This window comes from Agrobacterium bohemicum (genome assembly GCF_001562555.1).
Classification (GTDB): domain Bacteria; phylum Pseudomonadota; class Alphaproteobacteria; order Rhizobiales; family Rhizobiaceae; genus Agrobacterium; species Agrobacterium bohemicum.
The window spans coordinates 506,077-562,449 of the sequence record NZ_KQ961023.1 but is presented as its reverse complement, the minus strand read 5'-3'; the positions used below and the strand labels follow the sequence as shown (position 1 = coordinate 562,449).

Sequence of the window (56,373 nt, the reverse complement as noted above, 5' to 3'; positions counted from 1 at the left end):
ATAAAATCGCCGGGTCATTCGCTGGAAAACACGTAGTCTCTTCTGAAGACCCCGCGATAAGCGACTCTTTCCGCTCAGTTTCTCTGGATATCAACATTTTCTAAAACGGAAGGCTGGTGATGATAAGCGGGCTCGCAAAATGGGCAACGAAAACATGATTTGAAGTCTGCGCCGATTGTCGGCCTAGGTCTTGCTAATGTAGTGCGTTAACAAACATGCTGTATGCAACACTCAACGAACGGAGCGTTGCGCGACAGCCGAGGAGAATGAAATGGGTCAATCCGCCCCGTGGCCGGTCAACGAAACAGAGCGTCTAGTTGCTGTCCGGTCCATCCTGTCTCTGGGATCTGGCCCGACACCGGAACTGGCTTCGCTTTCCGAGCTGGCAAAAGGCGTGTTCGATATGGCGCGCGCCGCCATCCATATCGTCGATGAAGACTGGTTGCGGATTGCGCATCAGGCGGGCATTCAGGTCAGCGAATGCTCTCGCGATATCTCAATCTGCACCCGCGTGGTGCTTTCCAATGATGTTCTTGTCGTGCCGAATTTGAGTGCGCATCCGGAATTACGCGGCTTTCCCTATGTCGAAGGCGGGCCGAAATTCCGGTTTTACGCCGGTGCGCCCATCGAGTTGGAGCCGGGGCTGACGGTCGGGGCATTTTGCATTCTGGATACGTCTCCGCGTGAGTTGAAGCCGACCGAAGTGGAAAGCCTCAAGCGTTTTGCGGTTCTGGCAGGGGCGCTGTTGCGACTGCAAAAAGCCAACTTCACCATGAGCCTTGCCGAGCGTGCCTTGCGCGATGCTGCCATGACCGACCCGCTGACGGGTTTCTATAACCGCAAGGCGCTGAGTGGCCTGGTGGATTCGCAGATGTATGCGGCCTTGCAGTCCAATGAGACCTTCGGTGCGCTTTATCTGGATATGGACGGTTTCAAGACGATCAACGATACGCTGGGCCACGGCGTTGGCGACCGTGTTCTGCACGAGGCTGCCTGCCGCATTCGCGATGTCATCCGCGCCGAAGACATTGCCGTGCGCATGGGTGGAGACGAATTTGCGGTGTTCATTCCGCGACCAGCCGGTTCTGACGTCATTTCAAAGCTGGCAGAGCGGCTGCTGGAAGCTTTCCGTCAGCCTTTCAACATCGATGGTCGCCTCATCAGCGCGCCGCTCAGCATCGGCGGCGCGATTGCACCGCAGTCAGGGCAGGATTGCCTGTCGCTGCTGCAGAGTGTGGATGAAGCGCTGTATCAGGCCAAGAAGGATGGGCGCGACCGTTTCGTCAGCCGCGCCATCTGACCGATCAATCGAAGAACGAATCCACGAACTTATGGCGACCGAGCAGGAATGCGTCGGCCACATGCGTGAGCGGTGCAAGGTCGACGTCGGAGGTTCTGGCCTTGATGATCTCTGCGAAGCGTTCGTAGAGGGCAGGGTATTCGCGCTCCGGTTCGGACAGTTTCTGCTCGCCAGCGATGGAGAGCTTCGCGCCGCCTTCTGACAGAACCATCTGACCAGCTTCGGTTTCAGCCACGATATCCCAGCTCTGCTTGCCCGTCTGGCGCCAGTCGAATTCGGCATGCACAGGCATCTGCGTCACATCGGAGAACTGGATGTCGGCTGCAATCGGTGCATCGCGGTTCTCAGGGAATTCCAGCGTGGCCTTGGTCACGAACAGTGCGCGCGGCAGGATGTGGGTGATGATCGACAGCGCGTTGATGCCGGGATCAAACACGCCGAGACCACCTGCCTGCCAGATCCATTCCTGGTTCGGGTGCCAGTGGCGCACGTCTTCTTTCCAGATGACGTGAACGCTGTTGATCCTGGTGGAGGCGAGGAAGCTTTTTGCAGCTTCGACAGCAGGCGCGTAACGAGAATGCCAGCTAGCAAACAGCGAAAGTTCCTTGGAATCGGCCAGACGAACCAGATCCTGCACTTCAGATAGCGTCGCACCGGGTGGCTTTTCCAGGAAGACGTGCTTGCCCGCATTCAGCGCGGCGTATGCTGCGGTGTAGCGGTATTGCGGCGGCATGCAGAGCGACACGGCCTGCACGTCCGGAACGGCTTCAAGCAGCGCTTCGATGGTGCCGTAGGATGGCACGCCATCAACGGTACCATGGCGGCTGGCGGTGGCAATCAGATCGAAATCCGGATTGGCGGCGATGGCTGGAAGGTGCTGGTCGCGAACGATTTTGCCGACGCCGACAATGGCGAGCTTGGTAGCTGACATGAAAGAAAACCCGTCTGAATGTTTCACTCGAATAATAGTACTTTATCGAGTTCTATCAGAAACATCGGCATCGGCAAGGCCGGGGCAGCCGCCTTTGCGTTTTCCTTTTCATCAGTCCAGCGAGGCGACGAGCAATGGTTTGTGCGCCGGTTTTTTGTAGATGAGATGGACGACCTTATAGCCTTCCGCTCGCAACTGCGTCAGCAAGGCGGGCAGCATGGCGGCGGTGCGCCTGTGGATATCGTGCATCAGGATGATGCCGCTGCCGCGATGGCGAAGAGCGGCAACGGTGCGCGAGGCGACGACGGCTGGGGAATCCTTGAAATAGTCTTTCGAATCGATCTGCACATCCATGATGACCATGCCACGATCCGAAATCATGTTGCGCAAGCGGCCGGTGTCGGCGAGGTAGGGAAAGCGGAAGAAAGAGGCATCGGTGTCTGTCGCCTTGGCAACGGCTTTTGATCCCTTGGATACCTCTGCTAGCGCGCGATCAAACGACATGGCTCTGAGATTAGGGTGGCTGAAGGTGTGGCTGCCGACGCTGTGACCGTCAGCAACGACTTTTCTGGCGATTTCGGGATGCGCCTGCGCCATCTGCCCGACCATCAGGAACGTGGCCTTGACGCCGAATTCATCCAGCGTCGCCAGAATGCTTTCCGTCCTGCCAGGAACCGGGCCGTCATCGAAGCTGAGCACGACTTCCTTGTTGGCGAGCGCGATGTCCTTCAGGGATGATACCATGATATCGCGACCGGCAAGTCCCCTGGGGTTGCGCGGATGCATCCATGCCGTTGGCGAAAGCGCAACGGCATCGCCGCTGACCGATGGCGCAGTAGGCATGGTCGCAGCAAATGCGGTTTTCAGGGAGCCTTCAGGCTGTGGTTTTCCGGCGCAACCGGTGAGGCATGCCGCAACGAGTGAAGCGGCAGAAAGGTGGCGGAAAACCATGGTGATTCTCGGAAAATGCAGGAATGAAACTGCCGAGAATTTCTACGATTATGGTTAATGGCTGGTTACTGTGGCGTTACGAAAACTAGGCTTCGATAGCGAGGCGGAAGGACTAACCCGCCATCGCCTCTTCATATTCGCTGGAAAGTGTCAGCCAGTGCTCTTCCGCGTCGGCCAGCTTGGCAGCGGCCTCACCACGTTCCTTCACCTTCAGCGCCGCCTTGGCGGGCGCTTTTTCGTAAAGGGTGGGATCGCCGAGTTCCTTGTCCAGTGCCTGAATCAATTTCTCAAGCTTTGCCGTCAAGGATTCGACTTCGTTGATCTTTTTGCGAAGCGGAGCCAGCGAGGCGCGCTTTTCGGCATTCGCCTTGCGCTGGTCCGCTTTTGAAGCGCCATCTATGACGACTTCAATTTTTTCGTCTTTTTTTTTACCCGAGGAGACAATGAGGTCGCGGTACTCATCCATATCGCCTTCGAATGTCGTCACAGTGCCGTTGTTGACGAGCCAGAGGCGGTCGACGGTTGCTTCGATCAGGTGGCGATCATGCGAGATGAGGATGACGGCGCCGTTATAGTCGTTCAATGCTTCGATCAAGGCGCGACGGCTATCGATGTCCAGATGGTTGGTCGGTTCGTCGAGGATCAGCAGGTTCGGCGCGTGGAATGCAGCCAGACCCATTAGCAGGCGTGCCTTCTCACCACCGGACAAGTCCTTGGCAGGCGTCGCCATCTTTTCCGTCGCCAGACCCATCTGCGCCACGCGAGCGCGGACCTTGGCTTCCGGTGCCTGCGGCATCAGCTTGCGCACATGCTCGACCGGATTGTCTTCCGGCACGAGGTCATCAAGCTGGTGCTGGGCGAAGAAGCCAATTTTCAACGATGGTGCCAGCCGCAGATCGCCGCTTTCAGGCGCAAGACGGCCCGAGATGAATTTGGCGAAGGTGGACTTACCGTTACCGTTGGAGCCCAGCAGCGCAATGCGGTCATCATTGTCGATGCGCAGATTGAGACCCTTGAGGATCGGATTGCCCGGCTCGTAGCCGACAGCGCCGCCATTGATGGCGACGATAGGCGAGGCAGGCTGCTTTTCCGGTTCCGGGAAGGTGATCGGCTGGACGTGATCCTCGATGACCGACGAAACAGTCCCCATGCGCTCCAGTGCCTTCACGCGGCTTTGCGCCTGCTTGGCCTTGGAAGCCTTGGCCTTGAAGCGGTCGATGAAGCTTTGCAGATGCTTGCGGGCCGCGTCGTTCTTGACCTTGGCCTTGGTCTGCAACTCGTCGGCTTCGGCCTTCTGGCGCTCGAACTGGTCGTAGCCGCCGCGATAGAAGGTCAGCTTCTTCTGGTCAAGATGCACGATGGCGTTGACGGCGTTGTTCAGCAGATCGCGGTCATGGCTGATGATGATGACGGTGTAGGGATAGCGGCGGATGTAGTCTTCCAGCCACAAGGTGCCTTCAAGGTCGAGATAGTTGGTTGGTTCGTCCAGCAGCAAAAGGTCCGGTTCTGCGAACAGAACGGACGCCAGCGCCACGCGCATGCGCCAGCCGCCCGAGAAGGACGAGGCAGGGCGAAGCTGGGCGTCCTGATCGAAGCCGAGACCGGCCAGAATGCTGGACGCGCGTGCTTCGGCGGAATGCGCGTCGATATCGACCAGACGCATCTGAATATCGGCAATGCGGCCCGGATCGGTTGCCGTCTCGGATTCGAGCATCAGCGCGGCACGTTCCTTGTCGGCAGCCAACACGATGTCGATCAGGCTTTCCTCCGTGGCCGGTGCTTCCTGCGCCACCTGTCCCATGCGGGCATTCTTGGGAATGAAGACCTCGCCGGTCTCCGCGCCAAGGTCGCCGGTGATGATGCGGAAAAGGGTGGATTTGCCTGCGCCGTTGCGGCCAACAAGGCCGGCCTTCGTGCCCGCGGGAAGCGAGACACTGGCGTGATCAAGGAGCAAGCGCCCGGCAATACGGGCGGAAACGTCTGAAATGGTAATCATGGCGCCGTTTTGGCCGAACTCATGTCTGAACGCAAGAGCGCGAAAGCCACAGCTTCAACGGTTTATGCGCCGATCTGCATCAGGTAGCTGTCGCGGGAACGTTGCGCCACTTCCCGACCATAGGGAATGACGCAATTGCGCGCGCCGCCGCGGGCTGCAAGAAGCGCAAGCTCGGCATGGCCGTAAAACTCCGCAGCACTCACTGTGCCTTCGGACGCAGCGACGCCCATTGAAACAGTCAGATGTTCGCCATCGCCTTCCTTGGTGGCGAACCGCAAATTCTCAACGGTGTGGCGCAACCGCTCTGCGATGCTCTGTGCCGTGTTTTGAGATACGTTGGAAAACAGGAAAGCGAAGTCGTTGCCGCCGATACGTGCCGCAAAGTCATCCTTCTTGATCGACGTGCGGAAAAGGGCTGCCAGGCGCCGCAACGCCTTGTTGCCAGCCGCAGAGCCGTATTTCTCGTTGATATCTCTGAAACGGTCGACATTCACCAGCACGAGGCAGACGGAGGCGTCGGTTTCATTCTGGAAAACCTCGGTCAGCTTTGCCAGAAACGCGGCGCGGTTGGGCAATGCAGTGAGGGCGTCTTTCAGAGATGCTGTCTGAAGCCTGCGGGCACTGTTTTCCTGCTCGCGGATTTTTTCCAGGCCCTGGCGCACGAAATTGTGGAGGCTTGCCTGCTCGTGATGAATATCCGCAAGCAGTTCTGCAAGATATTCCTCGGTCGTGTCTGATGCGGGACGCTCGGAGATAGAGGCAAGCAGCGCATCGGACCGTTCGAGGGAAGCGGAAAGCCGTGTCGATATCTGGTCGATCGTGTTTGTCGCTTCTGTCGCCGCATGGGCCGCGGCCATGCGTGAAAAGCTCGGCAGGTTATGCTTCTGGCCGATCATATCGATGTCATGCTGTTGTGGCGAATTGCCGAGCTCCAGAATATCGCGTCCCATGGCGGTATTGTGTCCGGCAAGAACTTCGAAGAAGAGTTCATAATTGCGCGGCAGCGGCGCAAGGTTCATCTTGGTGATGAACTGCGTAACCTTGGTGACGATGATGCCGCTTTTGTTATTGACGGGTAGTGTCATGTCCCACATCTCCACACACATGACCTGCCGTTGTCCGACGGCACCATAAGCTCATCGACATCTATTGTGCACGACACTTTAAAATACCATAAATATGTTGCACCAATTGCTGGTGGTGCAGCCATGTGAAGGAGTGATGCCTCTCATCACTTTTCATCATTTGATTGTGGTGTGGTTCGCTGGTTTTATGGTGCTGCACATTCACTTATTGGAAGGATCGGCCATGACATCGAGAACCCTCTATTCGCTGTGCGGTAGTGACGACGCGCGTCCCTTTTCTCCCCATTGCTGGAAAACCGTTTTGTCACTGGCGCATAAGGGGTTGGAGTTCGAAGAACGTCCGCTGGCCTTCACGGCCATTCCAGGTGTGGAAAACGGGTTCTCCAAAACTGTGCCGGTTCTTCGCGATGGTGATCAACTGATAAAAGACAGCTTCGAAATCGCACTCTATCTGGATGAGGCCTACCCGGACGCGCCGACCCTTTTCAACGGGGAGGGTGGTAAAGCTCTCTCCCGCTTTGTTGAAAACTGGTCGCAGACGCAGCTGCACCCGGCCATCGTCAAAATTGCGGTGCTCGATATCCACGACATGCTGGATGAAACGGACCGGGCGTATTTCCGTGAAAGCCGCACGAAGGCGCTTGGGCGAACGCTGGAAGAGGTGATTGCCCATCGCGATGCGGAAATTGGCGCCTTTCCAGCGAAGCTGGAGCCGATCCGCCGCATGTTGAACATCCAGCCGTTTATCGGTGGGGACAGCCCTTTGTTCGCCGATTATATCGTGTTTGGTGCCTTGCAATGGGCGCGCATTACCGCTGGCGTCGATCTATTTGGCCAGAAAGACCCTGTTCGTGGCTGGTTTGACCGCTGCCTCGACCTGCATGGCGCACGGGGGCGCAGTGTGACAGCGGCATGAAATGTGCCGCCCCTGTGGGCAAATCCGGGCATCCCCCTTGTTTTCAGGCCTACGGGCGGTTAAACACCGCCCACTTTCTTTCAAGGACAAGGATACGGACACATGGCGATTGAACGCACATTTTCGATGATCAAGCCGGACGCAACCAAGCGTAATCTGACTGGCGCCATCACCAAGGTATTTGAAGACAACGGCCTGCGCGTCATCGCGTCCAAGCGCGTCTGGATGAGCAAGCGCGAAGCCGAAGGCTTCTACGCCGTTCACAAGGAACGTCCTTTCTTCGGCGAACTGGTTGAAGGCATGACATCCGGCCCGACCATCGTTCAGGTTCTGGAAGGCGAAAACGCAATCCTGAAAAACCGCGAAATCATGGGCGCAACAAACCCGGCCAACGCCGACGAAGGCACGATCCGCAAGCAGTTCGCTCTTTCGATTGGTGACAACTCGGTTCACGGTTCTGACGCCCCTGAAACCGCAGCTCAGGAAATCGCCTACTGGTTCGCAGAAACCGAAATCGTCGGCTGATTCAATCTGGCAGGAAGCGGAATCGCCATCTCAGGCATACGCTTCAACTGATTGAGATCATTCAAAAAAGCCCGCAGATACGACCTCTTTATTGAGGTAACGATCTGCGGGCTTTTGCTTTTTGGTGGGCTTTTGTGAAGAGATTAACCGTCGGTGCCGCGCTGCTGGGTGATTGTCATGGCGAAGACACCGTTGCCGACGCTCCAGTCCGAATAGTCGTTTTCGTGCATGAAAATGAAGACATCTTTCGGAGATACGGATGCGTTTGCTTCCAGATTTCTAGTGATAGCCGCATACAGCGCACGCTTCATGGCATCGCTTCGTCCTCTACGCAGGGTGATCTCAACGACGATCACGTTCTCGGAACGCGCAATGCCATTGAAGCTGCGGTCGAAGAAAAACTCGCCATCGCGGTACTCGCTGACCAGATTGAACAACTCATCCTGGGGCATGCCGATACCTTCGACCAGCGCGTCATGAATGCTTCTGACGATATCCCGCTTACGTGATGGCTCGATTCCTGTTGGTACCGCTGTTCTGACAAATGGCATGTTCGTTTCCCTTATGAGTGATGCGAGGAAATATCACATAGGAGAACAACGCTATATTGACGTTATAGCCGATTCAATGTGAGTTAAACTCACATGAAAAATCGCAAGAACTTACCTGTGGCAGCGCTGCGTGCCTTTGAAGCTGCTGCACGTCACGGGCGGTTGACTGCCGCGGCTGAGGAACTGTCTGTCACGCACGGAGCGATCAGCCGACATGTCAGCCAGCTGGAAATGCTCATCGGTACGGAGCTTTTCGAGGGGCCAAGAAACCGACCGAAGCTGACCGCCGAAGGTCGAGTGTTCGGCTTTGCGCTGACGGCGGCGTTCGATCAGATGGAGGATGCGCTGCGTATCGTCGGGCGCGGCGATGACAGTATTCTAGATGTTGCCTGCCTCAGCACATTTGCCATGCGCTGGCTCATTCCGCGCCTTCACGATTTCACAGCGAAATATCCTCGCTATGATGTTCGTCTGGCAACCGACGATCGCCTGCCGCGAACCCAGATTGACGTTCAGATCTTGGTTTTAGCACCGAATATTGCGCTGCCGGAAAACTGCTCGCCTCTGTTTCAGGAGCAGCTCGGGCTCATTATCGCCCCGAAATTGCGAATGATAGGGCAAGCGGCGTCCATCCCGACGGTGCAATGCTGCCTCGATTGGAGACGAGAACGCGCCCGCATGTATGGAAAGAGTGGGCTCGGCTGACCGGCGAAGAAGAGCATGGCACTGTCGCAAGAACGAGAATTTTCGATCACTATCACCTGACCATTGAGGCGGTCCTCAACGGTTTGGGTGCGGCGATCGTGCCATGGCATCTGGTCACCGGAGACATTGAATGTGGTCGCCTGGTCGCGCCTTATGGCTTCTTGCAGAGCGAATATCGATATGTCGTGAAGGTTGAGCGCCCTGGACGGCGCAAGGCGGAGCACTTTATCGGATGGCTAAGAGACGCAATTGCTGAGTTTCCCGCGCCGCCTTAAAGCCACTTGTCCTTTGCCGTATCGTCAGCATCCTTGGCGGCAATCCAGTCACCCGCCGTGCCGTCCTTGGCATGTTCTTTTTTCCAGAACGGAGCGGCGGTCTTGAGGTAGTCCATGACGAAATTTGCCCCATCGAAAGCGGCCTGGCGATGGCGGGAGGCGGCGATGACGAGGACGATGTTTTCGCCGGTGTCTATGCGGCCATGCCGGTGGATTGCGGTGAGGCCGAGAAGCTGGAAGCGCTCGATGGCGAGTTTGGCGATGCGTAGCATTTCCGCTTCCGCCATGCCGGGATAATGCTCCAGTTCCAGTGCCGAAAGCGCGCCGCCATCATCACGGCAAAGGCCGGTGAAGGTTACGACTGCGCCGATGTTCTTGTCTGTCTGTGTGAGCAACCGTGCTTCTGCCGCCGCATCGAAATCCTCGACCTGGACGCGGATGGTAGGCTCGACAGTCACCGGTCAACCACCCGTCATGGGCGGGAAAATGCCGATTTCACGCGCGCCGACGATGCTCTCATCATGGTCGATGTGTTCCTGATTGACTGCAACGCGGATTACATCGGGAAATTCAAACGCTGCCTCGTACTCTTCGCCAAGCGTAGTGAGATAGGTGATCAATTCACGCGCCGTGGTGACCTCTGCTGGCAGATCGATATCGTCCTCGGATTTTCCGATCCGCTCACGCACCCATGCGAAGTAGACGATGTGAACCATCAATCGGCATCCACGATGTGCTTGAGGCCAGCCTTGAAATAATCGTAACCGGTGTAGATCGTCAGCGCTGCTGCAAGCCAGAGCAGGCCAATGCCAATTTCAGTCGTGTAGGGCAGAACCTGATCTCCCGCAGGACCCGCCAGCAGAAAGGCGATGGCGACCATCTGGATGGTGGTTTTCCACTTGGCGATCTGTGTGACCGGGACGGAAACCTTCAGCGCCGCCAGATATTCCCGCAGACCGGACACCAGAATTTCACGGCAAAGAATGGTAATCGCCGCCCAGAGAGACCAGCCTGCGATAGTGCCGTCTGCCGCCAGGAGCAACAGAATCGATGCGATCAGCAGTTTGTCTGCGATAGGGTCCAGCATACGTCCGATATTCGACGTCTGGTTCCAGATGCGTGCGAGATAGCCATCGAGAAAATCGGTAAGCGACGCAATGACGAACAGCCATAGAGCCGTCCAGCGCGCAAAATCCGAACTTTCCAGCTTTCCTTCGATGAAGAAACACAAAACGATGACCGGGACCGCCAGAATGCGGCCATAGGTCAGGAGATTGGGGATGTTGTACGCGCGCGAAGCCATGGGGAACCTGTCAGTCTGTATAGAACGTTGATGCAGCCCTGAGAGGCAAGCGTCAACACCCTATTATGTTTTTTTGCGGGTGTTGCCCGAAAGCGCGGGCATCAGTCTTTGCTGCTCTCGTGGAAGTGATTGTAAACCATTCGCGCCACCGTCTCGGAAATGCCGCCAACGGCCATGAGGTCACTCAATGCCGCACGAGATACTGCTTTCGCCGTTCCAAAATGTTGCAGCAGCGCCCGTTTGCGACCGGGGCCGATGCCGGCGATTTCATCCAGCGGGTTTTTGATCATTTCCTTCTTGCGGCGGGCGCGGTGGGAGCCGATGGCGAAACGGTGCGCTTCATCGCGCATGCGCTGGAGGAAATAGAGAACAGGGTCGCGGGGCGGCAGCGAAAAATCGCTGCGGGTATCGGTAAAGAAGCGTTCGCGACCGGCATCTCGGTCCACGCCTTTCGCCACGCCGATGGCCGTGACGCAGTCACGAATATCGAGCTCGTCCAGGATTTTGCGCACCGCCGACATCTGGCCTTGGCCACCATCGATGAGGATGACGTCCGGCCAGGCAGGGAAGGGCATGTCGGCTGCATCTTCCGGCGAAACGCTCTTGTTGCGATCCGGTTTTCCTTCTTCTTTCAACAGCCGTGAAAAGCGTCGCGTCATCACTTCGCGCATCATGCCGAAGTCGTCGCCGGGCGTGATGTCGGTCGATTTGATGTTGAACTTGCGATAGTGCGCTTTGGTAAAGCCATCCGGCCCCGCCACGACCATGCCGCCTACGGCGTTCGTACCCATGATGTGGGAGTTGTCGTAAATCTCGATGCGGCGCGGCACATAGGGCAGGGCGAAGGTCTCGGCAAAACCTTTCAGCAGTCGGGCCTGTGAAGAGGTTTCAGCCAGCTTGCGGCCATGCGCCTCGCGGGCATTGGCCAGAACATGGTCGGCTACGTCCTTCTTCTCTCCACGCTGTGGCACGGAGATGGTGACCTTGTGGTTCGCCTTTTCGCTCAAGGCTGCCGCCAGCAATTCCTGCTCATCAACCGTTTCTGACAGCAGGATTTGTTTCGGCACCGGCTTGTCATCGTAAAACTGGGCCAGGAAGGCGTTGAGAATTTCAGAGCCGGGTAGGGAGGGATCTGCCTTTGGGAAATAGGCGCGATTGCCCCAGTTCTGGCCGGTGCGGAAAAAGAACACCTGAATGCAGGACACGCCGCCCTCATGGTGGATAGCGAAAACATCCGCCTCCTCGATGCCAGAGGGATTGATGCCCTGATGGCTTTGCACATGCGAAAGCGCAGCCAGGCGGTCGCGGTAGATGGCTGCGCGTTCGAAATCGAGGTCTTCGGACGCTTCATTCATCTGGGACGCGATTGTGGCCTTCACGCTCTGGCTTTTGCCGGAAAGGAAGTCCTTCGCCTCTTTTACCAGCTCGGCATAGCCCTCATCACTGACCTCATGGGTGCAGGGTGCGGAACAGCGCTTGATCTGGTGAAGAAGACAGGGGCGAGTGCGGCTTTCGAACACGCTGTCGGTACAGGTGCGGATGAGGAAGGCGCGTTGTAGCGAATTGATCGTCCTGCCAACGGCACCGGCAGATGCGAACGGGCCGAAATAATCGCCCTTGCGCGCCCGCGCGCCGCGATGCTTGAAAATGGCAGGAGCGCGGTTATCAGCAGTGATCAGAATGTAGGGGAAGGATTTATCGTCGCGCAGCAGAACATTGTAGCGTGGGCGCAGACGCTTGATGAGGTTTGCTTCCAGCAGCAAAGCTTCGGTTTCCGTGCGGGTCGTCACGAATTCCATATGGGTCGTCAGCCGCACCATCTGGCCGATGCGGTTGGAATGGAAACGTCCTTGCGCATAATTGCCGACGCGCTTCTTCAAGGAGCGCGCCTTGCCGACATACATCACGTCGCCGGCCTCATTGAACATGCGGTAGACGCCGGGGCTGTTGGGCAGGTGTTTGACGAACTCGCCGATGAGATCCATGCCCTTCAGGCCGGATTCGTTTTTCCAGCCCGCATTCCAGTCCATGGCAGCAGCCGAATATTCCCCTGCTGCCTCGCCGGTGGAGGGGGCTACATCGTCTTCATCATCGTCGTTGTCATCGAAGAGAACACCGCCATCGGGCAGCTTCTTTCCGTTCATTCAGGTATCTCCGCCACATCCGGGGTTTCCCAGCCAAGGTGCTGGCCACCGTCGAGTGTGATCATCTGGCCGGTCATCGACGGCGTGTCATATAAAAAGCGAATGGTCCGACCGAACTCATCCGGTTGCGGGCCACGCTTTAATATAAGGGCGTCGATCTGCGCCTGAAAGTGCTTAGGCTCCTGTCTTTCACTTTTAAACGACGGGCCGGGGCCGATGGCGTTGACCCGCACCCGCGGCGCGAAGCTCTGCGCCATGGTTTTCGTGGCCGTCCACATGGCTGATTTCGACAGCGTGTAGGAATAGAAACGGGGCGTAAGCGCCAGAACGCGCTGATCGATGATGTTGACGATGAGGCCCGACGCATCCTTCGGCAATTGCCGCACCAACGCGGCTCCGAGAATCGAGGGTGCACGGACATGAACGGCAAAATGCGCGTCGAAGGCCGAGGAATCGAACTCATCAGCACTGTCATGACGGAACACGGATGCGTTATTGACGAGGATTCCAATGGGTCCAAGCGCAGAATTTGCGCTTTCCATCAATTTTTCCGTCGAGTCCGAATTTTCGAGGTCGGCCTGTACGACGGCCGCTTTTCCACCTTTTTGCCTTATTGTGTTAGCGAGTGCTTCAGCTTCAGCCAGAGAAGAGCGTGCATGCAGGGCTATCGCAAAGCCTTCCGCAGCAAGATACTCCGCTATCGCGCGACCCATGCGGCGCGCGGCCCCGGTAATCAATACGGTTTTCGGTATAATCTCTTTCAAAGCTAATCTACGCCCTGCTTATGCCTCTGGTAACGAGGGATATAGGTCCAAAGGTTGAGTTTTGCACAGCACGAGGGGTGATTATACAGAATTATCCAGACGCGATGCGTTCGAAGTAATTTAATTTAAATACATGTAAAAAACCGCTCTTCTTAAGTTAACCGTTCATTATCCTTAATAGATTTTTGTGTCATTTTAGCAACGTCCCATTTCTGTCACGTCGCTGCCCCAATCAATTCACATTTTGGCTGTGTGATCTCCTCAATCACCCATCATTTTGATCATCAGTCGGGCAAGGGAACAAACTGTTTTACACCGCGTTGGGAACATGTGTTTGAGCACCCCGCGGGTATGAAAAGGAGAATAGCATGCGTACTATCGTTGCAACACTTATGGCGACCACAATGGCAGCTGCAGCGTTTTCAGCAGCAAAGGCAGCCGACGCTGTAAACGAAGTGCCGCAGGCACCTGTCGCTTACGAGCAGCCAGCCCCTATCAGCAACTGGTCTGGTGCGTACCTCGGTGCGACCGCCAACTACGACTGGGGTCGTTTCACCGGTAACGGCGGCGATCGTGATGCCGACGGCTTCGGTGGCGGTCTCTATGGTGGTTACAACTGGCAGAGCGGCCAGCTGGTTTACGGTGCAGAAGCTGACGTCAACCTCGGCGACAACAAGGGTTCTGCTGGAGTTGGCAATCTCGGCGAGTCTCTCGAAGGCAAGCAGGGCGTCAACGGTTCGATCCGCGCCCGCGTCGGTTACGACATGAACCCGTTCCTGCTCTACGGTACAGGCGGTCTGGCCATCGCTGACCAGAAGGTTAGCAACTCCACGTCCAGCGACAGCGCAACAGCACTCGGCTACACAGTTGGTGCCGGTGTAGAAGCCATGGTGACCAACAACATCACGGCTCGCGTCGAATACCGCTACAGCGACTACCAGGATAAGGACTACTCGCTGGATACCGGTAGCGTATCTCGCGGCTTCGACGATCATAGCGTTAAGGCTGGTATCGGCGTAAAGTTCTAATCCCATCAGGGATGGATGTTAAAAGCCGGGGTTCGCCCCGGCTTTTTTCGTTTTTGTTTTACGGTCGCAAAAAACAGATGTGGCGGGACGGATAAAACCGCCCCGTGTTTTGTTTCAGGCTGGTGCTTTCATCTCGGCATAATCCTTGAAGCGTTTGCCGAATGTCTCAGGCCAATCCGCCAAGGTCTTGCGACCGCCAGCCCATTCGCCTGCGAAACGCAGATCGAGATAACCAATCATCGCCGCAAGCGCGAAGTGACCGCCATGCAGCTTCTTGCCTGTCTTGGGCAGATTCGCATTGAGGTAGTCCAAGCCCTTGACCACCTTGCTCCACTGCTTATCGATCCATGGCTGGTGGACCTTGTCCTCGGGGCGGGAGCGGCGCTCGTAGACGATGGCCAGAAGGCAATCCATGATGCCATCACACAGCGCCTCCAACACTTCCGCTTCGGTGCGCTTCTCGCCCTTTTTCGGGTAGAGCTTTGCGCCCGAAAGACGGTCCAGATAATGCATGATGGCGACGCTATCATAGACCGAGCCACCTTCATCCAGAATCAGCACCGGGATTTTGCCCAGAGGATTGTTGTCCATCAGGGTTGCCGGTTGGGCGCTGGTGTCGACGCTTATACTGGTCACGTCGATGTCGAGATAACGCGCGGCCATACGAACTTTCGCGGAGTAGGGGGAGGCGGGCGAATAGAGCAATTCCATGGGTATTCTACCTTTGGGGTTTTAGCGGATGGGTATGATTTCAGTGGTGTTTGAACGGCAGCCTTTGCGATCTACCTCCGGGCAAGTCCGAAAGCCGAGGTCTTTGTTCATGCAGATGCGGATTTCTTCCAGCCTCGACCCTTCGCAGCTTATGGCGAGACCCTGTTTCGTCATGCCAGGATTTTCCGCAACGAATGCGCTTTCGACGGCATCTGCGGAGAGCGTTTTGCTGCTGGCGCCGGATGATATGTCTTTTGGCAGTTTCACGCGCTGATAGGCGGCGCGGATCGTATCGAGATAATCCTTTTGCGAGAGACCGCTGCACGACCCATGCTTGCGCCATTGGTGGCCGATGAGACCCATGGACGGCATGATGTCGAACATGCTGCGGCCAAGGCTATCAGGCACAAGCTCCTGTTTGTCCTTGCCGCAAAATTCGGGATAGCCACTGTCATTCTGCGGCCAAAGGCCGTGGACGATGAACCCGTATTTCCGATTGCTGCCGCATTGCTGGCGGCTGTTTTGTCCAACGTCGCTGGCGCAAAATGCGGGTGACCACGACAATGACAGCACGTAAAAATCAAAACCTGAACCAACGGGCGGCTGTGGCGTTTGCACAGTCACAGGCTCAGTTACCGAAACTGTGACTGGCTGCTGTGGCATTTCCGGGCTTTTCACATCGAAGATGACCCAACCTGCCGCAGCCAAGGCGAGGGCACCCAATGCAATAAAACCGGCATATTGTTTCATTGGGCCAATTGTCTTTCCGTGCCGGTGATGACGAAGTCTTGATCGGTATCGGCTTTTATACCATCCCGCGCTTGTGGCAAACAGGCGACCGAAAAATGAAACATCGATGATAGTCTTTGTTGAAACGGAGCTTGTATAACGAATAAGCTGAACGAATCCGGCAAAATGCCACGCGCCCGGGTGGAGGAGTAAGTCCAGGCATGCCCGTATGAAATTGAAAAAGTACATCTGGCCTGTCGTGGGCGTGGCGACCATCGGGTTTTCCGTCTGGCTGCTGTATAAGGAACTGAAGCACCTTTCACTGGACGACGTTTGGGGCAGTCTCGCTGCCATCAATCCGCATCACTGGTTGATGTCGGGGCTTTGCACACTCGTCGCCTATGCCGCACTGGCAGGATATGACAGGATTGCCCTGCAACATCTCAAGCGCAAGGTCGGTTGGCTCTTCATCACGCTGACGTCTTTTACCACCTACGCCCTGTCGCACAATGTTGGCGCATCGGTGTTCTCCGGTGCCGTCGTGCGCTACCGTGCCTATACTTCCAGAGGTCTCAGCGTTTCGGAAATCGGAGTGCTGGTAGCCCTATGCTCTTTCACCTTTGCCATCGGCACCATCATGCTCATCGGCTTTATTCTGGTGTACGAGCCTGAGATAACCGAGCGCTTCGTCGGCGTTTTGCCCGTCGAGGCATCTGCGACGACTGGCGTTATTTTGTTGGGAATCGCGGGCCTTTATCTGCTTGGCAGCCTGTTCAAGCTCCGCCCATTGAGAATAGGTTCTTTCACGCTCTTCTATCCAGCGCCGCACCTCGTCATACAGCAACTGGTGATCGGCCCCATCGAGCTGCTGGGTGCCGCGGGCATCATCTATTTCGCTTTGCCTGAAGCGGGAAATCCCGGCTTCATGGTGATTCTGGGCATCTTTCTGATATCATTTTCCGCAGCTCTGATATCGCACGCCCCTGGCGGGTTGGGGGTGCTGGAGCTGGTCTTCGTCACCGGCCTGCCGGACATGAACCCGGCAGATGTTATCGCGGCGCTGTTGGTTTTCCGCCTGTTCTACCTTATTATTCCCTTCATCATCGGCCTGTTTATCATCCTCTTTTTCGAGAGGTCACAACTGGCCGTGGCGGAGCGTGAAGAGCGGCAGGCGGAACTGAAGTAGCGCAGCTACTCGCCGCGCAGCCAGAATGCGCGGTGCGAGGCATACCGGTCCTGCGCCATCGTGGCTCTGAGAACCGGCAAAATCGTGTGCAACTCATCCTTCAGCGTGAAGGGCGGGTTGACGATGATGAGGCCGGAGCCACTGAGGCCTTCCACCCGGTCGCTGCGAACGGAAAGCTCGGCGCACAGCATTTTCGGGATTTCGTAGGACTGAAGAAGCTCGTGGAAGTCCTTGATTGGAGCGCTTTTTTTCAGCGGGTACCACAGGCAGTAGGTGCCGGTCGAAAACCGTCGATAGGCCTTGTGAAAGCCATCGGCCAGTCGCTCATATTCGTTGTCTTTTTCAAATGGTGGATCGACCAGCACGAGGCCACGCTTTTCCTTGGGCGGCAGATGCGCGCCAAGCGACAGCCAGCCGTCGAGTTCCGTCACGCGTGCCTGATAGTCACCTTCAAACAGACGTGACAGCGCACGGAAATCATCCGGGTGCAGTTCCATGGCCGATAACCGGTCCTGCGGGCGAAACAGCATACGCGCAAGCTTCGGCGAGCCGGGATAAAACTGGATGCCGCCGTCAGGATTGAGGTCTCTGACCGCCGTCAGATAGGGTTCAAACAGTTCGGCCACCGCTGGCGGCAGGTCTGCGTCCAGCAATTTGCCGATGCCGGTCTGCCATTCGCCGGTTTTCTGCGCTTCCACGGAGGACAGATCGTATAGACCGATGCCCGCATGCGTATCCAGAACGCGGAACGCCTTGTCCTTGTTCTGCAAGTAGCGCACGAGCCGCGCCATGACCGCATGTTTGAGAACATCGGCAAAATTGCCAGCGTGATAGATGTGCCGATAGTTCATGCGCGCCGATGCCTTTTATGAATATTCTTGATGGTCGTCACTTGGCCCTTTTGGCCGGATTACCTTTGCAATATACAAAAGTCATGAATGATGCGACCCCGATTTCCGCCAAAGCCGTGACTGGTGCCGTCAGCATCGGTCACACCGTCTGTCCACACGACTGTCCAAGCGCCTGCGCGCTGGAGGTGGACATCACCGCCGATGGCCGAATCGGCCGTGTGCGGGGTGCCAATGCCAACACCTACACCGCTGGCGTCATCTGCGCCAAGGTGGCACGCTACTCGGAGCGGATCTACCATCCGGGCCGGTTGCTGACCCCGAAACGCCGCAAGGGCGCAAAAGGCGCGGGGGACTGGCAGGAGATCAATTGGGAGAACGCTCTCGATGAGATTGCCGACGCTTTCGTCAAGGCGGAAGCAAAGCATGGTGCGGAAGCCATCTGGCCGTATTTCTACGCCGGAACCATGGGGCAGGTGCAGCGCGACAGCATCGAGCGGCTTCGCCACGCCAAGAAATATTCCGGCTTCTTCGGCTCCATCTGCACCAACATGGCCTGGACGGGTTACGTGATGGGCACCGGTGCCCTACGTGGCCCTGACCCGCGCGAGATGGCGAAGGCCGATGTGGTCGTCATCTGGGGCACCAATGCCGTTGCCACGCAGGTCAACGTCATGACCCATGCGATCAGAGCCCGCAAGGAGCGCGGCGCAAAAATCGTGGTTGTGGATATCTACGACAACCCGACCATGAAACAGGCAGATATGAAGCTGATCGTGCGTCCCGGCACGGATGCGGCCCTTGCCTGCGCCGTGATGCACATCGCCTTCCGCGATGGCTATGCCGACCGTGCCTATATGGCGAAATTCGCGGATGATCCCTCGGGGCTCGAAGCACATCTTGCATCCAAGACACCGCAATGGGCCGCTGATATTACCGGGCTCTCGGTGGAAGAAATCGAAGCTTTTGCAAAGCTCGTCGGCACCACGCAGAAAAGTTTTTTCCGTCTCGGTTACGGTTTCGCCCGCCAGCGCAACGGTGCCGTTGCCATGCATGCGGCATTGTCCATCGCCACCGTGCTGGGCTCCTGGCAGTATGAGGGCGGTGGTGCGTTTCACAACAATGGCGACATCTTCCGGCTGAACAAGGCGGAACTGATGGGCACCGCTTACGCCGACCCTAACGTGCGCCAGCTCGACCAATCACAGATCGGTCGTGTGCTGACCGGCGATGCCGAGGCTCTGCGCTATGGTGGGCCGGTGACGGCGCTGCTGATCCAGAATACCAATCCGGTCAATGTCTGCCCGGAGCAGCGGCTGGTCAAACAGGGTTTCATGCGCGACGATCTGTTCGTTGCCGTGCATGAGCAGTTCATGACCGAGACGGCAGAGCTGGCCGATATCGTGCTGCCCGCCACCATGTTCCTCGAACATGACGATATCTACCGCGCCGGTGGCCAGAACCATATTCTGCTCGGCCCAAAACTGGTGGAGCCGCCCGAAACTGTCCGTACCAACCTCTTCGTCATCGAGGAACTGGCGAAGCGCCTCGGCGTCTCCGATATGCCGGGCTTCGGCATGACGGAGCGTGAGCATATCGATCTCATTCTGAACCCGGGTGGGTGGGGTGATTTTGACAGCCTTGCCGAGGAGAAATGGATCGACGCGCAGCCGCCGTTCGAAGTCGCGCATTATCTCGAAGGCTTCGGCTATGCGGATGGAAAATTCCGCTTCAGCCCGGATTGGCAGAGCGGCCCTTCACCCAACAAGCCGCCTAAGAATGTGCCTGTCATGGGACCGGTGGCGGAACTTCCGAAATTCCCGGATCAGGTGGATGTCATTGAAATGGCCGATGCCGAGCATCCGTTCCGGCTGGCGACATCACCTGCCCGTAACTTCTTGAACTCAACATTTGCCGAGACGAAGACGTCCGTTCAGAAAGAAGGACGGCCGGAACTGATGATCTGTCCTGCCGATGCCCAACGCTTGAACATAGCGGATGGTGATGTCGTGCAGATCGGCAATGGACGCGGACAGTTGCGCATTCACGCGAAGATCGTGGAGGGTGCGAAGGCAGGTGTCCTGATCGCCGAAGGGCTCTGGCCGAACAAGGCGCATCTGGATGGCGAGGGCATTAACGTGCTGACGGGTGGAGACGCCGTTGCGCCCTATGGCGGCGCGGCATTTCACGACAACAAGGTTTGGCTTAAGACATTTTAACAGGACTATGGAATGCAGAAATTCGGCAATGCGACGATTGAAATTCTGAAAGACGAGACGCTTTCAAAAAACTGGTACCACCTTCGCAACATCACTTACAATTACACAAACTCCAAAGGTGAAACGAAAACACTGAAGCGCGAAGCCTATGATCGCGGCAACGGCGCGACCATTCTGCTCTACGACCCGAAGATAGACAGCGTGATTCTGGTTCGCCAGTTCCGTGTGCCAACCTATGTGAATGGCTATCACGGCTGGCTGCTGGAAACGCCCGCAGGCTTGCTGGATGGCGATAACCCGGCAGATGCCATTGCCCGTGAGGTTATGGAGGAAACCGGCTATAAGCTGCGCGACACACGCTTCCTGTTCAAATCCTTCATGTCGCCGGGTTCGGTCACGGAAGTTCTGCATTTCTTTGCTGCGATTGTCGATGCGACCGACCGTGTAGAAGAAGGCGGTGGTGCCGCCCATGAAGACGAAGACATCGAAGTCGTTGTCATTCCATTGGCAGACGCCATGAAGATGATCGAAGACGGTGATATCTGCGATGGCAAGACCATCATGCTGTTGCAATGGGCAGCGCTTAACCGGGCGTCCCTGACGCAGTGAAATCGATGGAGTTTGATGTGGACGAGATAGCGACTGACAAATTGGCGAGACCCCGTGACGACGACAGGGTCAAGCTGATCTCGAAAGAGACCGTCTGGAAGCGTTTCGTCCACCTGCAGACGCTGGTGTTTGATCAGCGGATGCCGGATGGCCGCGTGATCCACATCGACCGCGAAGTGCACGACCACGGCAGCGCGGCCGCGATCCTGTTGTTCGATCCCGCGAGAGACGCTGTTGTTCTGGTCCGCCAATTCCGCCCCGCCGCCTTCGTAAATGGCGATCCCAGCTTCATGCTGGAAGTCCCCGCAGGCCTCATCGATGACGACCAGCCCGACGAAGCCATCCGCCGCGAGGCGATGGAGGAAACCGGCTATGCGGTGAAAGACGTTCAGTATCTCTTCGAGACATATGCCAGCCCTGGCACGTTGACCGAGAAAGTCGGACTGTTTTACGCTCGGGTCAATCTGGAGGAAAAAGCCGGGATTGGCGGTGGTCTGGATACGGAAGGCGAGGACATCGAGGTCCTGTCCATTCCGCTGAACACGGCATTCAATATGATCACGACAGGTGAAATCACCGACGCGAAGACGATTATCCTGTTGCAGTGGGCGATGCTGAACCGGGCGAGACTGTGAGCTTAAAGCCGTCCCGTATCCATCCGTTGATGCAAAATACGAACGACATTGACCGTCCTGCTGTTTTCCTTGAAGAAAATGACATGCGAGCCAGCAAGCGTTTTGCGGTAATCTGTGCGAACGTGTTCGGCGGACTGAGAGATAATTGACCCATCGGTGAGCCCTTCGATTGTCTTACGTATCAAGTGAACATAGATTTCGGCTTGTAAAACGCCCCAGTTCTTCTCCGTGTAGTCCCAGATCAACTCCAGATCGATTTGGGCTTTCGGTGTAAGAAGATAAGTCCTCATCCAGCGTTTTTCTTTCGCTGAACAAATGTATCGAAATCAAATGGGGCAGCAGAACCGGAATTTTCTCCTTCAATAAGGGCAGCTCTTAAGTTGCTCAATTCCGCCTCTCGCTCCTCCAAGAGCCGCAAGCCAGCGCGAACGACTTCACTCGCCGACGTAAAGCGGCCCTGTTCGATCTGCTGTTCGATGAAGGCGTCGAAATGATCGTTGAGATTAACTGACGTGTTCTTTCCCAAGGGCGGTCTCCTATCCGGGAGGCCGAATGTACCAAAAATTGGTAATCAAGGAAATGCCGTTCAGACCGAAATAAGCTGCTGCGCGGCGTCATAGGCATCGTCGCCACGAATGGCCTTGCCGCCCTCCATCCGCACCTTGCCCTCTGCGAGCAGCTTGAGCGCCAGAGGATAAAGCTGGTGCTCCACGGTTAGAACACGTGCGGCGAGGGTATTTGCGTCATCGCCTGCCAGAACTGGCACCGCAGCCTGGCCGATGACCGGGCCTTCGTCCATGCCTTCAGTTACGAAATGCACGGTACAGCCGGTGATCTTCGTGCCGCTTTCGATGGCGCGTTCATGGGTGTGAAGGCCGGGAAATAGGGGAAGTAGCGAAGGGTGGATGTTGATGATGCGGCCTTCATAGGGTGCGATGAAATCGCCGGAGATGAGGCGCATGTAACCGGCGAGGCATATGAGGTCGGGGGCGATTTCGCTCAGCGCCGCCAAGATGGACGCCTCGTGTTCCGCTTTGTCTGCATAGGTCTTGCGCTCGAAGACGAGCGTGGGAATGCCGAACTCTTGAGCCTTCGCAAGCCCGCCTGCCGTTGCCTTGTCGGAAATCACGCAGGCGATTTCCGCCGGAAAATCCGGGTCCTGGCACGCCTGCGCCAGAGCCATCATGTTGGAGCCGCTGCCGGAAATGAAAACAACGACGCGCTTGCGGGCAGGGGCGGGGCTCATAGACCGAGCGTGCCCTTATAGATCGTGCCATGTCCATCTTCCGCACGAGCGACCATACGGCCGAGGGCAAAAACGGTTTCGCCTTCGGCAGTCAGCGCATCGGTCACGGTCTGGGCGTTTTCTGCGGAAACGACGACAATCATGCCGACGCCGCAGTTGAAGGTGCGCAGCATTTCGTTGGGGGCAACGCCGCCGGTCTTGGCAAGCCATGAGAAAACGGCGGGAACCTTGATAGCGTCGAGATCGATTTCAGCCGCCAGATGCTTTGGCAAAACGCGTGGAATGTTTTCCGGGAAGCCGCCGCCGGTGATGTGCGCCAATGCCTTGAGGGCACGGGTTTCACGAATGGTTTTCAAAAGCGGCTTTACATAGATGCGCGTCGGAGTCAGCAAAGCTTCGCCCAGCTTCTTGCCATCGGCGAAGGGGGCGGGGGCGTCCCAGTCGAGACTGGAGATCGAGACGATCTTGCGCACCAGCGAAAAACCGTTGGAGTGAACGCCTGAGGAAGAAAGGCCGAGAATGACGTCGCCTTCGGCAATATCGCCTGCCGGCAGAAGCTGACCACGTTCGGCGGCACCCACGGCAAAGCCAGCAAGGTCGTAGTCGCCATCCGAATACATCCCGGGCATTTCAGCGGTCTCGCCGCCGATCAGCGCACAACCGGATTCGCGGCAACCTGCCGCGATACCGGTAACGATCGCCGCACCCTGATCCGGGTCCAGCTTGCCGGTTGCGAAGTAGTCGAGGAAGAACAGTGGCTCTGCGCCCTGAACGACGAGATCGTTGACGCACATGGCAACGAGGTCAATGCCGACAGTGTCGTGGTAGTTCGCATCGATTGCGATCTTGAGCTTGGTGCCAACGCCATCATTGGCAGCCACCAGGACCGGGTCTGTGAAGCCAGCGGCTTTCAGATCGAACAAGCCGCCAAAGCCACCGATTTCACCATCCGCGCCGGGGCGGCGGGTGGAGCGCACGGCTGGCTTGATCTTCTCGACCATCAGGTTTCCGGCGTCGATATCCACGCCTGCATCGCTGTAGGTAAGACCGTTCTTGCCTGACTGGCTCATGGCTCTTGTCTCCACTGGTTCCGTATGGCGTCGCCATTCGCATGAGACGGGTGCCGATGCAAGTATGAGCGCGGTAAAAGGCAGGTTTTTCACGCCTTTTGGATGTTTTTGTCCTATTGTCATGGGAAAGATCAGCGGTTACGAATTTGGCAAAGCTGCTACACTTGACCAGCCCGGTGCGCACATCCTATCTCCTAGCGATGGCGTGACACTCTATAGCGCTGATAAGGAGCAGACGATGCAACCACATATCAGAGGCCTCAACCTGAGACGCCAGATCTTTTTCTGGCTGGGTGCTCTCGTATTTTTCGTCGTTTTCCTGATGGTCTTCAGCTCCATCCTGCTGCCGTTCGTTGCCGGCATGGCGCTGGCCTATTTCCTTGATCCGATCGCCGATTGGCTGGAGCGACGCGGCTTGAGCCGGATGATGGCAAGCGTGATGATTCTCATTTCCTTCGTTCTGCTGTTTGCGCTGTCGTTGATCATCATCATACCGCTGATCGTCGCGCAGGCGTCGGAGTTCATCACCCGCATTCCGCAATATATCTCGTCGCTGCAGCAACTGATCGCCGGTGCCGATACCAATCTGCTTCCAAGCTGGGTCAGTTCGCAAATCGATTCGGTGAAAGAAAACTTTTCCAAACTGTTGAGCGAAGGTGCGGGCTTCATCGGCACCCTCCTGACGCAAATCTGGAACTCCGGCAAGTCGCTCGTCGATGTGATCTCGCTTCTGGTGGTGACGCCGGTGGTGGCATTTTATCTGCTGCTGGACTGGGATCGCATGATCGAAAAAGTCGACAGCTGGATACCGCGTGACCATGTGGCTACCGTGCGCCAGATTGCCCGTGATATGGACAGCACCATTGCAGGCTTCATTCGCGGACAGGGTTCGCTTTGCCTCATTCTCGGCGTTTATTACGCTGTAGGCCTTTCGCTCGTCGGGCTGAATTTCGGGCTGTTGATCGGATTTTTCGCGGGCGCAATCAGCTTCATTCCCTATGTCGGTTCCATGATCGGCCTCGTGCTGGCGGTTGGCGTTGCGCTGGTTCAGTTCCTGCCGGATTACGTCAACGTCATACTGGTGCTGGCGGTCTTCTTCTCTGGCCAATTCATCGAGGGCAACATCTTGCAGCCGAAACTTGTCGGCAGCAGCGTTGGCCTCCACCCCGTTTGGCTGATGTTTGCGCTGTTTGCGTTTGGCGTGCTGTTCGGCTTCGTCGGCCTGCTGGTCGCGGTGCCTGCTGCAGCGGCGGTTGGGGTGCTGGTGCGCTTTGCGCTGTCACGTTATCTCGAGAGCGATCTGTACCATGGCCGCGCCGCCAATCTGCCTTGGGAGGGGGAAGGCGCACAGATAGAGGCGTTGCCGCCGAAAAAGATCGATTCCCAGAGCTGAAGATGACTGAAAACAACAAACCCGGTGCCAGCAGGTCCAAGGCCGAGCAGCTACCGCTTGCCTTTTCGCATCAGACTGCAACGGGTCGCGAAGATTTGCTTGTGGCAGCACCTCTGCGTGCCGCTGTCAGCATTGTTGACGAGTGGCCGAGCTGGCCTTCGCCGGTTGTCATCCTCGTCGGGCCGCAGGGGTCTGGAAAATCCCATCTTGCCAGCATCTGGAAAAATACCAGTGGTGCGGTGGAAATCCGGCCAAAGGCGGGGGGCGATGCCGCACGCGCGGCCGAAAACAGCCCGGTCCTTTTCGAGGACGCGGATAGCGATGGCTTCGATGACACGGAATTGTTTCACGTCATCAACAGCGTACGTGAAAATGGCACATCGCTGCTGATCACCACACGAGACTGGCCCGCCGCATGGCCGGTAAAACTGCCTGACCTTCGTTCGCGCCTGAAAGCTGCGACTGTGGTGGAAATCGGTGAGCCGGACGAGGATTTGCTCGGGCAGATATTGATGAAGCTCTTTGCCGACCGACAGCTTTACATGGATGACAAAATTGTCAGCTATATCGTTACGCGTATGGAGCGATCCCTCAACACGGCGCAGACGATTGTCGAAAAACTCGATCATCTGAGCCTGTCACGGGGAACGCGCATCAGCCGGGCAATGGCAGCAGAGGTGCTGAAAGAGCTTGGCAGCGACGTGGACGAGGATTGACTGTCACAGTTCCGTCGTCAAACTGTTATACGGCCATAACGGCATCGAAACGCGGTCTGGATCGCCGATGTCTTAACAAGACCTGAAGCTGCGCAGGCCTGTCCTGTATGCCAGCCATCGGTCTGAATCTATTAAAGGGCGGAGTATTCGATGGATTCGGTAGTGCAGGACGGTGTGGACGAAAGCACGCAAACGGCAACCGAGGTTCAAGACCTCTGGGACAGCCCCTTGCGTTTCATAAACCGCGAATTCTCCTGGCTGCAATTCAATCGTCGTGTTCTGGAAGAAACGCTCAACACCGATCACCCTTTGCTGGAGCGACTGCGGTTCCTGTCTATTTCGGCTGCCAACCTTGATGAATTCTTCATGGTTCGTGTTGCCGGTCTGGAAGGACAGGTCCGCCAGAATGTGACTGTCAAGACGCCTGACGGCAAGACGCCTGCCGAACAGCTTGAAAATATTCTGAAAGAAATCGACAACCTTCAAATGGAGCAACAGGCTTCATTGGCTGTTCTTCAGCAATACCTTGCCAAGGAAGACATCTATATCGTTCGCCCGGCATCGCTTTCGGATCAGGACCGCGTCTGGCTGGAGAACGAGTTCGAAGCATTGATCTTCCCGGTGTTGACGCCCTTGTCGATCGACCCTGCGCACCCGTTCCCTTTCATTCCCAATCTGGGTTTTTCGATGGGTCTGCAACTGGACAGCGTCAACGGTCGCGAGCCGATGACAGCGCTTTTACGTCTGCCGCCAGCGCTGGACCGCTTCATCCGCTTGCCGGACGACAAGAATGCCATTCGCTACATCACGCTGGAAGACGTGGTGGGCCTTTTCATCCATCAGCTTTATCCCGGATACACGGTTCGCGGTTTCGGCACGTTCCGCATCATCCGTGACAGCGATATCGAGCTTGAAGAAGAGGCGGAAGATCTGGTCCGCTATTTTGAAAGCGCATTGAAGCGCCGCCGCCGTGGCTCGGTCATCCGCATCGAAACCGATAGCGAAATGCCGCCGTCGCTGCGCCAGTTCGTTGTTCACGAATTGGGCGTGCCTGATAATCGCGTCGCCGTGCTGCCGGGTCTTCTGGCGCTCAACACCATTTCCGAACTCGTCAAGGCACCCCGCGACGATCTGAAGTTCGAGCCCTATAACGCGCGCTTCCCGGAGCGTGTGCGCGAACATGCGGGCGATTGCCTTGCAGCCATCCGCGAAAAGGACATGGTGGTCCACCATCCCTATGAGAGCTTCGATGTTGTCGTGCAGTTCCTGCTGCAAGCGGCGCGTGACCCCAACGTTCTCGCCATCAAACAGACGCTCTACCGCACCTCCAACGATAGCCCCATTGTCCGCGCGTTGATCGATGCTGCCGACGCCGGCAAGTCGGTGACGGCGCTTGTGGAGTTGAAGGCGCGCTTCGATGAAGAAGCGAATATTCGCTGGGCTCGAGATCTTGAGCGCGCCGGCGTTCAGGTCGTCTTCGGCTTTATAGAACTGAAAACGCACTCCAAGATGTCGATGGTCGTGCGCCGCGAAGACGGCAAGCTGCGCACCTATTGCCACCTTGGTACCGGCAACTACCACCCGGTAACGGCAAAGATTTATACCGACCTGTCGTTCTTTACCTGCAATCCGAAGATTGCCCATGACATGGCGAACATCTTCAACTTCATTACCGGTTACGGTGAGCCGGAAGAGGGAATGAAGCTTGCCGTTTCGCCCTATACGATGCGCTCGCGCATTCTCAAGCACATCAATGATGAGGCTGAGCATGCCAGAAACGGCGCGCCTGCGGCGATCTGGATGAAGATGAACTCCTTGGTGGACCCGGAAATCATCGATTCGCTTTATAGGGCCAGCGAAGCTGGTGTCGAGATCGATCTTGTCATTCGTGGTATCTGCTGCCTGCGTCCGCAAGTGCCGGGCCTGTCCGACAATATTCGCGTCAAATCCATCGTCGGACGCTTCCTCGAACATAGCCGTATTTTCTGTTTCGGAAATGGTTACGGCCTGCCTTCCGACAAGGCTTTGGTCTACATCGGTTCAGCCGATATGATGCCGAGAAACCTTGATCGCCGCGTTGAAACGATGGTGCCGTTGGTCAATCCAACCGTGCACGAGCAGGTTCTTTCACAGATCATGCTTGGCAATCTCATTGACAACCAGCAGAGCTACGAGATACTGCCGGACGGAACGTCGAAGCGCATCGAGGTGCGCAAAGGCGAGGAACCGTTCAACGCGCAGCACTATTTCATGACCAATCCTAGCCTTTCGGGCCGTGGTGAAGCTCTGAAATCCAGTGCGCCTAAACTGATTGCTGGGCTGATATCATCCCGCAAGAAACAGGCTGAATGACACGATCAGAAGCACAGGGGCGGCTTACCGGTCTCGCCCCCGTTTCCGTCATAGATATTGGTTCGAACTCCGTTCGTCTCGTTGTTTATGAAGGTCTCTCGCGCGCCCCTGCGGTGCTCTTCAATGAAAAAGTCCTGTGTGGGCTCGGCAAGGGTTTGGCCCTGACGGGCCGCATGGATGAGGAAGGCGTGACGCGTGCACTGGCTGCACTGCGCCGTTTCCACGCTTTGTCCGAACAGGCGCAGGCGCAGCAACTCTACGTGTTGGCAACGGCTGCCGCGCGTGAAGCCTCGAACGGCCCGGACTTCATCCGTGATGCGGAAGCCATTCTGGGCTGCGAGATAGAGGTTCTCTCCGGCGAGAAAGAAGCGCTCTATTCCGCCTATGGCGTGATCAGCGGCTTCCACGATGCCGACGGCATCGCGGGCGATCTGGGCGGCGGTTCACTTGAGCTTATCGACATCAAAGGCAAAACCTGCGGCGAGGGCATCACCCTGCCTCTGGGTGGATTGCGGTTGTCCGAGTATTCCGGGGGCTCGATTGACAAAGCGGCGAGCTTTACAAAAAAACAGGTGAAGACTGCAAAGCTGCTCGCCAAGGGTGAGGGGCGTACCTTTTATGCGGTTGGTGGCACATGGCGCAATATCGCCAAGCTGCACATGGAAATTACCGGCTACCCACTGCATATGATGCAGGGATACGAGTTGTCTCTGCCGGATATGCTGAGCTTTCTGGATGAGGTCATCGCGTCCAAGGATAGCAAGGACCCGGCCTGGCAGGCGGTATCGAAGAACCGCCGGACGCTTTTGCCATTCGGTGCCGTCGCCATGCGCGAAGTCCTGGTAACGATGAAACCCGCCAAGATCGCGTTTTCGGCACAAGGCGTTCGTGAGGGTTATCTCTATTCGCTGCTGCCCGAAGCCGAGCAGAATGCCGACCCTCTGCTGGTCGTTGCCGATGAGCTGGCTATCCTGCGCGCCCGTTCACCTGAACATGCGCGCGAGCTTGCGGACTGGAGCGGACGAACTGTGCCGATCTTTGGTATCGATGAGACGCCTGACGAGGCGCGATATCGCCAGGCTGCCTGCCTGTTGGCGGATATCAGTTGGCGCGCGCATCCCGATTATCGTGGCTTGCAGGCGTTGAACATCATCGCGCACTCCTCGTTCATCGCCATCACGCATCCCGGTCGAGCCTATATCGCGCTGGCCAATTATTATCGCTTCGAAGGTTTGAACGATAATGGCACGACTGAGCATTTGACGACCATTGCGGGCGAGAGAATGCAGGTGCTTGCCAAGCTGTTGGGCGGGCTGCTGCGAGTGGTTTACCTGTTTTCGGCGTCCATGCCGGGGGTCGTCGATCATCTCAAGTTCCGCCGCTCGGAGCGGAACGATATCGACCTGGAATTTGTCGTGCCGCATGAATATTGCGATTTCGCCGGCGAGCGGCTTGAAGGCCGACTTCAGCAATTGTCCAAGCTGACGGGCAAGAAGCTGGCATTTGTGTTCGAGTGAGACATAGAGAGTGAAGCCTGCAATTTGCGTTGCAGGCTTCATCTCGAATGCTTACTTCGCGTCCAGCAAGTCTTTTACCTCAAGCAGAACGAACTCGTTGTCATCAGCCTTATCCAGCGCACGACCGGCCGAGAAGGGCAGGTTGTTGTCGTTGCCAACGATGATGTGCGTGGCATCAACACGGTCGACATTTTCGATGGTGACGAACGGCATCGTGTAGGTGCCGTTGCTGCTACCCTGATGGGCCTTCTTGTCGGGGTCAGCGATCTTCATAAGGTCGATATAACCGATCTTGCGCGCCGATTTGCCGACGTTGGCATCGTTGAACTCGATCTTGTAAATGCGCTTCAGCTTGGCAGGAACGGCAAAGCAGTTCGCTTCAGGCTTTTTCGGATCAGCGCAAGCCTTGTCTGCCGTGCCAGCACCGTTATCGCGCTCGATGACGATAGCGGTGCTCTCGTCCAGCATGTTGAAGTCACCGATGGCTTCGCTACCCTCTGCCAGCGGATAAAGCCATGTGCGACCAGTCCAGGACTTGGAGGCGACATCGAGTTCGATGATGCGCAGGCCTGTGGCGTCGTCTTCGGTTTTTTCGACCTGACCCTCGGCATTATAAAGCGGGCCTTCCAGAAGGCCGTATAGCTTGGAGCCATCCTTGGACATCGCCATGCCTTCAAAGCCGCCGGAGCGTTTCAGGTTGAACGAAGGCATTTTCTGTGTCGGATTGCCCGGCAGGCCAAGCGTTGGATGGTCAGGCGACTTCACTTCGATATCGCCAGCCTTGGTAGCGACGACATCGGTCAGTTTGCCGTCACGGGTAAACTTCAAAATATAAGGGCCAAATTCTTCCCCGACCCAGAAGCCATCGGCAACCGGCTGGATGGATTCGACGTCGAAGTCGGCGCCGGTGAGATAACGCTTGTCCGAGCCTTCCATGACGATGGGGAAGGGTGCCTTCTTGTCCGGGTCCGACAGGAACACCGTTTCCAGCGCCTTGACTTTGCCCGCAGTCCAATCGAACGAGAGGTGGTGTAGCATCAGCATTGCATCGCTGGAATTCAGCTTCGATCCGAAGCCATTGTCGGACAGGCTCCAGAAAGTTCCGTCTTCCATTGTCTTGATGCCGGAAAAGCCCTGCATGGCCTGACCGTCGAATGGCATGGACAGACCTGTGGTGCGAATGCCATCCTTGCCGGGCACGGTGCCCAAACCTTCAGCGCGCTTGCGGTCCGGCGTTGTGAACTTGGCAGATGTCTTCAGATGCTCTGGCGCATCGTCCGGAGCCTTGATGATTGTGTTGGCCGGAAGCACGGCCTGAGACACGAGCTTTGCGGGAAACTCCTTCTCCGCAGCGAAGACGCACGTGGTGCCGAGAGCAAGGATTGCGGCGGAAGCTAGGAGGGTCTTCTTCATGGAAATACCTGTCGGTTTGCGTGTAGATGCAGGCACCGATAGGCATGCTTTATGACATCAGCATAATGCCGCTTTGAAGATTTCATGACGCTTATAAAGCAGGTTCTGTCAAGCCGCGACGGGATGGCGGCTGAGTGCGCAGACACCCAGCGTCTGCCCGCGTCCCTTTACGGCATGTTCGCCCAGATACTCGCTTCTCACGCCCTTCGGCAGTAGAAGTTGGTGGGCAAGATCGGACGAGATGAGAACGGGATAGCCCAGCATCTTGCTCAGCGATTCAAGGCGAGCGGTGGTGTTCACCGTATCGCCGAAATAGGTGATCTTGTGATGATCCACACCGATTTCCGCGGTGATGACCGGTCCGCCATGAATCGCGAAACGCAGCTTTGGAACGGTACCGAAACGCGCAAGCCATTCGTCGCGGCTGGTTTCGATCGTGGCAAGAATATCGAAGACACAATTGATACAGGCGGCACGGCGGATCGCCACGTGATAGGGCCAAGTGATGATGGCCGCGTCGCCGATGTAATCATCGATCACGCCACCATGGCGCCTGACAGGAGCGGCATAGGTGGAAAACAGTTCCCCGAGATATTCCTGCGCTCGCAGATCGCCGTTGGTTTCGGCAAAGGATGTCGACCCCACGAGATCGATGAACAGGAAGACACGCTCTTCGCTGACGGGGCGGCGATAGCGGCCGATAATGAGGTCGATGAAAATATCGCGACCCAGCAATTCGCGCACGCGCATGATGAAGACGATGACGGCGCAGACACCCAGGGTGAAGACAAGCGTTTGCATTTCGGCATGAACGGCTCTGCGCCAACCCATGGGCAGGACGCCAGTCGCCCACAGGATCGTTCCACCGAAGCCAAAGCCACAAAAAACGAGGATGGCATAGATGAACAAACCAACGACGATATAGGCGGGTGTCGGCAGCATGCTGATACGGCGTGAAAGCCCCGGCATGATGTAACCGCGCTCGAATGCGAGAATAGGCGCGCATGCAAACAGAGCATAGGTCGCGCCAATCAGCGCGCCGCCGCCATATTCCAGAAATGCATAGGCCACACCGCTGCCGGCAACCGCCAGAAACAACATGACATAGTCCAGCATTGCGAGAATTTTTCTCATCGGGCTCTTTTTTGCAAACAGGTCGGTTGGACGCTGCCATCCATGATTGGAGACAGACATCTGATTCCCGCCGGTTGCGACCTTATTGTGGAAACGCCCGGCCAAAAAGTGATGTTTCGGTAATGTAGCGCCGATGGATGCCGGATGTGGCCGACTTGCATCGGTCCTCTCAAGCACACCCAGTGGTTACGGCGCGAAAGCCGCTAGTCCTGAGCTTCGACTTGCGGAAGCTCCAGCGCTTCAACCTTCTTGCCCGCGAAACGCAAAGCCACTTCGCCACGGATCAACTTCAATGCGGGCTCTCCGAAAAGATCACGCCGCCAGCCGGATAGGGCAGGGACTGCGGCGCTTTCACCGTCCGACGCGATCCTGTCGAGATCTTCACTGTTGGCGATGACCTTTGCAGCCACGCTATGCTTGTCTGCCGTCAGTTTCAGCAGAACCTTGAGGAGTTCGACGGCAGCCCCCGAACCTTCCGGCGAATGGCTCTGGCGCGGTGCCGTCGGCATCTCGCCTTTCGGCAATGCCAGTGCCGCATTGACTGTTTCGATGATAGCGGTGCCGGAGCCTGAGCGCTCCCAGCCCTTGGGTATGGTACGAAGACGCGACAGGGCTTCGGTATCCTTCGGCTGCTGCTGGGCGATCTCAAAAATAGCGTCGTCTTTCAGAACACGCGAACGCGGAACATTGCGCGACCGTGCCTCACGCTCACGCCATGCGGCGATGAATTTGAGGATTGCGAGTTCGGTCGGCTTGCGAAGACGCGATTTCAACCGCAGCCAGGCATCATCAGGGTGCATATCGTACGTCTCGACCGATTCGAGAACATCCATCTCTTCCTTCAGCCACGAGGAGCGGCCTTCACGCTCCAACTGCGCTTTCAGTGCGAGGTAGACGTCGCGCAGATGGGTCACATCGGCCAGCGCATAATCCAGCTGCTTTTCAGTCAGCGGACGGCGGCTCCAGTCGGTAAAACGCGAAGACTTGTCGATCTGGACATTCTTGATCTTCTGGACGAGCTGGTCGTAGGAAATCGAGTCGCCGAAGCCGCACACCATGGCGGCGACCTGCGTATCGAAAATGGGGTGCGGAATGAGGCCGCCCAGATGGTGGATGATTTCGATGTCCTGGCGCGCCGCATGGAACACCTTGATGACATTGGCATCAGCCATCAGTTCGAATAGAGGCGTCAGATCGATATTCTTCGCCAGCGGATCGACCAGCACTTCCAGTGTCGGACTTGCCATCTGCACGAGGCAGAGTTCCGGCCAGAAAGTCGTCTCGCGAAGAAATTCCGTATCAATAGTAATGAATTCGGATTTCGCCAGTTCCTTGCAGGCATCGGCGAGTGCTGTTGTCGTCTCAATCATTGCGTCATTCAGCCAGTCACAGAAATCGATCCGTCTTACTTTCCCTTTGGTAAGCGCATGTCAATATGAACGAGGCGTTTCCTGGTTCTTTGTATGGTCTTTCCCGCACCTTCTGTGGCCTCAAACTGGAAATTTGGCCGACTTGTCATGCAGAATGGTGATTGCGCTCTCGGTGACACGGGTGCAAAGAGGGGCATGGAAGATGCGCTTTACCTTGACAAATCGGGTCAGTCATGCGCTTTTCCGGCCAATTTTCGAAAGAGCGGCAGACCATTTGCCGCTGCATCTTCAGGATCATAAAATGCATCGTTACCGCAGCCACACCTGTGCCGCTCTCCGCAAGTCGCATGTCGGCGAAACCGTTCGCCTGTCCGGCTGGGTTCACCGTGTGCGAGATCATGGCGGCGTTCTCTTCATCGACCTTCGCGACCATTACGGCATCACGCAGGTGGTGGCAGACCCGGACAGCCCGGCCTTCAAGACGGCGGAAGTCGTTCGTGGCGAGTGGGTCATCCGCATCGATGGCCTCGTCAAGGCGCGTTCGGAAGACACGGTCAACAAGACCATGGAAACCGGCGAAATCGAGCTTTACGCGCAGGAAATCGAAGTGCTGGCCGCTTCGAAGGAACTGCCGCTGCCGGTCTTCGGTGAGCCTGACTATCCGGAAGACGTACGCCTGAAGTACCGCTTCCTCGATCTTCGCCGCGATACGCTGCACAAGAACATCGTCAAGCGCACTCAGATCATCTCCGACATGCGCCGCCGCATGGGCGATATCGGTTTTGCAGAATATTCCACACCGATCCTGACGGCATCTTCGCCGGAAGGCGCGCGCGACTTTCTCGTGCCGAGCCGTATCCATGAAGGCAAGTTCTTCGCCCTGCCGCAGGCTCCACAGCAGTACAAGCAGCTTCTGATGGTGGCCGGTTTCGACCGCTACTTCCAGATCGCTCCCTGCTTCCGCGACGAAGACCCGCGTGCAGACCGTCTGCCCGGTGAATTCTACCAGCTCGACCTCGAAATGAGCTTCGTGACGCAGGAGGACGTTTGGGAAACCATGGAGCCGGTCATTCGCGGCGTGTTCGAGCAGTTCGCCGAAGGCAAGCCAGTAACCCAGAACTTCCGCCGCATCGCCTATGACGATTCGATCCGTACCTACGGTTCCGACAAGCCGGACCTGCGTAACCCGATCGAGATGCAGGCGGTGACAGACCATTTCGCCGGTTCCGGCTTCAAGGTATTCGCGAACATGATCGCGTCCAACCCGAAGGTCGAAGTATGGGCCATTCCTGCCAAGACCGGCGGTAGCCGTGCGTTCTGCGACCGCATGAATGCATGGGCGCAGGGCCAGGGCCAGCCGGGCCTCGGCTACATCTTCTGGAAAGAAGAAGATGGCAAGGTTGTTGGTTCCGGTCCGCTTGCCAAGAACATCGGCGAAGAACGCACCGAAGCGCTGCGCGTTCAGCTTGGTCTCGAGGCAGGCGATGCGTCCTTCTTCGTTGCCGGTGATCCTGCCAAGTTCTACAAGTTCGCAGGCGAAGCCCGCACCCGTGCAGGCGAAGAGCTGAACCTCGTTGACCGCGACCGCTTCGAGCTGTGCTGGATCGTCGACTTCCCGTTCTTCGAATATAACGAAGAAGAAAAGAAGATCGACTTCGCCCACAACCCGTTCTCCATGCCGCAGGGCGGAATGGACGCGCTGGAAAATCAGGACCCGCTGACGATCAAGGCGTACCAGTACGACATGGTCTGCAACGGTTACGAAATCGCTTCCGGCTCCATCCGTAACCAGTCGCCTGAACTGATGGTCAAGGCCTTTGAAAAGGTTGGACTCAGCCAGCAGGACGTGGAAGATCGCTTCGGCGGCCTCTACCGGGCCTTCCAGTACGGCGCGCCTCCGCATGGCGGTATGGCCGCTGGCGTGGACCGCGTGGTGATGTTGCTGACCGGCACCAAGAACCTGCGCGAAGTTACGCTGTTCCCGATGAACCAGCAGGCGCAGGACCTCCTGATGAACGCTCCGGCACCAGCTACGCCAACGCAGCTTCGCGAACTGGCGCTGCGCGTCGTTCCGACGCCGAAGAAGGACTGATGCTGGTTATCCAGAATTAAGAAAAGGGCTGGCGGAAACGCTGGCCCTTTTTGTTTGTCGCGATCATACGCGCAATAAAAAACCGCCCTGCGAAGGGTTCACAGGGCGGCTTGAAGTTCAATCTTCAAAGACTATTCGTTGGCAGTAACCGTAACGCCCAGGACCTGCGGAATGGTGTTGGGTGCACCCATGGCCGCGCCCATGATCATTGGGAAGGGCACAGGCTTTGCCGGTGCAGCCGAGATCGTGAAGTTCTTTGGATTATCGATATAAGCATTCACGGCAGCAGAAACGGCGTTCTGCAGTTCTGGAACGTTCAGCTGCGCCATCATCAACGGAACCATGCCCTTGATGGTCTGCGACAGCTGCTCGCCTGTCATGCCCTGTTCGCCAGCGGCGTAATCGATTGCGCGCTTGGTGATGCTGGCATCTTCGAAGCTGACTTCGGCGCTGACAAAGCTCAGTTGCTGCATGAGGCCGAGCATGGCAAGGCCCGCGGCCTGATCGGCCTGTTCCTTGTTTGGATTGGCGGCCTGCGCCTTGACGGCTTCCTGCATCGACTGGATGAAGTTCAGCGTGTAACCGGAGAAGCTGAACGCCATGTTGAGGCGGCCAACGTCCTTGAGGTCGAGGGCGTATTCATCGATGGTCATGGTGCCGGGCGCGATTTCCCAGGAGCCGTTCATGGTCATCTCGCCGCTAAGCTGCTGAACCTTCAGCTTGTCAATGGCGTCCTTCGTCTTCGGATCGGTCACACCGCTGAGATCGGCCTTGAAGCCGGTGGCGTTCAGATCGAAGCTGATGGTGCTGTCATCTGAGCTCTTGGTCAGCGTCGTGGTTGTCTCTTCGAGGGCGAAAGCCTCTTTGCCATCCACCTTGACGGAGACGGGACCGCTGTGGGCCTCGTCATACAGCATCATCGAATCCAGCTTGCCGGTGGTTGCGTCAGCGGGAACGACAATGCCGGACACGTAGATGTCGCTCACATCGATGGCGACGTTTTCCTGAGCGTATTTGACGTTGTCGAAGCTCATCTTCTCGATGGTGTAGCCACCATTGTCTTCCTCGACGCCATCAAGCGTAACATCGCCAACGGGAATGACCTGTTCCTTGGCTGTGGTCGCATTGAAGGTGACGCCGCTGAACGTGACGGTCGAACCGTTGACAGCAATCGACTTCGCAGCGATTTCCGCACCCTGAACGTGATAGGCGGCGTTGATCTTCTTGAGCACGTCCGCACCGTCAAGTGCGAATGCCGGTGACGCAAAGGCTACAGCAGCGGCGCTCGCAAACAGAAAATTCCGGGTTGTTTGAAGTCTCATTCTATCTCTTCCCTCGTAGGTACGAAAACTGTCATGTTAAAAGCTGGAATCACGTATTTATATCCGAGGCAGAGCGACGGTCTACTGCATTCCTACGGTGCAACGCATGGCTGAATTGCGGCATAAAAACAAGGTTAACGAAAAATAGACCCCTGATGAGTGTCATCCACAGCGGAAAAGCCCCGATTCCTTGCCCGGAACCGGCATTTCCGCTAGTCAAGCGCCATGGCAAAAAATCTTGTTCCTCCGTCCGGCGGAGACGACGACAATATTGTACCGATCGATTTGAAGGCGGCGCTCGAAGAGCGCTATCTGGCCTATGCGCTATCGACCATCATGCACCGTGCACTGCCGGATGTCCGTGACGGCCTGAAGCCGGTCCATCGCCGCATCATTCATGCCATGAGCGAGATGGGCATTCGCCCCAATTCAGCATTCAAGAAATGCGCCCGTATCGTCGGTGACGTCATCGGTAAGTTCCACCCGCATGGCGACCAGTCGGTCTATGATGCGCTGGTGCGGCTTGCGCAGGATTTCTCCCAGCGCTATCCCATCGTGGACGGGCAGGGCAATTTCGGTAACATCGATGGCGATGGCGCTGCGGCCTATCGTTACACCGAAGCACGCATGACGGATGTTGCCGCCCTTCTGCTGGAAGGCATCGAGCAGGACGCGGTCGATTTTCGCCCGACCTATAACGAGGAAGATGAAGAGCCGGTCGTCATGCCCGGCGCGTTCCCCAACCTTCTCGCCAACGGCTCATCCGGCATTGCCGTGGGCATGGCCACGTCCATTCCGCCGCACAACGCCCATGAACTATGCGATGCGGCCCTGCGGCTGATCAAGAACCCGGAGGCGAGCGTCGAGGATCTGATGTTCGATCCCGCTCACCCGGAAAAGGGCGGCATCGAAGGCCCGGATCTGCCCACGGGCGGCATCATCATCGAGAGCCGCGAAAGCATGCTCGACGCTTACAAGACCGGTCGCGGTGGTTTCCGCGTGCGGGCGAAGTGGGAGATCGAAGACCTTGGCCGCGGCGGCTACCAGATCGTCATCACCGAAATTCCCTATCAGGTTCAGAAATCACGCCTGATCGAAAAGATTGCCGAGCTTTTGCTGGCGCGCCGCCTGCCGCTGCTGGAAGATGTGCGCGACGAATCCGCAGAAGACGTGCGCGTTGTGCTGGTGCCGAAGAACCGCACCGTGGATGCCACGCTGCTGATGGAATCGCTGTTCCGCCTGTCCGATCTGGAAAACCGCATTCCACTGAACATGAACGTTCTGTCCATGGGCCGTGTGCCCAAGGTCATGGCGCTGAACGAGGTGCTGAAAGAGTGGCTGGACCACCGCCGCGACGTGCTGCTGCGCCGCTCGCGCTTCCGTCTGGCCGCCATCGACCGTCGTCTTGAAATTCTGGGCGGCTTCCTCATCGCCTATCTCAATATCGATGAGATCATCGCCATCATCCGCGAGGAAGACGAGCCGAAGCCGGTCATGGTGGCCCGTTTCAACCTTACCGACATTCAGGCCGAAGCCATTCTCAACATGCGCCTGCGCTCTTTGCGCAAGCTGGAAGAATTCGAAATCCGCACGGAATTCGAAGGCTTGAGCAGCGAGAAGGCCGAGATCGAGTCGCTGCTGGCATCTCCGGACAAGCAGTGGAAGACGGTTGCCTGGGAAATCGAAGAGGTCAAAAAGAAATACGCCAAAGTGACCAAGCTCGGCGCACGTCGCACCATGTTTGCCATGGCGCCCACCGCCGATATGGATGCCATCCAGCAGTCGATGATCGAAAAAGAACCCGTCACGATCGTGATTTCCCAGAAGGGCTGGATCAGGGCGTTGAAGGGCCACATGACAGATACATCGGCGCTGACCTTCAAGGAAGGCGATGGCCCGAAACTGGCTTTCCTTGCCCAGACCACGGACAAGCTGCTGCTGGTGACGACGGGCGGCAAGGCTTACACGCTGGGCGCGGACAAGCTGCCCGGCGGGCGCGGTCATGGAGAGCCGGTGCGCATCATGGTGGATATGGAGAACGATCAGGACATTCTGACCGCCTTCGTCCATGATCCCTCACGCAAGCTGCTGCTCGTCTCCACCGGCGGAAACGGCTTCGTGGTGGCGGAAACGGAAATGGTGGCCAATACCCGTAAGGGCAAGCAGATCATGAACGTTGCCATGCCCGACGAAATGAAGCTGGTCGTGCCTGTGACGGGCGACCATGTCGCCGTCGTTGGCGAAAACCGCAAGATGCTGACCTTCCCGCTCTCGCAAGTGCCGGAAATGTCACGCGGCAAGGGTGTGCGCCTGCAACGCTACAAGGATGGCGGCATTTCGGACGTGAAGTGCTTTGCGCTGGCAACTGGCCTGACATGGGAAGACAGCGCCGGGCGCTCCTTCTCCAAGGTGGGTGACGAGCTGCTGGAATGGATGGCAGACCGCGCCACCGCAGGCCGCACCGTGCCAAAGGGTTTTCCGCGTAGCGGCAAGTTCGGTGGGTAAGGGCGCAGCCCTCTCTCTCGTGACGGCAGCCGCCTTTCAACGTCATCCTCGGGCTTGACCCGAGGATCTAACCACATCACCGCGAGCAAAACGGGCCAGATACCCTTTGCCCGTGCAGCCAAGTTCCCCTCCACCCATACCCACAAAAAAGCCCACCGACTGTTGGAGCGAACCAAACAATCGGTGGGCTTGAAGACCGGCGGAAGAATACCGCCTATCTCATAAATCAGTCGTCCAGCTTGTCGTAGTCGAGCTTCGGAGCAGCCTCGAGCGCTTCCTTGGTCGTGTCGACATAGGCCTTCCATGTGCCATTGTCATTGTTGATGGCAACGGAGGCAGGGTCGAGGACCACGTAGCTCTTGTCGATGCCGAGGAAGCCGCCGACGCTGGCAACCAGACCGATTACAGACTTGCCATCGCCGATTACGACGTCTTCGATTTCACCGATTTCCTCGTTCTTCGCATTGTAGATGTCCATGCCATCCAGCTGCGAAGCAGTGAGGTCAGTCTTCTGCACGTTGACGAACTTCAAAGGGCCATTTGCCTTGGTGCCCATGGTAATCCCAGGACCCGAAAGCATCGCATCAGCACCAGCAGCCGGTGCTGCAGCAGGAGCCGTCGTCGCTGTCTGCGCAAACGCGACAGAAGATGTCAGAACCGCAGCAGCAGCCAGTGCGAAAACCTTGTTTTTCATAATGTTTCTTCCCTTTTCAGTATCGGACACGGTGTCCGGGGGAAGAACGGGTTGGGGTGGGTTTGGTTCCGGGTGTAATCAGCTTATAAAGTATCGGAGGCGAGTTTAAAATACTGACTCGCTTTTTACGCGAAAACCATTTATTTGCGTAATAGATGAATTTAGAGGGGGTTGTTGTGAAAGTTGTATCGATCATAAATTATAAGGGAGGGGTGGGTAAGACGTCCTTAACCGCGAATCTTGGTGCGGAGCTTGCTTGGAGAGGCAAAAAAGTTCTTCTGATCGATCTAGACGCGCAGGCATCCCTTACATTTTCATTCATAACGCCTGAGGACTGGCTTAAAAATTTTGCGGACAATAAGACCATTAAATCATGGTTTGACGCCTTCGAAAAAGGAAAGCCGATAGAACTTTCTAACCTGATTGATAAACCGTCAAGAATAAAAGAGAAACTTTCTGGCAAAGGTAGTTTAGATTTAATTTACTCCCATCTTGGCCTTATAAATGTGGATTTGGATTTAGCTGTAAAGCTAGGTGGGGCGAGCTTGGCTCAAGCCAAAGCTAATTTTATATCTATTCATAATCGTCTTTCTGACGGCCTAAAAGAGTCAGCGTTTGAAGCGTATGATGTCATTTTAATTGATTGCCCTCCTAACTTTAACATCGTTACAAAAACTGCAATTGTTGCTAGTAATTATATCCTAGTCCCAACTCGACCTGATCAACTTTCGACCTTAGGTATTGATTATCTGATGCGAAACGTTGAGAAGTTAACGAAAGATTTCAACGATTACGCCGAACTAGACACGGGTGATCAGGTAGACAAAATTGATCCAAAAGCCGTAGGGATCGTGTTCACAATGATCCAAGAATATGATGGTGGCCCAATCGCAGCACAGAGAGCTTTTATTCAACAGCTCCGCCGCAAAACAATCCCTGTATTCTCACGGTATATTAAGAGGAACGACTCTCTTTTTGCAGATGCCCCAGTCTACGGAATACCTGTGGTGCTTAATGGTTACACTAGCAATAGCCACCAAAGCGTCGTAGATGGTTTGGAGGGTGTAACTGACAATTTCGTAACAGCAGTAGGATTATAGGATGGCTACTTCGAAGCGCGCGCCAAAAACTCAGACAATCTCAATATTGAAGATTGTAAGCAAGTTTCTAGCGTCTCTAACAGCTTCGGAGATCGATGATCTGGTCTCAGGAAAAACTCAGCTCAAGCTTTCGTTAGGTTCAGCAGCGGATGTAGGCCGAAGCAATGATGATCAGGGTCGACCAGCGGTATTGGAGTGGGAGAAGCTGAGGGAAGCTTTGACGGGTGCAGACACTACAGAGCAGGGTTTCGCGATTTTGACTTCAATTGGAATGTCACGGCTAGAGCTTGAGCAGTTTAGCCGTTTTCTAGATCTTCCTATTTTGAAGCAGGATAGCGTGTCGAGGTTGCAGCAAAAAATCGTTGAATCGCTTATCGGTTCACGGCTAAATTCCAAAGCTGTGAGAGGCCGGTAATAGGTCTGTGACAACATTGAATGATCTCTCAAAAGTTCATTGATCCCACTCCCCATCCACAAACTTCAGCGCATCAATAATCGACACCTTCCAAACATCCCAAACATGGTCCCCATCTGTAATCCGCAGTTCGGATTTGCGGTTGTCGGCTTGCAGGGTTTCGTGGAGGGCGATGGCGCCGCGCCATAGGGAGAAGCGGTCATCGTCGCCGACGGTGAGGTAGGTGGCGGGGAGGTCTTGTTTTTTGACGACGTGCTGGGCGACTGTCGTGAAGATGTTTTGTTCGTTGAAGCGTCTGGCGTCGAAGGGTGTGCCGAAGGAGCCGGAGAAGTGATCTCCGGTGGAGGGAAGCACGATGCCGCTGGTGATGGTGGTGCGGTCGACGCGGTGGAAGAAGGCGCTGTCCTGGATGAGCTTCAGTTCCTCTGGCGTCTTGTCGAGATCGGTGGCGGGCACGTTCTGCCATATCGCGCCTGAGAGGCTGGCGACGGCGGCGTACAGGTCTTCATGGGCGTAGGCCAGATGCAGTGCGCCGAAGCCGCCCATGGATAGGCCGATAATGGCGCGGCCCTGTCTGTCCTTGCGCACGGGCAGCGTCTTTTCCACATGCACCCGCAGGTCGCCCGTCTGCGCCGTCTCGTAATTGCCGGGGCCGCCGACATCGGCGGAATTTACATACCAACTGTTCTTCACGCCCGGCATGACGACGACAACAGGGCGGATTGTGCCTGATGCGATCATGCCATCCAGCGTTTTCTCGATATTGCCGAGATCGCGCCAGCTGTTCTGATCGCCATCATGGCCATGCAGGAGGTAAACGACCGGCCAGCCATTGTCCGGCGGATCGCCATCCGGGAGGTAGATGTTGACGGGCAGATCGGTGTTCAAGGCCTTGCTGTGGAAGGTGGCATCTGCAAGCTTACCCGCCACGCGGGCGGAGGCTGCCAAAACGAGGGCCATCATGGAAAACGCCAACAGTTTGGTGCGCATGCTCACCTCAAACCTTCCCGTTATGTCGCTGCTGTTTCAAAATCCGTTTATGAATTCAAACAGTAACATGAGGCTTACCGTCCCGGCCTGCCGGTCTTGCCCTTCGTGCGGCCCTTCCTCTTCTGCTCACCGGGATCCTCATAGGAGCCGACGCCGACCTTGCCACGGGCGATGGGGCGGGGGTCGTCGCTGGATCCTCGGGTCAAGCCCGAGGATGACGGAGAGCTAGAAGCGGAGTCCGTGCGCTCCGGCTGGCCCTCCAGAAGAGGGGAGAAGCGTTTGCCATCTTCGCTCTTCGGCTTGGCCGGTGTCGCTCCCTTGACCGGTTTTTCGGTGCGGCCGACGGTCATTTCGTCGAGGCTGTTTTTGCGGAACAGGGGTTTGGCGGTGTCGGTACCGGGGCCCATGTTGTCTAGGGTGGGTTTGGCGAAGAGGGATTTAGAGGCTTGTGGGTTTGGCTCACCCCCCTCTGGGCTGCCGCCCATCTCCCCCTCAAGGGGGGAGATCGACTTGGAGCGGCCGCTCGGGCCACCTCTTTTGCCGGGTCTGCCGTTGTTTCCACCTTCCAGCGATTTCGCCTCTTCCTTCGCGATCGGGTCGTCCATGGCGGCGAGTTCGGCGGCTTTGAGGCGTTTGATTTCGTCGCGCAGGCGGGCGGCTTTTTCGAAGTCGAGGTCGGCGGCGGCGTCGCGCATGGATTTTTCCAGCGCGTTGAGGTGGGCCTGAAGATTGTTGCCGACCATGTGGCCGCCATCGGCGAAGCCCTTGCCCGATGCGCCTGAAATATCGGCGCGGACGTGGTCGCGCTCATAGACGCTGTCGAGAATATCCGAGATGCGGGCCTTGACGGATTCGGGCGTGATGCCGTGTTCGGTGTTGTAGGCCACCTGCTTTTCGCGGCGGCGGCTGGTTTCTTCCATGGCGCGCTTCATCGAGCCGGTGATCTTGTCGGCGTAGAGGATGACCTTGCCATCGACGTTACGGGCGGCTCGACCGATGGTCTGGATGAGCGAGGTTTCGGAACGCAGGAAGCCTTCCTTGTCAGCATCGAGAATGGCGACGAAGCCGCATTCGGGAATGTCGAGACCTTCGCGCAGCAGGTTGATACCGACAAGCACGTCGAATGCGCCAAGGCGCAGGTCGCGGATGATTTCGATGCGTTCCAGCGTGTCGATATCCGAGTGCATGTAGCGCACGCGCACGCCCTGTTCATGCAGATATTCCGTTAGGTCTTCGGCCATCCGCTTGGTCAGGACGGTGACGAGGGTGCGGTATCCGGCCTGCGCCGTTTCGCGGATTTCGCCCAGCACGTCGTCCACCTGGCTGCGGGCAGAGCGGATTTCGACCGGCGGATCGATGAGGCCTGTGGGGCGGATGACCTGTTCGGCAAAAACGCCGCCGGACTGTTCCATTTCCCAATTGCCGGGGGTGGCCGACACGGCGACCGTCGGCGGACGCATGGCATCCCATTCCTCGAAGCGCAGCGGGCGGTTATCCATGCAGGAGGGCAGGCGGAAGCCATATTCGGCCAGCGTCGCCTTGCGCCTGAAGTCGCCCCGGTACATGCCGCCGATCTGGCTGACGGAGACGTGGCTTTCATCGATGAACAAAAGGGCGTTGTCAGGGATATATTCGAACAGGGTCGGCGGCGGCTCGCCGGGGCTGCGGCCGGTGAGATAACGTGAATAGTTCTCGATGCCCGCGCAGGAGCCTGTGGCCTCCAGCATTTCGATGTCGTAGCGGGTGCGCTGTTCCAGCCGCTGGGCTTCGAGCAGGCGTCCGGCCTTTTCCAGCTCGGCAAGGCGGCCCTTCAGCTCTTCCTTGATGGAGCGGATGGCACCGTTCAGCGTCGGGCGCGGGGTGACGTAGTGCGAGTTGGCGTAAATCTTGACCGATTGCAGATCGCCGGTCTTCTGGCCGGTGAGCGGATCGAATTCAGTGATCGAGTCGATCTCGTCTCCGAACATGGAGATGCGCCAGGCGGCATCTTCCAGGTGGGCGGGGAAGATTTCGATGGTATCGCCGCGCACGCGGAAGGAACCGCGCTGGAAATCCATATCGCGGCGTTTATATTGCTGGGCCACGAGATCGGCCAGCAATTGGCGCTGATCCAGCCGGTCGCCGATTGCCATCTGGAAGGTCATGGCGGTGTAGGTTTCCACCGAGCCGATACCATAAATGCAGGACACCGAGGCGACGATGATGCAATCATCCCGCTCCAGCAGCGAGCGGGTGGCAGAGTGGCGCATGCGGTCGATCTGCTCGTTGATCGAAGATTCCTTTTCGATGAAGGTATCCGAGCGCGGCACATAGGCTTCCGGCTGGTAATAATCGTAATAGGAAACGAAATATTCTACCGCATTGTCAGGGAAAAAGTTCTTGAACTCCGAATAAAGCTGCGCGGCCAGCGTTTTGTTGGGTGCCAGAATGACGGCGGGGCGCTGGGTGGCTTCGATGACCTTGGCCATCGTAAAGGTCTTGCCGGAGCCGGTAACGCCGAGCAGAACCTGGGAGCGCTCGCCGGAATTGATGCCCTCGACCAGATCGGCAATCGCCGTGGGCTGATCGCCCGCCGGTTCGAAATCCGACTGCATGCGGATGGTAATGCCGCCTTCGGATTTGGCCGGACGGGCAGGGCGGTGCGGCGTCCACATCTTGCCGTCCTTGAACAGCGGATTGCCGCTTTCGATCAGCGCGGACAGTGCCTCGACTGTCGCGGTGACCGCGCCGGTGGCGAGGTTTTCGGCATCCTCAAGACTGACATCCATGCCTGCAACCGGGTTCAGACCGGCGGCGGCGCGGGTTTTCGGATCGTTGGACGCTCCGATGGACACGCCACGGGACGTTTTCTGGGCGGTGGCCTTTTTGTTGACACTGCCGCCGCTCTTGGCCTTCTCGGCCTCTTCGATGGCTTGTTTGCGTGCCTCGATCTCGATCTTCTTGCGGTGCTTGCCTGCTTTCGACGCGACCTCGCGCTGGGTCTCCACCGATGACGCTTCCGCATCTGCCTCCAACTGCTTTACCCAATCGGAAACGCTGCCGGACAGCGGCGCGCCTTCAAACGGTGCCTGTGGCATTTCCGCGAAGCCATCGGAACGGGAGGTCTTGTCGGGGGATTTTTTCGGTGATCTTGCCATGGTCGGAATATGGAGAGAGTCCAATTGAAAGTGAAGGGGTGCGGAGGAAAAAGAGAGTACAAACAGGAAACATTTTACGTTCTGCCTGTTCAGCTTTTTGGCTGTGTAAGCAATACGCTGTAAGCTTCAAGATGTTCCCTTACGCGGTGATGTCACCATATAATCAGGGGCATACTTTATTGCAGGTGAGGTAAAAAATGGATATTCGACCCGCGACGCCCTCCGATGCGGAAGGCATGAAGACCGTTCACGACGAGATATTCGCGGCGGGGCTGCGAAAGGCTCCGGGCGATATCAGGCAGGTGATGGCCAGCTACATCGACGAGACGGATCGCATCGGCTGCTTCGTGGCCGTCGATGATGATGGGCGTATTATGGGCTTTCAATCGCTGCGTTATGCGCGGACTGGCAATCCCTACGGCGTGGCGGAGGGCTGGGGCATTATCGGCACCCATGTCAGCCCGCATGCGGCGCGCAAAGGCGTTGGCTCCGGCTTGTTTCGCGCGACGCTGGATGCGGCAAAGACCTTTGGGCTGGCGAAGATCGATGCCAGCATCGGGGCGGATAATGCGCTCGGGCAGGCCTATTACGAGGCGATGGGTTTCAGGACATATCGCACACCGGAGGGTTTGGTATGCAAGATGTTTGAGGTGAGTGCTTAGGTGAGCGATCCGAATGATACCCGGACCGCTTTTGCATCACGCGAGACGTGCTGGTCTGAGCTTCAGGTAAAGCCAGTCCAACGCCAGCATCACTATAAGACTGACGCCCACGAGCGGGAAGATGACGCCGCCGATGATGAGCAATAGGAGAAGACCGCGGAAGACTGTGCGGTCGTGCGGCATGGGAGGAACGCCAAGTGAGCCTTTGGGACGGCGTTTCCACCACATGATGCCCGCAGAGACGGCAAGCAGGATGATGGCGAGGCAGACGATTGCCAGCACGATCTGGTTCGCTAAGCCGAATTCCTGGCCCATATGCACGTTGATGCCCCATTCCAGACCTTTGCCGAGCGGACCATAATCGGCATAGCCCATATCGATCAGTGGTTCGCCACTATACTGATCGAGGTGGATGACGCGTTGTTTCGATAGGTCGTTAGGGTAGACGGAGCCGCTGTAAACGCCTGTTGGCGTGCTCGGCAATGCCACCGCGTAACCTGGGTTCAGCCCGAGTTCGTTGAAGCGGGCGATAGCCTTGTCGATACCGATCGGCTGCATGGTGGGGTTGCTGTCCATGGGGAGGGGTGCAACGGCGGTCTCCATATGCTGGTCGTGATCGTGGGTGCTGGATTGCGGAATCTGTGCCTGTTCCAGTGACCATGAGGTCTTCGCGACATCGTTGAGGTGATTGCCGGACATGGGAACGTCTACACGCACGCCTGCCGGATATCCGAAGTTGCTGCCGTTGGCCCATTCATTGACCTTGGCGCCCCAGACACCGGACCAGGGCATGCCCGTGATGGCAAGAAAGACGATGAAGAAGCCAACGAAGATGCCGGTGACGGCATGGGTATCGCGCCAAAAGACGCGTTTTTTAGGCGTGCCGCGAACGCTGACGACACCGCCGGTCTGGTTGCGCGGCCACCAGAGATAGATACCGGTTGCGACCAGCAGGATGGACCAGCCACCGGCTATTTCGATGGCATATCGCGCATAGGTGCCGAAATACTTCAGGCTGTGGAGATAGCGGATTGTCCACATGACGGTGCCGCGATCCGGCAGCGAGCGGAGGACCGTGCCGGAATAAGGGTTCACATAGACCGCAAGTTTACCATCCGGCGTGTTGACGGTGATTTCTGCCGATGACGTTTGTGTTGGCGGATCGGTGAATTTGACGGCAGTGCCGGGATGGGCGGCAAGGGCTGCAGCCAGCATCTGCGATGCAGCCACGTGCTGCTGGCCGATTTCCACCTGCTTCAGATCGGCATGGATAAGGGCATCCAGTTCGGTCTTGAAGAGGTAAAGCCCGCCGGTGATGGCCAGCGTTATCAGAAACGGCAGGACGAGAAGACCGGCATAAAAATGCCAGCGCCAGACGGCGCGGTAAAGATTGACGGAGGAGGATTGCACAGCTTGGCGCTCCTCCTCGAAAGACGAGGTGACGGACATGAATTGTCTCCGCAAGACGATGAGGGTTCCGGCAGGCCGGATCGATTATCTCAGGAATGCGAGCGGAGAGGAGGGCCGCGGGGTTGCGATTCGTGGTTTGGAGGCGGTGGCGCGGGTTTCGCATAGGCCGCGATGAAGCCGATTTCGGCCTTCGGGACAATTGGCGCGACGAGTTCAACTGGCGCCTCAACAACCGCAACAGCGGCGTTTGCAGCCAGACGACAAAGCGTACCACAGCAATTGTTGGCAAGCTTGCCGGCGGGGTCCTGTTTACCGGTCGCTCCATCCGGCATGTGGGTGGAACAGATGACGCCATCCGATGCCAGCGCCATCGCTGCCATGTTGCCGTTGGCAACGCCATTGGTGAGGCCTTGAAGCAAAAACAACAGAAGCGCCAGCGTGGCGATAGCGCCAGCCGAACTGCGATCCTGCATGATTTTGCGAATAAACCTCATAATTGGTCCTGTGCCACAGAATTTTCTCATTGTCACTGCGGCACGGTGTGGCTGCCATCGTTGAATTACAAATTGTCCATGTCGGGAAAAGGCCACGGTTTGGCGACTTTTTTGCCGGAATTGGCGGGGATTGTCGTGTCTGTCAATCTTGGCAGGAGTGCTGGAAATGGTTCCTTTTTCTCCAACGATGGCGGCGATCCGCTATGGCTATGGGCTTTCGCCCGGCCAGGTGATGAACCGGAATGCGGATGAGCTGCTGGTGCAGCTCGCCGACGCGCCATTGAAAGAGCCGTTCTTCCCAATCGGCGGGGCGGTGGAGGGGAGGCAGCGGTCTGATGATCTTGCTGACGGGCTCATCGCTATCCGCCCCGCTCAAAAAGGTGATCGGCCCGACCGCGCTGCGCGTATGGTTTTGCAGCGCAAAGCCGAACAGAGTTTTCAACGCGACAGCATGGCGCGGGTGATGCAGGCGGTCTTCTCACCTTACGGTTTTCACGAAAGGCTGGCTTCGTTCTGGGGCGACCATTTTTCCGTCAATGCGCGCAAGACAGTTCCCATGCGCGCCATCACACCCCTTTATGAGGTCGAGGCAATCCGTCCGCATCTGGCCGGACCGTTTCGTGACCTTTTGCAGGCCGCGGTTCTGCACCCAGCCATGTTGATCTATCTGGACCAGAACCGATCTGCCGGGCCAGAATCCCGGGCCGCGGAAAACCGCAAAGCGGGGCTGAACGAAAATCTCGGCCGCGAATTGCTGGAACTCCATACCATGGGAGCTGGCAGCGGTTATACGCAGACCGATGTGCGCTCCGCCGCGCTGGTCTTGACCGGGATGACCGTGGACGAGCGCTACGAGATGTTGTTTCGCCCGCGTATGGCTGAGCCCGGAGAGATAAAGGTTCTTGGCGTTTCCTATGGTGGGGACAAACGCACGGCGGATGATTGTCTGAGTTTGCTGGACGATCTCGCCATGCGGCCTGAAACCGCCACCCATGTCTGTCGCAAACTGGCAGCGCATTTCATTTCCGATGAAGCGCCACCGGAGCTGGTGACGGCGATGACGAATGAGTGGAAAGCCAGCAACGGACATCTGGTTAAGGTCTACGCCGCTATGCTCAATCATCCCCGCGCCTGGACTGAACCGGGGCGTAAGATGAAGCTGCCGTTCGACTATGTCGTATCAGGTCTGCGCGCATTTGGGATCAACCAGAAAAACTGGAAGAGCAGAATGTCTCCAGATGGTGACTATGATGTCGCGCCTTTCCCCATGGTGGGAGAAATGGCACCGAAAGACAATGCTGCGGCAGCACCGGGCAACGAGATGAAAATGGAAAAGCCGATGGCAGATATGAAGCCGGATGCAACAATGCAAAAGCCGAAGCCCAAGCAAAATCTGGCGCGCACCCTGACCCTTGCGTCCTTGCGACGCATGGGGCAACCGGTATGGCAACCACCAAGTCCTGCCGGATTTGAAGAAGGTGTCGCATCGTGGCTTTCCCCGAGCCAAATGAGCGAGCGCATTTTATGGGCGCGCAAGGCATCCAGTTCACTGGGTGGTGACACAGAGCCTAAAAGGCTTCTGGAAACCGCCATGGCCGATTTGGCACGGGACGACACCATTCGCGTCGTAAGCCAAGCCCCGAGCCGCATCAGCGGTATGACGCTGGCGCTTTCGTCGCCTGAATTCAACAGGAGATAGGAACCATGGCCTTCTCTCAGGATATGCTGATCAGTCGTCGCAGCTTTCTTGCCACCGCATGTTGCGCAGCGGCGTTGCCGGTATTCTCTCCGGTCAGCTTTGCTGCCATGCCCGGTGAAAATCGTTTCGTGACGATCGTCTTGCGCGGCGCGATGGATGGGCTCGATCTGGTGCAGCCTTACGGCGATGCAGCCTTTGCCGGTTTTCGCCCGACATTGGCATTAACACCAGATACCGGCCTGATCGATCTCGATGGGCATTTCGGACTGAATCCGGCGGCGCAACCATTGATGCCACTGTTTCAGGCGAAAGAACTTGCCTTCATACATGCGGTTTCCACGCCCTATCGCGACCAACGCAGCCATTTCGATGGGCAGGACATGTTGGAGAGCGGCGCTGAACATGTGCATGGCGAACGCACCGGGTGGCTCAACCGCGCGCTCTCATCCATCCCACGTTCGCAGGAACGCAAGGCCATCGACATCAACACGTCGATGGAGCTCATTCTGGCAGGCCCCAATGAGGCCGATGTCTGGGCTTCGACCTCAGACATGACGATGGCGGCCGATGACGTGGCCTTCTTCAAGCGGCTGTATGCGAATGACGCGGATTTCAGCCGGGTATTGGCCGAAGCCCTGCGCACGGACATGTCGGCAGAGCAGCTTTTTCAGGACGAAAAACGCGGGCAGGGCATTCGCGATGTGGCCAAGCTTGCAGGCGGTCTGCTGCGCGAAGATTACCGCATCGCCAGTTTTTCCATTGATGGATGGGATACGCATGCGGGCCAGAAAGGCCAATTTGCCAGAACGGTCAAAGACCTGACGATTGCGCTCACGACGCTGAAAGATGCGTTGGGGCCGGAAGTCTGGAAAAAGACTGTCGTGTTGGCGATGACAGAATTCGGGCGAACGGTTCGTGAGAACGGCACTGCTGGTACAGACCATGGCACCGGTGGTGTGTCTATTCTCGCCGGTGGCGGCATCGATGGTGGCCGCGTCTTGGGCAAGTGGCCCGGGCTTGGTGATGGCAAGCTGCTTGATGATCGTGACCTGATGCCCACGGGTGATGTCCGCGAACTCGCCGCAGCCATGCTCTACCGTCAGTTCGATGTCGGCAGCGAAGCGTTGACCAACGGCGTGTTCCCTGGCCTCAGCTTCGACAGATCATCGGCATATCTGAAAGTGTGAGGTGAGCGAGCAGTTCAGGCCTGCGAGATAGGAGTCGGCTTACCGTTTCCGTCCATCGCCACCATGATGAAAGTTCCAGCAGTTACTTTTTCCATGGCGTTATAGCGTGAGCGCTGCGCCCATGCTTCGACGGTCAGGGTAATCGACGTTCGGCCTACGCGAGCAACATCCGTATAGATCGACAGTGTATCGCCGATCTTCACGGGCAGTTCGAACGCCATTTCCTTGACCGCTGCCGTGACCACGCGACAGCGGGCACGTTCTGCGGCACGAATGCCGCTCGCCAAGTCCATCTGTGACATAACCCAGCCGCCGAAAATATCGCCCGCCGGATTTGCGTCTGTCGGCATGGCAAGCGTGCGAAGTGTGAGTTCGCCGGTGGGTTTTGTCAGGTCTGTCATTGGTGCTCCACGAAATGATTCGGATTGGGAAATTACGGTTTTGCGAGAAATTGGCGAGCGGCGTACAGCGCGATGGCGGCTGCATTCGAGACATTCAGCGATTTGATTTCACCGGGCATATCGAGACGTGCCAGCGCAGAGACGGTTTCACGCGTCTTCTGACGCAGGCCCTTGCCTTCGGCACCGAGAACGAGCGCGATTTTCTTGCCGCTGAATGTTCCCTCGATCGGGGCAGGGCCTTCTGAGTCCAGCCCGATGGAGGTGAAGCCGAGCTTGTGCAACTCGCCCAGCGCGTCGGCCAGATTGCCGATCTGAATGTAGGGGATCATTTCCAGCGCGCCGGATGCGGATTTGGCCATAACGCCTGATTCGGTCGGGCTGTGACGCATGGTGGTGATAACCGCACCGGCATTGAAGGCGACTGCCGAACGCATGATGGCGCCGACATTGTGTGGATCTGTAACCTGATCGAGGACGAGAATCAGCGGGCTATTCTTCAATGCGCCCAGCTTCTTGACGGGCAGGGGCTTGGTTTCCAGCATGATGCCCTGGTGGATGGCGTCTGGCCCAAGCACCTTGTCGATATCCTGCGGTGATACCATTTCGACCGGGAAAGGCTGCTCTTCCGCCGTGCCGATTTCCAGCCGTGCCAACGCGTTCAGCGTTACAGACAGCTTTACGATCTCACGTTCCTTGTTGGAAAGTGCCGCGCGTACCGTGTGCAGGCCATAGAGATGGACCTGATCCGGCGCCAGTTGCGGTGCCTTCCAGTCTTCGCCGCCACGCGGCCTGCGCTTCTGAAATGCGGGGGTGGGGATTTCGCCACGCTCTCTCTTGGCATCGCGTACCTGACGGCGCAGCGTTGCATAGTGAGTGTCGCGGGTGGATTTATCATTGGGATCGTCTTTGCTCATGCCGTCTTATATCTTTAGCGCCGCCCCAGCACCAGTACCCTGTAACGCTTCGCGACCTTTCCGTTGGGCATAGGGATTACCATCTCGCATCGTTTTTGAATGCCGTCATGTAAAACCGCTGAAGCGTTTCACGCCGGATGCACACTCATCCACAGGCCTATGACTCTGTTCGCATTTTTCGTGAAATTTCGTCACGCATCGTGTTGACAGACGCGGCGAGGGCAGTCATATACGCGGCCACAGACGACGGAACGGCAAAGCGCCGGACTAGAAATCTGGTTAAGCTTGGTCGCTTGATCCTCGCAGAATACTGGAGGAATGCCCGAGTGGTTAAAGGGGACGGACTGTAAATCCGTTGGCTCAGCCTACGTTGGTTCAAATCCAACTTCCTCCACCATTCTGCACGGATCGAAATCACCGCCGCGGGTATAGCTCAATGGTAGAGCAGCAGCCTTCCAAGCTGAATACGCGGGTTCGATTCCCGCTACCCGCTCCAACAATCTCCAGAATTTTCCACAAGCCATGTCACTCTCTTCGAGAGTCTCTGTCGATGTTTGTTTTATCGGACACGAAAAAGCCTCCGGCAGCGACCGAAGGCTTATGTCATTCGCTAATTCTTGGCTCTTGTAATCGTTACTAGCGCTGAATCACGCCGTAGATGACGCGGTTGTCTCCGCGATAGCGCCCACGGTCGTTATCCCGCCAGTTTCCTCTACGATCACGCCAGTCGCGACGATCATAATCACGGTAATGGCGGTCACGATCATAGGTCCTGTAATAGACGCCGGTAGACGCGTAACCAGCGCCTCGGTACCCACGATCATCGACGCAACCACTGAGAACGCCTACTGATAAGAAGCATAGTGCTGCTGTGACAAGTTTCATTTTTCTCTCTCCTGAATGCTGTTTGTAACGTTCAGTTCCTGTCCCGGTTCCACCGTTTGCAATGAAACGATTTAAGTCTTTGATTCACGGTTAACTGGTTGGCCTTCCCCGAAGTTCTGAAAATATGAATTGGCCTCCCATAACTAGCTGTGTGTGGAGGAGCAGTGCCATAAAATATTGCTCGTCAGGCGGAACGATTCCTAAGCACTCACCGTTTGGTTGAAAACACAGTTTTGCCTTATTGTGCGGTTTCCAGATACCGCATATGGTAGTTTTATTGCGAAATATAAACCCAGGATTGAGAATGCCTGATAAGACACCTATCCAACGTTACGTCGCCGTCAACCTTGGTGGATTTTATGTCTGGGATGTCCAGCAGAACCTTTTCTGGGCGGATGATACATTCGCCAAGATCATGGGGTTTTCCTCCGAGGAGATGGACGGTGGCTTGCCGGTAGAGCGGATGATGCCAATCATCCACGAAGATGACCGGCCCTACGTTGTGGAGGGAATAAAAAAATCTGTGCTGGCTGGGGAAGCATTTGAAATGGTCTACAGGGTGCGCCGAGGAGAGGGCTTCACAAAGATAACCGAAATCGGAAAATGCTATCGCTACATTGACGGCGTCGCGACGCTTTTCAGCGGCATTGTTTTCGAAAGCCCTTATACGGGCGAAGCGGATGCGTCCAACGTCAACCAGCCTGCTTCAATCACCTAGGCGAACGTGCGCTCTTATATCGTCGTACCGTAGAGAGTTCCCAAGACGAGTAGGGTGATCAGTAAGCCGCCAAGGGTCATGCCGATCTTGAGTTGGCGGAAACGGCGAACACGTCCGCCCGTCCAGTCATAAGCCATTGTTCAGACAGCCTTTATAATAATTTTGTTATGTCTAAAGTATTGGGTGTCTAAGCTTGCCCGACGCTGACGGCAACAATAAAAATGTATAGGCGAATTTTACCAGTTGTCGTTCACGGTGGGGTGATTTGCCCTTCATAGGGATCGTACGTTAACCGGGTTTTCTATTAAAAAAGCCCGGAGATCTGCGTGATCTCCGGGCTGTTAAAAGTCGGTATGGCGGGCCGCTTTAGTTGAAATACGGCTGGATGTAAGGCCAGACTTCGACGCCGCCGTGGTAGAGCATGTTGAGCGCTACGTAGACGATGACTGCAAGGCCTATATAGGAAATCCACTGGTAACGGTGCAGCAGCTTTGCCACGTAATTTGCGGCAAGGCCCATCAGTGCGATGGAAAAGATCAGGCCGATGATGAGGACGGTGATGTTTTCCTGCGCGGCACCTGCAACGGCCAGGACGTTATCAAGCGACATCGATACGTCAGCAATGACGATTTGAACAGCTGCCTGGAAGAACGTCTTGTTCCCCTTCGTCAGATCGGCTTCATCATCGGTGACCTCGTCTCCCGCTTTGCCCCGCGCACGCAGTTCACTCCACATCTTCCAGCAAACCCACGCCAAAAGAAGGCCGCCGAAAAGCTGCAAGCCGACAATGGCGAGGAGTTGTACGGTCAGAGCAGCGAAGGCGATACGAAGAACGGTTGCCGCAATAATACCGACAAGGATGGCCTTTCGGCGGAGGTGTCCCGGAAGGCCGGCGGCGGCAAGACCGATGACGATGGCATTATCGCCTGCAAGAACAAGGTCGATCGCAATGACCTGAAGAAATGCCGTAAAACCCGCAGCCGTAAAAATTTCCATGACAGATCCTGAAGCAGACACGAATTGGTGTCGGGGAGAGAGCGGTTGTGAAGACGGACGTTAATAAACCGGTACTATCGATTCCGGTTTCCGTGGGCCAATTCGATTGTCAATATGACGGAAATCACTTCTTCGTAAAGAGTGCGTGTGGCAGTAAAACCCTAAATCCTCCGCCACGACGCGTTGAATTCATGGAATATAGCCCCATATTGCGGTCATCACGTCGCTTTTGGCGATGCAACATGCGTGCTTACAATTAAGTCTTGCGCATTCGCTTGCAAAGCCGTAAACGGCGACACCAAACCGGTTCGCCGGGAAATCGACTTCACGTTCACAGGAAGCAATTCACATGGCAAAGAGCAAGTTTGAGCGCAACAAGCCGCACGTCAACATTGGCACGATCGGTCACGTTGACCACGGCAAGACGTCGTTGACTGCTGCGATCACGAAGTACTTCGGCGAGTTCAAGGCGTACGACCAGATCGACGCTGCACCGGAAGAAAAGGCACGCGGTATCACGATTTCGACGGCACACGTTGAATATGAGACGCCTGCTCGTCACTACGCGCACGTTGATTGCCCCGGCCACGCCGACTACGTGAAGAACATGATCACCGGTGCTGCCCAGATGGACGGCGCGATCCTGGTTTGCTCGGCCGCCGACGGCCCGATGCCACAGACCCGCGAGCACATCCTGCTGGCTCGTCAGGTCGGCGTTCCTGCGATCGTTGTGTTCCTCAACAAGGTTGACCAGGTTGACGACGAAGAACTGCTGGAACTGGTAGAACTGGAAGTTCGCGAACTTCTGTCGTCCTACGACTTCCCAGGCGACGATATTCCAATCGTCAAGGGTTCGGCTCTTGCTGCTCTTGAAGATTCTGACAAGAAGATCGGCGAAGACGCGATCCGCGAGCTGATGGCTCAGGTTGACGCCTACATCCCGACGCCAGAGCGTCCGATCAACCTGCCGTTCCTGCTGCCGATCGAAGACGTGTTCTCGATCTCGGGCCGTGGTACGGTTGTGACGGGTCGCGTTGAGCGCGGTATCGTCAAGGTTGGTGAAGAAGTTGAAATCGTCGGCATTCGCGCCACGACCAAGACGACTGTTACCGGCGTTGATCCGCAAGCTG

The 56,373-nt window shown here is 56.8% G+C and carries 54 protein-coding genes and 2 tRNA genes; 25 read left to right on the top strand and 31 right to left on the bottom strand.

Annotation, left to right across the window (positions count from 1 at the left end):
• Positions 1-271 precede the first annotated feature (271 nt).
• Positions 272-1,300: a sensor domain-containing diguanylate cyclase gene (locus ATO67_RS02745; protein WP_067643889.1), complete on the top strand. Its 1,029-nt coding sequence runs from the start codon at positions 272-274 to the stop codon at positions 1,298-1,300.
• 4 nt (positions 1,301-1,304) lie between these two features.
• Here ATO67_RS02745 and ATO67_RS02740 read toward each other — a convergent pair whose 3' ends face one another.
• From ATO67_RS02740 to ATO67_RS02725, 4 genes are all read right to left on the bottom strand, one after another.
• On the bottom strand, positions 1,305-2,231 hold the full coding sequence (locus tag ATO67_RS02740) for a Gfo/Idh/MocA family protein (RefSeq protein WP_067643887.1): 927 nt from the start codon (positions 2,229-2,231) through the stop codon (positions 1,305-1,307).
• A gap of 111 nt (positions 2,232-2,342) precedes the next feature.
• Positions 2,343-3,182, bottom strand: coding sequence for a polysaccharide deacetylase family protein (locus ATO67_RS02735; RefSeq protein ID WP_067643884.1), 840 nt, complete (start codon positions 3,180-3,182; stop codon positions 2,343-2,345).
• Between the two features lie 112 nt (positions 3,183-3,294).
• A complete protein-coding gene (locus ATO67_RS02730; protein ID WP_067643881.1) occupies positions 3,295-5,178 on the bottom strand; it encodes an ABC-F family ATP-binding cassette domain-containing protein in 1,884 nt (627 codons plus the stop codon).
• A gap of 62 nt (positions 5,179-5,240) precedes the next feature.
• On the bottom strand, positions 5,241-6,263 hold the full coding sequence (locus tag ATO67_RS02725; RefSeq protein ID WP_067643878.1) for a GGDEF domain-containing protein: 1,023 nt from the start codon (positions 6,261-6,263) through the stop codon (positions 5,241-5,243).
• Positions 6,264-6,486: 223 nt separating this feature from the next.
• Between ATO67_RS02725 and ATO67_RS02720 the strand changes: the two genes are divergently transcribed.
• Together ATO67_RS02720 and ndk are read left to right on the top strand one after the other, a co-directional pair.
• Positions 6,487-7,179 carry a glutathione S-transferase family protein gene (locus tag ATO67_RS02720; RefSeq protein WP_067644263.1) on the top strand — a complete coding sequence of 231 codons (693 nt, stop codon included), beginning with the start codon at positions 6,487-6,489 and terminating at the stop codon, positions 7,177-7,179.
• Positions 7,180-7,281: 102 nt separating this feature from the next.
• Positions 7,282-7,704: a nucleoside-diphosphate kinase gene (gene ndk, locus ATO67_RS02715; RefSeq protein ID WP_067643876.1), complete on the top strand. Its 423-nt coding sequence runs from the start codon at positions 7,282-7,284 to the stop codon at positions 7,702-7,704.
• Between the two features lie 143 nt (positions 7,705-7,847).
• On the opposite strand, the gene ATO67_RS02710 is transcribed toward ndk, so the two are convergent.
• Positions 7,848-8,255 carry a tautomerase family protein gene (locus tag ATO67_RS02710; protein ID WP_067643874.1) on the bottom strand — a complete coding sequence of 136 codons (408 nt, stop codon included), beginning with the start codon at positions 8,253-8,255 and terminating at the stop codon, positions 7,848-7,850.
• Between the two features lie 93 nt (positions 8,256-8,348).
• Between ATO67_RS02710 and ATO67_RS02705 the strand changes: the two genes are divergently transcribed.
• The gene (locus ATO67_RS02705; RefSeq protein WP_082760121.1) at positions 8,349-8,960 is read left to right on the top strand and encodes a LysR family transcriptional regulator; all 612 of its coding nucleotides are present in this window, start codon (positions 8,349-8,351) and stop codon (positions 8,958-8,960) included.
• Positions 8,900-9,235, top strand: a complete 336-nt coding sequence (locus ATO67_RS23835) for a LysR substrate-binding domain-containing protein (protein WP_082760120.1) — start codon at positions 8,900-8,902, stop codon at positions 9,233-9,235. Before ATO67_RS02705 ends, ATO67_RS23835 begins: the two co-directional genes overlap by 61 nt.
• Here the strand turns inward: ATO67_RS23835 and ATO67_RS02700 are convergent.
• The 5 genes from ATO67_RS02700 to ATO67_RS02680 form a co-directional block, all read right to left on the bottom strand.
• A complete protein-coding gene (locus tag ATO67_RS02700) occupies positions 9,232-9,693 on the bottom strand; it encodes a molybdenum cofactor biosynthesis protein MoaE (RefSeq protein ID WP_067643868.1) in 462 nt (153 codons plus the stop codon). The genes ATO67_RS23835 and ATO67_RS02700 overlap by 4 nt on opposite strands.
• Positions 9,694-9,696: 3 nt before the next feature.
• Positions 9,697-9,951, bottom strand: coding sequence for a molybdopterin converting factor subunit 1 (gene moaD / locus ATO67_RS02695; protein WP_067643865.1), 255 nt, complete (start codon positions 9,949-9,951; stop codon positions 9,697-9,699).
• Positions 9,951-10,538: a CDP-diacylglycerol--glycerol-3-phosphate 3-phosphatidyltransferase gene (gene pgsA, locus ATO67_RS02690; protein ID WP_067643863.1), complete on the bottom strand. Its 588-nt coding sequence runs from the start codon at positions 10,536-10,538 to the stop codon at positions 9,951-9,953. The genes moaD and pgsA overlap by 1 nt, the downstream gene beginning before the upstream one ends.
• Positions 10,539-10,639: 101 nt before the next feature.
• Complete coding sequence (gene uvrC, locus ATO67_RS02685; protein ID WP_067643860.1) at positions 10,640-12,682, bottom strand: excinuclease ABC subunit UvrC; 2,043 nt, start codon at positions 12,680-12,682, stop codon at positions 10,640-10,642.
• Entirely contained in the window at positions 12,679-13,446 is a 768-nt protein-coding gene (locus ATO67_RS02680; protein ID WP_067643857.1) for an SDR family oxidoreductase, read from the bottom strand. Before ATO67_RS02680 ends, uvrC begins: the two co-directional genes overlap by 4 nt.
• Before the next feature lie 368 nt (positions 13,447-13,814).
• Here ATO67_RS02680 and ATO67_RS02675 point away from each other — a divergent pair, with 368 nt between their 5' ends.
• Positions 13,815-14,474: an outer membrane protein gene (locus ATO67_RS02675; RefSeq protein ID WP_067643854.1), complete on the top strand. Its 660-nt coding sequence runs from the start codon at positions 13,815-13,817 to the stop codon at positions 14,472-14,474.
• Between the two features lie 114 nt (positions 14,475-14,588).
• On the opposite strand, the gene ATO67_RS02670 is transcribed toward ATO67_RS02675, so the two are convergent.
• The gene (locus tag ATO67_RS02670; RefSeq protein WP_067643851.1) at positions 14,589-15,185 is read right to left on the bottom strand and encodes a glutathione S-transferase; all 597 of its coding nucleotides are present in this window, start codon (positions 15,183-15,185) and stop codon (positions 14,589-14,591) included.
• A 21-nt stretch (positions 15,186-15,206) separates the two neighbouring features.
• Complete coding sequence (locus ATO67_RS02665; protein ID WP_067643847.1) at positions 15,207-15,935, bottom strand: ribonuclease T2 family protein; 729 nt, start codon at positions 15,933-15,935, stop codon at positions 15,207-15,209.
• A 208-nt stretch (positions 15,936-16,143) separates the two neighbouring features.
• On the opposite strand from ATO67_RS02665, the gene ATO67_RS02660 reads away from it, so the two are divergent.
• A complete protein-coding gene (locus ATO67_RS02660; RefSeq protein WP_067643844.1) occupies positions 16,144-17,100 on the top strand; it encodes a lysylphosphatidylglycerol synthase domain-containing protein in 957 nt (318 codons plus the stop codon).
• A gap of 5 nt (positions 17,101-17,105) precedes the next feature.
• On the opposite strand, the gene ATO67_RS02655 is transcribed toward ATO67_RS02660, so the two are convergent.
• Positions 17,106-17,951, bottom strand: a complete 846-nt coding sequence (locus ATO67_RS02655; protein WP_067643841.1) for a 23S rRNA (adenine(2030)-N(6))-methyltransferase RlmJ — start codon at positions 17,949-17,951, stop codon at positions 17,106-17,108.
• Between the two features lie 17 nt (positions 17,952-17,968).
• Here ATO67_RS02655 and ATO67_RS02650 point away from each other — a divergent pair, with 17 nt between their 5' ends.
• The 3 genes from ATO67_RS02650 to ATO67_RS02640 are packed head-to-tail and all read left to right on the top strand — an operon-like array spanning position 17,969 to position 21,411.
• Positions 17,969-20,167 (top strand): molybdopterin-containing oxidoreductase family protein, encoded by a 2,199-nt coding sequence (locus ATO67_RS02650; protein ID WP_067643838.1) that lies wholly within the window; start codon positions 17,969-17,971, stop codon positions 20,165-20,167.
• A gap of 12 nt (positions 20,168-20,179) precedes the next feature.
• Complete coding sequence (locus tag ATO67_RS02645; RefSeq protein ID WP_067643835.1) at positions 20,180-20,776, top strand: NUDIX domain-containing protein; 597 nt, start codon at positions 20,180-20,182, stop codon at positions 20,774-20,776.
• 17 nt (positions 20,777-20,793) lie between these two features.
• Positions 20,794-21,411: an NUDIX domain-containing protein gene (locus ATO67_RS02640; RefSeq protein ID WP_245303752.1), complete on the top strand. Its 618-nt coding sequence runs from the start codon at positions 20,794-20,796 to the stop codon at positions 21,409-21,411.
• A gap of 2 nt (positions 21,412-21,413) precedes the next feature.
• Here the strand turns inward: ATO67_RS02640 and ATO67_RS02635 are convergent, their stop codons facing one another.
• The 4 genes from ATO67_RS02635 to purM are packed head-to-tail and all read right to left on the bottom strand — an operon-like array spanning position 21,414 to position 23,727.
• Positions 21,414-21,701, bottom strand: a complete 288-nt coding sequence (locus ATO67_RS02635; RefSeq protein ID WP_067643831.1) for a type II toxin-antitoxin system RelE/ParE family toxin — start codon at positions 21,699-21,701, stop codon at positions 21,414-21,416.
• A complete protein-coding gene (locus tag ATO67_RS02630; RefSeq protein ID WP_067643828.1) occupies positions 21,698-21,937 on the bottom strand; it encodes a type II toxin-antitoxin system ParD family antitoxin in 240 nt (79 codons plus the stop codon). Before ATO67_RS02630 ends, ATO67_RS02635 begins: the two co-directional genes overlap by 4 nt.
• 60 nt (positions 21,938-21,997) lie before the next feature.
• On the bottom strand, positions 21,998-22,657 hold the full coding sequence (gene purN, locus ATO67_RS02625; RefSeq protein ID WP_067643824.1) for a phosphoribosylglycinamide formyltransferase: 660 nt from the start codon (positions 22,655-22,657) through the stop codon (positions 21,998-22,000).
• Entirely contained in the window at positions 22,654-23,727 is a 1,074-nt protein-coding gene (purM, locus tag ATO67_RS02620) for a phosphoribosylformylglycinamidine cyclo-ligase (RefSeq protein WP_067643822.1), read from the bottom strand. The genes purN and purM overlap by 4 nt, the downstream gene beginning before the upstream one ends.
• Before the next feature lie 238 nt (positions 23,728-23,965).
• Between purM and ATO67_RS02615 the strand changes: the two genes are divergently transcribed.
• From ATO67_RS02615 to ppx, 4 genes are all read left to right on the top strand, one after another.
• Positions 23,966-25,120, top strand: coding sequence for an AI-2E family transporter (locus ATO67_RS02615; RefSeq protein WP_067644259.1), 1,155 nt, complete (start codon positions 23,966-23,968; stop codon positions 25,118-25,120).
• A gap of 2 nt (positions 25,121-25,122) precedes the next feature.
• Positions 25,123-25,836: a DnaA regulatory inactivator HdaA gene (gene hdaA / locus ATO67_RS02610; RefSeq protein ID WP_067643819.1), complete on the top strand. Its 714-nt coding sequence runs from the start codon at positions 25,123-25,125 to the stop codon at positions 25,834-25,836.
• Between the two features lie 150 nt (positions 25,837-25,986).
• Positions 25,987-28,188: an RNA degradosome polyphosphate kinase gene (locus tag ATO67_RS02605; protein ID WP_067643816.1), complete on the top strand. Its 2,202-nt coding sequence runs from the start codon at positions 25,987-25,989 to the stop codon at positions 28,186-28,188.
• On the top strand, positions 28,185-29,705 hold the full coding sequence (ppx, locus tag ATO67_RS02600; RefSeq protein ID WP_067643814.1) for an exopolyphosphatase: 1,521 nt from the start codon (positions 28,185-28,187) through the stop codon (positions 29,703-29,705). Before ATO67_RS02605 ends, ppx begins: the two co-directional genes overlap by 4 nt.
• A 51-nt stretch (positions 29,706-29,756) precedes the next feature.
• On the opposite strand, the gene ATO67_RS02595 is transcribed toward ppx, so the two are convergent.
• The 3 genes from ATO67_RS02595 to rnd all read right to left on the bottom strand — a co-directional run bounded on the left by ATO67_RS02595 (position 29,757) and on the right by rnd (position 33,622).
• Complete coding sequence (locus ATO67_RS02595; protein ID WP_067643811.1) at positions 29,757-31,118, bottom strand: esterase-like activity of phytase family protein; 1,362 nt, start codon at positions 31,116-31,118, stop codon at positions 29,757-29,759.
• Positions 31,119-31,226: 108 nt separating this feature from the next.
• Complete coding sequence (locus ATO67_RS02590; RefSeq protein WP_067644255.1) at positions 31,227-32,252, bottom strand: adenylate/guanylate cyclase domain-containing protein; 1,026 nt, start codon at positions 32,250-32,252, stop codon at positions 31,227-31,229.
• 203 nt (positions 32,253-32,455) lie between these two features.
• Entirely contained in the window at positions 32,456-33,622 is a 1,167-nt protein-coding gene (gene rnd, locus ATO67_RS02585; RefSeq protein ID WP_067643808.1) for a ribonuclease D, read from the bottom strand.
• Positions 33,623-33,923: 301 nt separating this feature from the next.
• On the opposite strand from rnd, the gene aspS reads away from it, so the two are divergent.
• Positions 33,924-35,714, top strand: a complete 1,791-nt coding sequence (aspS, locus tag ATO67_RS02580) for an aspartate--tRNA ligase (RefSeq protein WP_067644252.1) — start codon at positions 33,924-33,926, stop codon at positions 35,712-35,714.
• 131 nt (positions 35,715-35,845) lie between these two features.
• Here the strand turns inward: aspS and ATO67_RS02575 are convergent, their stop codons facing one another.
• Complete coding sequence (locus tag ATO67_RS02575; protein WP_067643805.1) at positions 35,846-37,036, bottom strand: hypothetical protein; 1,191 nt, start codon at positions 37,034-37,036, stop codon at positions 35,846-35,848.
• A 225-nt stretch (positions 37,037-37,261) separates the two neighbouring features.
• Here ATO67_RS02575 and parC point away from each other — a divergent pair, with 225 nt between their 5' ends.
• The gene (gene parC, locus ATO67_RS02570; RefSeq protein WP_067643802.1) at positions 37,262-39,541 is read left to right on the top strand and encodes a DNA topoisomerase IV subunit A; all 2,280 of its coding nucleotides are present in this window, start codon (positions 37,262-37,264) and stop codon (positions 39,539-39,541) included.
• Positions 39,542-39,767: 226 nt separating this feature from the next.
• On the opposite strand, the gene ATO67_RS02565 is transcribed toward parC, so the two are convergent.
• On the bottom strand, positions 39,768-40,235 hold the full coding sequence (locus ATO67_RS02565; RefSeq protein WP_067643799.1) for a PRC-barrel domain-containing protein: 468 nt from the start codon (positions 40,233-40,235) through the stop codon (positions 39,768-39,770).
• A gap of 176 nt (positions 40,236-40,411) precedes the next feature.
• Here ATO67_RS02565 and ATO67_RS02560 point away from each other — a divergent pair, with 176 nt between their 5' ends.
• The gene (locus tag ATO67_RS02560) at positions 40,412-41,335 is read left to right on the top strand and encodes a ParA family protein (protein ID WP_067644249.1); all 924 of its coding nucleotides are present in this window, start codon (positions 40,412-40,414) and stop codon (positions 41,333-41,335) included.
• A gap of 1 nt (position 41,336) precedes the next feature.
• On the top strand, positions 41,337-41,750 hold the full coding sequence (locus ATO67_RS02555) for a hypothetical protein (RefSeq protein WP_067643796.1): 414 nt from the start codon (positions 41,337-41,339) through the stop codon (positions 41,748-41,750).
• A gap of 36 nt (positions 41,751-41,786) precedes the next feature.
• Here the strand turns inward: ATO67_RS02555 and ATO67_RS02550 are convergent, their stop codons facing one another.
• Positions 41,787-42,740, bottom strand: coding sequence for an alpha/beta hydrolase (locus tag ATO67_RS02550; protein WP_067643793.1), 954 nt, complete (start codon positions 42,738-42,740; stop codon positions 41,787-41,789).
• A 74-nt stretch (positions 42,741-42,814) separates the two neighbouring features.
• A complete protein-coding gene (uvrB, locus tag ATO67_RS02545) occupies positions 42,815-45,877 on the bottom strand; it encodes an excinuclease ABC subunit UvrB (RefSeq protein ID WP_067643790.1) in 3,063 nt (1,020 codons plus the stop codon).
• Between the two features lie 197 nt (positions 45,878-46,074).
• On the opposite strand from uvrB, the gene ATO67_RS02540 reads away from it, so the two are divergent.
• On the top strand, positions 46,075-46,539 hold the full coding sequence (locus tag ATO67_RS02540) for a GNAT family N-acetyltransferase (protein ID WP_067643787.1): 465 nt from the start codon (positions 46,075-46,077) through the stop codon (positions 46,537-46,539).
• A 36-nt stretch (positions 46,540-46,575) separates the two neighbouring features.
• On the opposite strand, the gene ATO67_RS02535 is transcribed toward ATO67_RS02540, so the two are convergent.
• Complete coding sequence (locus ATO67_RS02535; protein WP_067643785.1) at positions 46,576-47,988, bottom strand: PepSY-associated TM helix domain-containing protein; 1,413 nt, start codon at positions 47,986-47,988, stop codon at positions 46,576-46,578.
• A 50-nt stretch (positions 47,989-48,038) separates the two neighbouring features.
• Complete coding sequence (locus tag ATO67_RS02530; RefSeq protein ID WP_067643782.1) at positions 48,039-48,443, bottom strand: DUF2946 family protein; 405 nt, start codon at positions 48,441-48,443, stop codon at positions 48,039-48,041.
• 166 nt (positions 48,444-48,609) lie between these two features.
• Here ATO67_RS02530 and ATO67_RS02525 point away from each other — a divergent pair, with 166 nt between their 5' ends.
• Entirely contained in the window at positions 48,610-50,142 is a 1,533-nt protein-coding gene (locus tag ATO67_RS02525; protein ID WP_067643779.1) for a DUF1800 domain-containing protein, read from the top strand.
• 5 nt (positions 50,143-50,147) lie between these two features.
• Complete coding sequence (locus ATO67_RS02520; RefSeq protein ID WP_067643776.1) at positions 50,148-51,329, top strand: DUF1501 domain-containing protein; 1,182 nt, start codon at positions 50,148-50,150, stop codon at positions 51,327-51,329.
• Positions 51,330-51,343: 14 nt separating this feature from the next.
• Here the strand turns inward: ATO67_RS02520 and ATO67_RS02515 are convergent, their stop codons facing one another.
• Both ATO67_RS02515 and ATO67_RS02510 read right to left on the bottom strand, forming a co-directional pair.
• On the bottom strand, positions 51,344-51,730 hold the full coding sequence (locus ATO67_RS02515; RefSeq protein ID WP_067643770.1) for an acyl-CoA thioesterase: 387 nt from the start codon (positions 51,728-51,730) through the stop codon (positions 51,344-51,346).
• 32 nt (positions 51,731-51,762) lie between these two features.
• On the bottom strand, positions 51,763-52,644 hold the full coding sequence (locus tag ATO67_RS02510) for a TrmH family RNA methyltransferase (RefSeq protein WP_067643767.1): 882 nt from the start codon (positions 52,642-52,644) through the stop codon (positions 51,763-51,765).
• Positions 52,645-52,956: 312 nt separating this feature from the next.
• On the opposite strand from ATO67_RS02510, the gene ATO67_RS02505 reads away from it, so the two are divergent.
• Positions 52,957-53,041 (top strand) — tRNA-Tyr (locus ATO67_RS02505).
• A 25-nt stretch (positions 53,042-53,066) separates the two neighbouring features.
• Positions 53,067-53,140, top strand: a tRNA-Gly gene (locus ATO67_RS02500).
• 140 nt (positions 53,141-53,280) lie between these two features.
• Here the strand turns inward: ATO67_RS02500 and ATO67_RS22235 are convergent.
• Entirely contained in the window at positions 53,281-53,529 is a 249-nt protein-coding gene (locus ATO67_RS22235) for a hypothetical protein (protein ID WP_082760119.1), read from the bottom strand.
• Between the two features lie 304 nt (positions 53,530-53,833).
• Here ATO67_RS22235 and ATO67_RS02495 point away from each other — a divergent pair, with 304 nt between their 5' ends.
• Entirely contained in the window at positions 53,834-54,247 is a 414-nt protein-coding gene (locus ATO67_RS02495; RefSeq protein ID WP_067643764.1) for a PAS domain-containing protein, read from the top strand.
• 14 nt (positions 54,248-54,261) lie between these two features.
• On the opposite strand, the gene ATO67_RS23680 is transcribed toward ATO67_RS02495, so the two are convergent.
• Both ATO67_RS23680 and ATO67_RS02490 read right to left on the bottom strand, forming a co-directional pair.
• Positions 54,262-54,384, bottom strand: a complete 123-nt coding sequence (locus ATO67_RS23680; protein ID WP_280939994.1) for a hypothetical protein — start codon at positions 54,382-54,384, stop codon at positions 54,262-54,264.
• A 229-nt stretch (positions 54,385-54,613) separates the two neighbouring features.
• A complete protein-coding gene (locus ATO67_RS02490; RefSeq protein ID WP_067643762.1) occupies positions 54,614-55,243 on the bottom strand; it encodes a TerC family protein in 630 nt (209 codons plus the stop codon).
• A 349-nt stretch (positions 55,244-55,592) separates the two neighbouring features.
• Between ATO67_RS02490 and ATO67_RS02485 the strand changes: the two genes are divergently transcribed.
• On the top strand, positions 55,593-56,373 hold a 781-nt coding region (locus tag ATO67_RS02485; protein ID WP_082760137.1), incomplete at its 3' end, for an elongation factor Tu.

Coding starts and splice junctions, on each gene's coding strand:
- ATO67_RS02745 (WP_067643889.1), top strand. CDS start 272: ATGGGTCAATCCGCCCCGTGGCCGGTCAACGAAACAGAGCGTCTAGTT.
- ATO67_RS02740 (WP_067643887.1), bottom strand. CDS start 2,231: ATGTCAGCTACCAAGCTCGCCATTGTCGGCGTCGGCAAAATCGTTCGC.
- ATO67_RS02735 (WP_067643884.1), bottom strand. CDS start 3,182: ATGGTTTTCCGCCACCTTTCTGCCGCTTCACTCGTTGCGGCATGCCTC.
- ATO67_RS02730 (WP_067643881.1), bottom strand. CDS start 5,178: ATGATTACCATTTCAGACGTTTCCGCCCGTATTGCCGGGCGCTTGCTC.
- ATO67_RS02725 (WP_067643878.1), bottom strand. CDS start 6,263: ATGACACTACCCGTCAATAACAAAAGCGGCATCATCGTCACCAAGGTT.
- ATO67_RS02720 (WP_067644263.1), top strand. CDS start 6,487: ATGACATCGAGAACCCTCTATTCGCTGTGCGGTAGTGACGACGCGCGT.
- ndk (WP_067643876.1), top strand. CDS start 7,282: ATGGCGATTGAACGCACATTTTCGATGATCAAGCCGGACGCAACCAAG.
- ATO67_RS02710 (WP_067643874.1), bottom strand. CDS start 8,255: ATGCCATTTGTCAGAACAGCGGTACCAACAGGAATCGAGCCATCACGT.
- ATO67_RS02705 (WP_082760121.1), top strand. CDS start 8,349: ATGAAAAATCGCAAGAACTTACCTGTGGCAGCGCTGCGTGCCTTTGAA.
- ATO67_RS23835 (WP_082760120.1), top strand. CDS start 8,900: ATGCTGCCTCGATTGGAGACGAGAACGCGCCCGCATGTATGGAAAGAG.
- moaD (WP_067643865.1), bottom strand. CDS start 9,951: ATGGTTCACATCGTCTACTTCGCATGGGTGCGTGAGCGGATCGGAAAA.
- pgsA (WP_067643863.1), bottom strand. CDS start 10,538: ATGGCTTCGCGCGCGTACAACATCCCCAATCTCCTGACCTATGGCCGC.
- uvrC (WP_067643860.1), bottom strand. CDS start 12,682: ATGAACGGAAAGAAGCTGCCCGATGGCGGTGTTCTCTTCGATGACAAC.
- ATO67_RS02675 (WP_067643854.1), top strand. CDS start 13,815: ATGCGTACTATCGTTGCAACACTTATGGCGACCACAATGGCAGCTGCA.
- ATO67_RS02670 (WP_067643851.1), bottom strand. CDS start 15,185: ATGGAATTGCTCTATTCGCCCGCCTCCCCCTACTCCGCGAAAGTTCGT.
- ATO67_RS02665 (WP_067643847.1), bottom strand. CDS start 15,935: ATGAAACAATATGCCGGTTTTATTGCATTGGGTGCCCTCGCCTTGGCT.
- ATO67_RS02660 (WP_067643844.1), top strand. CDS start 16,144: ATGAAATTGAAAAAGTACATCTGGCCTGTCGTGGGCGTGGCGACCATC.
- ATO67_RS02655 (WP_067643841.1), bottom strand. CDS start 17,951: ATGAACTATCGGCACATCTATCACGCTGGCAATTTTGCCGATGTTCTC.
- ATO67_RS02650 (WP_067643838.1), top strand. CDS start 17,969: ATGAATATTCTTGATGGTCGTCACTTGGCCCTTTTGGCCGGATTACCT.
- ATO67_RS02645 (WP_067643835.1), top strand. CDS start 20,180: ATGCAGAAATTCGGCAATGCGACGATTGAAATTCTGAAAGACGAGACG.
- ATO67_RS02635 (WP_067643831.1), bottom strand. CDS start 21,701: ATGAGGACTTATCTTCTTACACCGAAAGCCCAAATCGATCTGGAGTTG.
- purN (WP_067643824.1), bottom strand. CDS start 22,657: ATGAGCCCCGCCCCTGCCCGCAAGCGCGTCGTTGTTTTCATTTCCGGC.
- purM (WP_067643822.1), bottom strand. CDS start 23,727: ATGAGCCAGTCAGGCAAGAACGGTCTTACCTACAGCGATGCAGGCGTG.
- ATO67_RS02615 (WP_067644259.1), top strand. CDS start 23,966: ATGCAACCACATATCAGAGGCCTCAACCTGAGACGCCAGATCTTTTTC.
- hdaA (WP_067643819.1), top strand. CDS start 25,123: ATGACTGAAAACAACAAACCCGGTGCCAGCAGGTCCAAGGCCGAGCAG.
- ATO67_RS02605 (WP_067643816.1), top strand. CDS start 25,987: ATGGATTCGGTAGTGCAGGACGGTGTGGACGAAAGCACGCAAACGGCA.
- ppx (WP_067643814.1), top strand. CDS start 28,185: ATGACACGATCAGAAGCACAGGGGCGGCTTACCGGTCTCGCCCCCGTT.
- ATO67_RS02595 (WP_067643811.1), bottom strand. CDS start 31,118: ATGAAGAAGACCCTCCTAGCTTCCGCCGCAATCCTTGCTCTCGGCACC.
- ATO67_RS02590 (WP_067644255.1), bottom strand. CDS start 32,252: ATGAGAAAAATTCTCGCAATGCTGGACTATGTCATGTTGTTTCTGGCG.
- rnd (WP_067643808.1), bottom strand. CDS start 33,622: ATGATTGAGACGACAACAGCACTCGCCGATGCCTGCAAGGAACTGGCG.
- aspS (WP_067644252.1), top strand. CDS start 33,924: ATGCATCGTTACCGCAGCCACACCTGTGCCGCTCTCCGCAAGTCGCAT.
- ATO67_RS02575 (WP_067643805.1), bottom strand. CDS start 37,036: ATGAGACTTCAAACAACCCGGAATTTTCTGTTTGCGAGCGCCGCTGCT.
- parC (WP_067643802.1), top strand. CDS start 37,262: ATGGCAAAAAATCTTGTTCCTCCGTCCGGCGGAGACGACGACAATATT.
- ATO67_RS02565 (WP_067643799.1), bottom strand. CDS start 40,235: ATGAAAAACAAGGTTTTCGCACTGGCTGCTGCTGCGGTTCTGACATCT.
- ATO67_RS02555 (WP_067643796.1), top strand. CDS start 41,337: ATGGCTACTTCGAAGCGCGCGCCAAAAACTCAGACAATCTCAATATTG.
- ATO67_RS02550 (WP_067643793.1), bottom strand. CDS start 42,740: ATGCGCACCAAACTGTTGGCGTTTTCCATGATGGCCCTCGTTTTGGCA.
- uvrB (WP_067643790.1), bottom strand. CDS start 45,877: ATGGCAAGATCACCGAAAAAATCCCCCGACAAGACCTCCCGTTCCGAT.
- ATO67_RS02540 (WP_067643787.1), top strand. CDS start 46,075: ATGGATATTCGACCCGCGACGCCCTCCGATGCGGAAGGCATGAAGACC.
- ATO67_RS02535 (WP_067643785.1), bottom strand. CDS start 47,988: ATGTCCGTCACCTCGTCTTTCGAGGAGGAGCGCCAAGCTGTGCAATCC.
- ATO67_RS02530 (WP_067643782.1), bottom strand. CDS start 48,443: ATGAGGTTTATTCGCAAAATCATGCAGGATCGCAGTTCGGCTGGCGCT.
- ATO67_RS02525 (WP_067643779.1), top strand. CDS start 48,610: ATGGTTCCTTTTTCTCCAACGATGGCGGCGATCCGCTATGGCTATGGG.
- ATO67_RS02520 (WP_067643776.1), top strand. CDS start 50,148: ATGGCCTTCTCTCAGGATATGCTGATCAGTCGTCGCAGCTTTCTTGCC.
- ATO67_RS02515 (WP_067643770.1), bottom strand. CDS start 51,730: ATGACAGACCTGACAAAACCCACCGGCGAACTCACACTTCGCACGCTT.
- ATO67_RS02510 (WP_067643767.1), bottom strand. CDS start 52,644: ATGAGCAAAGACGATCCCAATGATAAATCCACCCGCGACACTCACTAT.
- ATO67_RS22235 (WP_082760119.1), bottom strand. CDS start 53,529: ATGAAACTTGTCACAGCAGCACTATGCTTCTTATCAGTAGGCGTTCTC.
- ATO67_RS02495 (WP_067643764.1), top strand. CDS start 53,834: ATGCCTGATAAGACACCTATCCAACGTTACGTCGCCGTCAACCTTGGT.
- ATO67_RS23680 (WP_280939994.1), bottom strand. CDS start 54,384: ATGGCTTATGACTGGACGGGCGGACGTGTTCGCCGTTTCCGCCAACTC.
- ATO67_RS02490 (WP_067643762.1), bottom strand. CDS start 55,243: ATGGAAATTTTTACGGCTGCGGGTTTTACGGCATTTCTTCAGGTCATT.